We start from the raw sequence: 56,658 nt of genomic DNA on the forward strand, positions 1-56,658 counted from the left end.
GGGCTCGGTGGTGCGCCTTCGCGCCCGCTTCGGCCGCGACGAGCTCCTGATCGACACGTTCAACGATCCGGCGGCGCCGCCGCCGGGCCATGGCGCGGCGGTGGCCGTGCATTTCTCGCCCGCCGACGTCCTGTGCCTGGGCGCGGAGCCCGGCGGGCCGGGCGCCGCGAGCCGCGCCTCCGCCACGCCGCCGGGCCTGCGCACGCCGATCGCGGCCGAGGTTTAGACGGCTGCGCATCTTGTCTCGGCCGCCCCGTGCACGACATGAGCGCCGTTGAAGGGGCTCCGAGCCGGGGAAACCGAACGCGTTGAGTATCACCGAGAACCACGAGCCGGCGCTGGTCGCCGGCCCCGCCCTCTATGCGCGCGGCGCGGACGCGGCGGGGCTGCGGCTCGGCTTGGTCGCCGTCACCCGCGAGGGCGCCGGGCCGCCTCGCCTGGAGGCGGACGGCGCCGAGCCCGTGGCGCTGTCCGAGCGCGCGCGCCTGTTCGGCCACAGGGTCTGGGGTGCCGACTTCGCGCTGCCCGCCGGGCCCGACGCGGGCTATCGGCTGGACGGGCGGCGCTTCCGCGTCCGGAGCGACCTCTCCGGCGACGTGGCGGTGGGTTTCGTGTCCTGCAACGGCCAGGAGAACGGCGACGAGACGCGCAGCCACGAGGACCGCGACGTGATGTGGCGGCGCCTGGCGGCCGAGCATCGCGCCCGTCCCTTCGCCTTGCTGCTGCACGGTGGCGACCAGCTCTATGCCGACGAGGCGGTGCAGGCCCATCCTGAGACGCGCCGCTGGGCCGAGCTGCCGATCGACCGCAAGCCGGAGGTCGCCTGGGGCCCCGAAGTGGAGGAGGCGGTGCGCGGCTACTTCTTCCGCCGATATCTGGCGCTGATGCGCCAGCCCGCCTTCGCCGAACTCGCCGCCTGCGTGCCTTCCATGATGATCTGGGACGACCACGACATCTTCGATGGCTGGGGCAGCCATCCGGCCGGCCTCCAGGAAAGCCCGGTCGCGCTCGGTCTCTTCCGGGCGGCGCGCGAGATGTTCGTCCTGTTCCAGCTCGGCGCCGACCCCGCCGACCTGCCCGCCACCTGCCGCGACCGGACCGGGGCGAGCTTCGCGCAGGACGCGCGCTTCCCCGGCTTCTCGGTGCTCCTGCCGGACCTGCGTTCCGAGCGCACGCCTCGACGCGTCATGGGGGAGGAGGGCTGGGCGGCGTTCGAGGCGGGGCTCGCGGACGCGCCGGACGGCGATCGGCGCCTCGTGGTCTCCTCCGTGCCGGCGCTCGGGCCGCGCCTGTCGCTCCTGGAGGCGCTGCTCGACCTCTATCCCGGCCAGCAGCAGTACGAGGACGACCTGCGCGACCAGTGGCAGAGCCGTGGCCACCGCGCCGAATGGGTGCGGTTCCTGCGGGCGCTGGAGGCGGAGGCCGTCGATCGCGGTGGGCCGGTGACGGTGGTGTCGGGCGAGATCCACCTGGCGACGCGCGGCGAGATGCGCCTGTCGGACGGCTCGGCGATGCACCAGCTCGTCGCCTCCGGCATCACCCATCCCAAGCCGCCGGCGGCGCTCGGCCTCGGCCTCGGCCTGCTGTCGCGCCTCGGCCATTCGCCGCTGCCCGGCCGCCCGATCCGGCTGAAGCGGCTGCCGGGGCAGGGGGCGGTCTACACGGCCGAGCGCAACTACCTGGTGCTGCGCCGGCGCGCCGGGCAGTGGACGGCGGCCTGGGAGCTTGAGGAGTCCGGCCGCACGCCCGAACTCGGGCTCTGAGGGCCGCTCAGCCGCCGACCGGCCAGAACAGGGCGATCAGCGGCACCCCGACGAGAAGGACGATGGCCGAGAGCGGCAGGCCGAGACGCCAGTAGTCGCCGAACCGGTAGCCGCCCGGCGCCATGACGATCGTGTTGCACTGGTGGCCGATCGGCGTCAGGAAGTCGCAGGCCGCTCCCAGCGCCACCGCCATCAGGAACGGGTCGGGGTTGAGCCCGAGCCGCATCGCGAGGCTGCCGGCGATCGGCCCCAGCATCAGCACCGTGGCCGCGTTGTTCAGGAAGGGCGTCACGGCCATGGCGAGCAGCGTGACCATGAACAGCGAGGCGAGCGGCGAGAGCCCGTGCAGCGCCACGGACAGCCAGCCGGCGATGAGGTCCGTGCCGCCGGTGGTCTGGATCGCCTCCGACAGGGGGATCAGCGCGGCCAGGAGCACGATCACCGAGGCCTCCACCGTGCCGTAGGCCTCGTGCATGCTCATGACCCGCAGGAGGAGCAGCACCACCGCCGCGCCGAAGAAGGCGGCCACGGCTGGCACGTATCCCGTCGCCGTCAGCACCATCGCGGCGGCCAGGACGCCGAGCGGGATGAACGAGCGGCGCGAGCGCCCGAGCACGATCGAGCGCTCGGCGAGCGGCAGGATGCGCAGCTCGGCGAGCGCCGCCGGCACGCTCTCGCTGGTTCCCTTGAGCACCAGGACGTCGCCCTCGCGCAGCCGCAGCGAGGCGAGGCGCTGCTCGATCGGACGCCCCGACCGGCTCACCGCCAGCACCGCCACCCCTTGCGCCGATTCCAGCGCGAGCGATCCGAGGCGCGAGCCGATGATCGGCGACTGCGGCGTGACCACGCCCTCCACCACGCTCTCGGTCTCGATGTCGCCGCGTGTCGGCAGGTCGCCCGAGAGCCGCAGGCCGGCGCGCGCCACGGCGCGCTCGATGCCCTCCGGCTCGCCGCCGAGGAGCAGGAGGTCGCCCGCCTTGAGCACCATGCCGGGCGTCGGCTCGTGGCGGCGGAACCGCTCGCGGATCACCAGGCGCACGGCGATGTCGTTGTCGGCCGCCGATTCGAGTTCGGCCACGGTCCGGCCCGCGATCGCCGAGTTCTCCGGGATCTCGACCTCCGCCGTGTAGGCGTCGAGGGCGAAGGCCTCGCCCATGCCGCCGGCGGGCTTGCGCTTCGGGATGAGCCCGGAGGCGAGCGACAGGAACAGGAAGCCGCAGATGACGACGCCGAGCCCGACAGGCGCGTAGTCGAACATGGCGAAGGGCTGGCCCGTCATGTCCTGGCGGATCTTCGAGACGATGATGTTGGGCGAGGTGCCGACGAGCGTCACGAGGCCGCCGATCAGCGAGCCGAAGGCCATCGGCATCAGGAGCTGCGAGATCGAGGTGCCGTTCTTGCGCGAGACCTGCGAGGCGATCGGCATGAACATGGCGAGCGCGCCGACGTTCTTGGTCACCATGGAGAGCAGCGTCACCGCCCCGACGAGAACGAACACCTGCCGGCGCGCGGTGCGCATGTGCGGCATGAGGGGGCGCATGATGTCCTCGACGACGCCCGAACGCGCGATCGCCGCGCTGACGAGGAGCGCGGCCACGACGATCACCACCACGTCGTCGGAAAAGCCGGAAAAGGCGGCCTTCACCGGCACGATGCCGGTGATCACGCCCGCCAGGAGACCGAGAAGGGCGATCAGGTCGTAGGGCAGACGCCCCCAGACGAAGCCGGCGACGGTGAGGCCGACGAGGCCGAAGGCGAGAGCTTGGTCGAGGGTCATGGCGCTCACGGGAGAGGGACGACGGGGCGGCGGTCGCAAATCGGCACACGGCGGCCGGTGCGCGTCGAACGAAAACCGGCCCGCGCCGTTATCGCTGCGACGCGGCGCCGTGGTCCGTGTTCGGGGGGCCTTTTCGCATGACACAAGGTGGCGCCGGGATCGCGTCCGGCAATACGAGCGCGGCGAGCGGACAGTCGGTGCTCGGGCGCATGGCTTTCCTGGCCGGGGCGCTGCTCGCGCTGGCCGTGGCGGCTTTCGGCTGGACCGTCTGGCAGGACACGCGGCGCGAGGCCGCCACCAGCGGCAACGGCGCGATCATCGCCGAGGCCGAGCGCTTCCTGTCGATGATGACCAGCGTCGAGACCGCCACCCGCGGCTTCGTGATCGCCGGCTCGGAGGACTTCCTCGCGCCCTTCCGCCAGAATGTCGCCGACCTGCCCGCCCAGCTCGTGCGGATGGAGGGCGTGTGGCAGGAGGGCGTGGGCGACCCCGCGCGGCTCGCGCGCCTGCGCGAGCTGTCGGACGCGAAGGTCGCCATCGAGAGCGAGACGGTGCGCGTGCGCACCGAGCGCGGCATGGAGGCGGCGGCCGAACTGGTGCGCTCGGGCGCCGGCAAGCGGCTGATGGACGACATTCGGGTCGAGATCGGCACGGCGCAGGCCAATGCGCAGAAACGGGTCGACCTCGCCGAAGTCGCCGCCCGGCGCAACGACACCGTCTCCAACGTGGCCTTCCTGGCGGCGATCCTGTCGGCCGCCGCGCTCGCCTTCGTCGCCTTCCGCCGCCATGTGGAGAGCCGGCGCGCCTCCGGGATCCTGTCGGCCGTGATGGAGAACTCGCCGGTGGCGATCGGCTTCGTCGGACCGGACGGGCGGCTCGGACGCATCAATCCGGCCTTCGCCCAGGCGGGCGCGAGCCTCGGGCGCGAGGTCGTGCCGTCGGACCGGCTTCTCGACCTCTTCCCGCACGACCGGGTGATGCTGGAGCGCATGCTGGACGAGACGCTGCGCTGGGGCCGCATCCACAACGGGGTGGAGCTGCGGGCGGGCGACGGGGAGAGCGAGCAGATCTACCTCGCCAGCATCTACCCGCTGCGCACCGAAGGGCGCATCGCGCACGAGACGGTGGGCGCGGGCGTGGTGCTCGCCAACGCCACCAAGCGGCTGCGCACCGAGCGCCAGCTCGCCTATTCGGAAAGCCGCTTCCGTTCGCTGATCGAGGCGACCTCCGCGATCGTGTGGTCGGTGCCGAGCTCGGGCCGCTTCAGCGGCGCGCAGCCCGGCTGGGCCGCCTTCACCGGGCAGACGGAGGAGCAGTATTCGGGCTTCGGCTGGACGGACGCGGTCCACCCCGAGGACCGCCGGCGCAGCGCCGACGCCTGGGCCGAGACGGTCGCCAGCGAGGGCACCTACAAGATCGAGCACCGGGTGCGACGGGCCGACGGCGAGTGGCGCGACATGATCGGGCGCGCCGTGCCGATCCGGGGCACGGACGGGACGATCGCCGAATGGGTCGGCACCCACACCGACATCACCGACCAGAAGCGGATCGCCGCCGAGCTCGGCCATTCCAACGAGCAGTTCCGCATCATCGCCGACAACATCCCCCAGTTCGCCTGGATCGCCGACACGGGCGGCGACATCGACTGGTACAATCAGCGCTGGTTCGACTACACCGGCACCACCATGGAGGAGATGCGCGGGCACGGATGGACCAAGGTCCACCATCCCGACCATATCGACCGGGTGCGCGAGGAGCTGTCGCGACGCTTCGCCGAAGGGGTGCAGTGGGAAGACACGTTCCCGCTGCGCGGAGCGGACGGCCACTATCGCTGGTTCCTGTCCCAGGCGATCCCGATCCGCGACGAGACGGGGCGGATCGTCCGCTGGTTCGGCACCAACACCGACATCACCTCGCAGCGCGCCGCCGAGCAGGAGCTCGCCGCCGCCAAGGAGGCCGCCGAGAACGCCAACCGGGCGAAGTCGCAGTTCATCGCCAACATGAGCCACGAGCTGCGCACCCCGCTCTCGGCCGTGATCGGCTATGCCGAAATGCTCGAGGAGGAGGTCGAGGACCTCGGCGAGGCCCATCTCCTCACCGACCTCAAGAAGATCGAGCAGAACGCGCGCCACCTTCTCAGCCTGATCAACGACGTGCTCGACCTGTCCAAGATCGAGGCCGAGCGCATGGACGTCTATGCCGAAAGCTTCGCCCTGTCGGACGTCCTGGACGAGGTGGCCTCCACGGTCGGCTCGCTGATCGCCAAGAAGGAGAACCGGCTGGCGGTGGAGAAGGACGGCGAGCTCGGCGAGATGCACACCGACCAGGTCAAGCTGCGTCAGTGCCTCATCAATCTCCTGTCCAACGCGGCCAAGTTCACCGAGAACGGAACGATCACCCTCTCGGCCAGCCGCGAGCCGCAGGACGGGGGCGACTGGATCCGGTTCGAGGTGACCGACACGGGCATCGGCATGACGCCCGAACAGGTCGAACGCCTGTTCGAGCGCTTCGCCCAGGCCGACGAATCCACCACGCGCAAGTTCGGCGGCACGGGCCTCGGGCTCGCCATCACCCGAGCCTTCTGCCGCCTGCTCGGTGGCGACATCGGCGTCACGAGCGAGGCGGGGCACGGCACGACCTTCACCATCCGCATCCCCGCCGAGGTCGAGCAGCCCGCCGAGGAGGCGCTGCCCGCGGCCGGCGAGCCGAACGCTTCCGACGGCGGGGCGGGGCTCGTGCTCGCGATCGACGACGATCCGCACGCCCGCGAGCTCGTGACCCGTTTCCTGCTTCGCGAGGGATTCTCGGTGCGCACGGCGGCCGACGGGCTCAGCGGCCTGGAGATGGCGCGACTTCTGAAGCCCGACGTGATCCTGCTCGACGTGACCATGCCCAAGATGGACGGCTGGGCGGTGCTCACCGAGCTGAAGGGCGATCCGGACGTGTCCGACATCCCCGTGGTGATGATCACGATCATCGACGAGCACAGCCTCGGCTACGCGCTGGGCGCGGCCGACTACCTGTTGAAACCCGTCGAGTGGAACCGCCTCAAGGCGGTGCTCGACCGCTTCCGCACCACCGACAACGGGGTCATCCTGGCGGTGGACGACGACCAGGACGGTCTCCACCGCACCGCCACCATGCTGGAGCGCGAGGGGCTTTCCGTGATTACCGCGCTGAATGGTCGCGAGGCGCTGGCGCGCATGGAGGAGGCGCGGCCGAGCCTGATCCTCCTCGATCTCGTGATGCCGGAGATGGACGGGTTCGGATTCCTGCGGGCGATGCGGGGGCGCGAGGACTGGCGCGACATCCCGGTCGTGGTCCTCACCTCCAAGGATCTCTCCGCCGAGGAGATGCGCTTCCTCCACGGCAAGGCGGAGGATATCTTCTCCAAGGGAGACGTGAATCTCAGGGACCTTGCGGCCCAGATCCGCGTTATGGTGGGGCAAGGCGCCGCCTGCGGGGCCCGGGACCTTGCGCAGACGGGCCATTCCGGATCGGAGCCGACATCATGACACGCATCCTGCTGGTCGAGGACCACGAGGAAATCTGGGACTTCCTGTCCCGCCGCCTCCAGAGGCGCGGCTACGAGGTGGTTCTGGCCCACGACGGGCAGGACGGGATCGAGAAGGCGCGGGGCACCGCGCCCGACGTCATCCTGCTCGACATGAACCTGCCGGTGCTGGACGGCTGGACCGCCGCGCGCACCATGCGCGCCGACGCCTCGATCCCGCGCATCCCGATCATCGCCCTGACCGCGCACGCGATGTCGGGCGACAAGGAGAAGACGCTGGCGGCCGGCTGCGACGACTATCACGCCAAGCCGGTGGACTTCTCGCGCCTGCTCGGCCAGATCGAGGCGCTGCTGCCGCAGGCCGCGGCGGCGCAGTAAGCGGGGCCACGCGCTTGAGCTTCGAATGGCTTTGGCGCCTGGCCGGACGCCAGGCGGGCCCGCGGGACGGGCAGGGGTTGAACATCGACATACCGGATCTCGCCGCCGCCGCGCCGGTCCTGCCGGCGACCGACGCGCCGCGCCGCGACGGCGTGGAGGCCGCGCTGGCTCTCAAGGTCCTGTTGGCCCATCTGGCGAACTTCCGGCAGGTGTCCTTTCCGTTGACCCTGGACTTCCGCTCCTTCTCGGCGGACGAGACGCGCGCGGCGGTGAACGCCGCGGCGCTGGCCGTGGAAGCGGACGAGGGCGGCTGGGCGGACGGTGCGCGGCGCCGGCGTGCCGCCGAGACGCTGGCGCGGCTCGGCGCGGCGCCGGCCGACCTCGAGCCGCTCGGCCGGCCGGAGGAACCCGCGCAGTCGCTCGGCGAGATGGTGCGCGAGGCGCAGCGGCTCGACCGGGCGGCGCACGCCTATGCCGTGTCGCTGCTGGTGCTCGGCCGTCGCTCAGTTCTGGCGCAGAGCTATCTCGCCTATCTCGCCGCCCGGCTCGGGCTGACCGCCAACGTGGTCGGCAGCCTCAACCGGCGGTTTCGCGGGTGATCTCGCGCACCGCCGACTGAACCGTTCCCGATTCCAGAAGAAGCGTGCGCGCGAGGTCGGCGAGAGTGACCCAGCCGACCACCGCGCCGCCGCCGCCCTGCGTGACGGCGAGGCGGCGGACGCGGTGCGCCGTCATCATGTCCATCGCGGTCTGGAAACTGTCCTCGGCCCGGCACGAGATCAGCGGCGAGGACATCACGTCGCAGGCGCGGACCTGCGAGGCGTCGAGCCCGCGCGCCACGACGCGATAGAGGATGTCGCGGTCGGTGACGACGCCCTTGGGGTCCTCCGGGGTGCCGATCGGCAGCGAGCCGACATCGAGATCGCCCATGGTCACGGCGAGTTCGGTGACCGGCTCGTCGGGGGAGGCGAACTCCACGTGCCGGTTCATCACGTCCTGGATCTTCAAGGGGTCGGGTCCTCGGTCATGTCGGGGAAGATGCGACGGGAACGCGCCAGCCCCCGAAGGGTTCGCCGTGCCGGGAACCAAAAGCCGGTTGTCGCCTTCTTCCCTCCGGCGTGTTTCCTCTTCTGACGGGATCGATCCCTTGAACATTCTTTCGAATGCCTCCGACTTCGCGTCCAACCTCGCGAAGCCGGGCTTGCGCCGGTCGCGCGTCACGGCCGGACGTCCGTTCCCGCGCGGCGCCACCTGGGACGGGCTGGGCGTCAACTTCGCGCTGTTCTCGGCCAACGCCACCAAGGTGGAGCTCTGCCTGTTCGACGAGACGGGCACCACCGAGATCGAGCGCATCGTGCTGCCAGAGTACACCAACGAGGTGTTTCACGGCTATCTGCCCGACGCGCGCCCCGGCCTCGTCTACGGCTACCGCGTCCATGGGCCCTACGAGCCCGACGCGGGGCACCGCTTCAATCCCAACAAGCTGCTGCTCGACCCCTATGCGCGCCAGCACGTGGGCGAGCTGAAATGGGACCACGCCCTGTTCGGCTATACGATCGGGCATGCCGACGGCGACCTCTCGTTCGACGAGCGGGACTCGGCGGCCTTCGTGCCGAAGTCGCAGATCGTCGATCCCGCCTTCACCTGGGGCAACGAGCGTCGACCGAACGTGCCCTGGGAGCGCACGATCTTCTACGAGACCCACGTCAAGGGCTTCACCCAGCGCCATCCGAGCGTCGCCGAGCGCGACCGGGGCAAGTTCTCCGGCCTCGCGCACCACGACGTCGTCGAGTACATCAAGAGCCTCGGCGTGACCTCCGTCGAACTCCTGCCGATCCACGCCTACGTGGACGACAGTTACCTGGTCGAGAAGGGGCTTCGCAACTTCTGGGGCTACAACACGCTCGGCTTCTTCGCGCCCGACCCGCGCTACATGGCGACGCCCTTCGTCAACGAGTTCAAGGAGCTCGTCTCGACCTTCCACCACCATGGGCTCGAGGTCATCCTCGACGTGGTCTACAACCATACGGCCGAAGGCAACGAGAACGGGCCGACCCTGTCGTTCAAGGGCATCGACAACGCGACCTACTACCGGCTGCTGCCGGACAACAAGCGCTACTACATCAACGACACCGGTACCGGGAACACCGTCAACACGTCGCATCCGCGCGTGATGCAGCTCGTGATGGACAGCCTGCGCTACTGGGCGGGCGAGATGCGGGTGGACGGGTTCCGCTTCGACCTCGCCACCATCCTGGCGCGCGAGCCGACCGGCTTCTCGGAGGAGTCCTCCTTCCTCCACGCCACGATGCAGGACCCGCTGCTGAGCCAGGTCAAGCTGATCGCCGAGCCCTGGGACTGCGGTCCGGGCGGCTACCAGGTCGGGCGCTTCCCGCCGGGCTGGGCCGAGTGGAACGACGGCTACCGCGACACGGTGCGCGGCTACTGGCGCGGGGACGAGGGCAAGGTGCCAGCCGTGGCCGGCAAGATCTCGGCTTCGGCGGACCTCTTCGACCATCGTGGCCGCCAGCCCTGGGCGAGCGTCAACTTCATCACCGCCCATGACGGTTTCACGCTGCACGACCTCGTCTGCTACAACGACAAGCACAACGAGGCGAACGGCGAGGACAATCGCGACGGCCATTCGCACAACCTCTCCAACAACTACGGCGTCGAGGGGCCGACCGAGGACGCCGAGATCAACAACGTCCGCTTCCGGCAGCTTCGCAACTTCTTCGCCACGCTGCTCCTCTCGCGCGGCACGCCGATGATCCTGGCGGGCGACGAGTTCGCCCGCACGCAGGGCGGCAACAACAACGCCTACGCGCAGGACAACGAGATCGGCTGGGTCGACTGGAACGTCTCGCCGGACGGCGAGGACCTGGCCGAGTTCGTGCAGAAGCTCATCATGCTGCGCCAGGCGCTGCCGATGCTGCGGCGCGGCCGCTTCCTCCAGGGGCGCTACGACGAGGAGATCGGCGCCAAGGACGTGACCTGGATGTCGCCCTCGGGCGGCGAGATGGGTCAGTCGGAATGGGACGACGCCGGGGCGCGCTGCTTCGGCGTGCTCCTCGACGGCCGGGCGCAGTCGGAGGGCATCAAGCGCGTCGGTTCCGACGCGACCATGCTGCTGATCCTCAACGCGCACTACGACGTCGTGAACTTCCGGCTGCCGTCCGCGCCGGGCGGGCGCCGCTGGCACTGCATCATCGACACCAACATGCCGAACCGCGACGAACTCGTGCCTTTCGAGTTCGACACCGACTACATGGCCACCGGGCGATCGATGCTCGCCTTCATCCTGGAGCCGGAGGACGGCTACTCCCTGTCGGACGAGGCGCACCTGGCCTTCGCCCATGTCTCGGAGGCCTTCCAGCGCGCGGCGGCGGAACGGGTCCACATCGTGCGGGCCGAGGCGGGCTGAGGCGAGACCCGCCGACCCATCGTCGCAACGAAGAAGGGGCCGCTCCATCCGGAGCGGCCCTTTCGCTTTGGGGTCGGGCGCCGCGCGCTCGAACGTGGACGTGGAACGGGACGGCGGCGTGCCGGGCGCGGCGTGCCGCGTCCGGCGCCCGGTCGGGCGGTGGGGCGACGGCTCAGGCGGTGGCGACGGCCGGTTCCACCTTGGTGCCGTCGCCGGCGGCGGCGGGCGATGGCGCGGCAGGCTCCGGCGCCGCGGTCTTCAGCCCCGACATGTCGAGCGCGGCGGCAAGCGCGCCGTTGAGCGTCGTCACCAGGGCGTCGGCATGGACGCGGCGCTTCAGGTCCCGCAGCATGGCCGGGTCGCGCTGCCGCCAGATGCCGATCAGGATGCGGGCCTTCGGCGCGATGCGATGGACGCGGCGCACGGCCTGCCGCAGATGGACGGTGGACAAGGGTTCCACGAAGGACAGGCAGACCAGGGCGACACCCTCGGCCTGCGCCGGATCGGGCGGATCGCGCTGCAACGCGGCGAGATCCACCGCTTCGGCCCGCAGACCGTGCCGCGTCAGCACCTGGGCGAGCATCGCTGTCACGGCCCCGTCCAGCGCATTGAAGCCGGCGATGCACACGACGGGCCGCTCGCCACGCCAGTCCGGAAGAAGGTCCTGGCGGCGCTGCACGACGCGCGTCACCTCCTGGTCGGGCCCGGCCGCGTCCACGGCCGCGGCGGCTTCCGCCGTGAGGTTCTTGCCGCGGCGGCCCGTCCGGGAGGAGGTGCGCACGCCCCCGAGGCCGTCCACGAGTTCCAGCGTCGACCGCTGGAGGGTCCCCAGTCGCTCCCCCTCCACGGCGAAGCGCGCGACGTCCTCGTGGGCGATGCGCAGGCCCTCCAGGGCCACCTCGTCGTAGTAGGTCGCGAGCTCCCGCTCGCGCAGGAACTCGCGTGCCTGATCGATCGCCTCGCCCGGGGCGCCGGCCAGCATGCGCTGGTAGAAGATCTGCGCCGGCGAGAGCGCCGGCCGGTCGCCGAACATCACGTCGATGAAGGCGAGGCGCGGCACATGGCGGCCCATCACCACGAGGCAGATCGTCAGGGGCGTCGCGAGGATCAGGCCGACCGGCCCCCAGAGGAAGGCCCAGATAGTGGCAGCCAGGAGGATCGCCACCGGCGAGAGGCCGGTGGAATGCCCGTAGAGCACCGGCTCCACCACGTTGGACAGGATCGCCTCGGCGCCGAGATAGAGGACGGCCGTCCAGATCACGATCGACCAGCCCGGATCCACGGCGAAGGCGAGCAGCATCGGCAGGCCCGCGCCGACGATGCCGCCGACATAGGGGATGAAGCGCAGGACGCCCCCGAGAATGCCCCACAGCGCGGGGCTGGGGACGCCCAGCAACCAGAGGCCCAGCGCGGTGACGGTGCCGAAGGCGGCGTTCACGCCGAGCTGGAAGAGGAGGAGCTTGGACAGGCGCTTGGCCGCGTCGTCGATGGCCGCCGTGGTCTGCTGCAGGTCGTCGGTGCCGGCGAGGCGGATGAAGCGGTTGCGCAGGTCCTCGCGCTGAAGGAGGATGAAGATCGCGAAGATGATCACGACGCCGAAGGTCGCCAGGGGCTGGAGCAGCGGCAGGGCGATGGCGCTGATGGTCTCCAGCACCGAGCCCTGGTTCTCCACCGTCACCGGGATCGGCCGGCGGGCAGGGGCGTCATCTCCCGTCTCGGACGGCGCGGCCATGGACTGGATGTCGGCCGCCATCTCCTCCAGCGCCAGCGCCGCGCGGCTGAACGGGCCGTCGCCGGTCGCCTGCGCCGAGGCCGACAGCGACTGGAGCTTCCGCTGCACGGTGAGGCGATAGGACGGGATCTCGCCGACCAGCGAGGTGATCTGCGTCGCGATCACGAAGCCGAGCGCCACGATCACCACGGTGGCCGCCAGGATCGCTCCGCTGATCGCCAGCATGCGCGGCACGCGCATGCGCTGGAGGCCGATCACGATCGGGGCGAGGATGAAGGCGAGGAGGATGCCGAGGGCGAAGGGCACGAAGATCTCGCGGCCCAGGGTGAGGATCGCAGCGATCGACAGCGTCAGGACGCCGATCGCCAGCGCCGTGAACAAGGGAAGCGCGCGGCGCAGCATCTGCGAAGTGATGATATCCAACGCTCGGCGTCTCCCCGGCGCGCCGGAACATCCCACAGCGCGAACGGTGGCAAACGCACGGGCCGCGCGCCGGTTCCGCGATCCGTGAAGGCCTTTCACGCGCGGCTCGGTGGCTCGGTATGCGCCGAAGGCATGGCTGCCGCGCCGAATCATCGCTTCAAAGCGTTCGGGAAAGGCCCCATCTTCCGGTCGACACGACGGAACGGACACCCGAAAGGACGACCTCGATGAACGCCCGCACCTCCCGCACGCGCTCCCTCGGCCAGCGGATCCGCAGCATGACCGACGCCTTCGGCGGCATCGCGGCTTGCGCGGCGGCGGCCGAGGCCGGCAAGCGCCCGCCGCGCGCGGCGCTGGAAGCCGCCGGCATCGCGCCTGACGCCTTCGACGACGTCAAGTTCGGCTGAGCCTCGGACGGTCGAGGCGACCTATGCATGAAAAGGGCGGCTCCCTCGCGGGAGCCGCCCTTTTCGTTGGTCTGTCCGAGGAGACGTCTCAGTCTTCGTCGGCCGCCATCTGCGAGAGGATCTGGCCGCGCCCGCGCGAGCGCAGGATCATCGGCACCACCAGCGCCAGCACGGCCAGCGTGAGCAGCGCGACGGCGAGCCAGGAATGGACCAGGATCGTCGGGTCGCCCTGGCTGATGGCGAGCGCCCGGCGGAGCTGCTGCTCGGCCATCGGGCCGAGGATCAGCCCGACCACGACCGGGGCGATCGGATAGCCGAAGCGGCGCAGCATGTAGCCGATCAGGCCGAACAGAAGCAGCATGCCGAGCTCCACCGGCGAGGGGTTGGCTCCGATGCAGCCGAGCGTGGCGAAGACCAGGATGCCGGCGTAGAGCCAGGGGCGCGGGATGGTGAGCAGGCGCACCCAGAGCCCGATCAGCGGCAGGTTCAGGATCACCAGCATGAGGTTGGCGATCAGGAGGCTGGCGACCAGGCCCCAGACGATCTGCGGCGAGGTGATGAACAGCAGCGGGCCCGGCTGGAGACCGAACTGCTGGAAGGCGGCCAGCATGATCGCGGCGGTGGCCGAGGTCGGCAGGCCGAGCGTCAGCAGCGGCACCAGCGTGCCGGCGGCCGAGGCGTTGTTGGCGGCCTCGGGGCCGGCGACGCCCTCGATCGCGCCGTTGCCGAACTCCTCCGGGTGCTTGGTGAGGTTCTTCTCCATCGAGTAGGACAGGAACGTGCCGATCTCGGCGCCGCCGGCCGGCATGGCGCCGATCGGGAAGCCGACGGCGGTGCCGCGCAGCCAGGGCTTCCAGGACCGTTTCCAGTCCTCCTTGGTCATCCAGAGCGAGCCGGTCACCGCCTCGATCGTGTCGGGCGTGCGGCTCGCGGCGGCGGCCACCACGAGGCACTCGCCGATGGCGAAGAGCGCGACGGCGAGCGTGGTCACCTCGATCCCGTCCAGGAGATTGGCCGAGATGCCGCCGAACAGGCTCGCCAGCGCGGCCCAGAGCCCGTGCAGCGAGGCGGCCGGGTCGGCGGCCATGCCCTGGAAGTACTGCGCGACCGGGGTGAGCGTCAGGCGCGCCTGGCCGGTCTGGAGATCGATGCCCACGAGGCCGAAGGTGAGGCCGAGGGCCAGCGCGGTGAGGCCGCGCAGGGCCGAGTCGCCGAACGCCGCCGACACGGTGACGAAGGCGAGTAGCATCAGCGCGAAGTACTCGGCCGGCCCGAAGGACAGCGCGAAGGAGACGATCACCGGAGCCAGGAAGGCGAGGCCGAGCGTCGCGATCAGGCCGGCCACGAAGGAGCCGATCGCGGCGGTGGCGAGCGCCGGTCCGCCGCGCCCCTTGCGGGCCATCTTGTTGCCCTCGAGCGCGGTGATGATCGAGGCGCTCTCGCCCGGCGTGTTCAGGAGGATCGAGGTGGTCGATCCGCCGTACATGCCGCCGTAGTAGATGCCGGCGAACATGATCAGCGAACCGGCGGCGTCGAGCTGGTAGGTGACGGGCAGGAGCAGCGCGACGGTGAGCGCCGGGCCGATGCCCGGCAGCACGCCGACGGCGGTGCCGAGCGTCACGCCGATCAGCGCGTAGAGGAGGTTCATCGGCTGGGCGGCCGTCGCCAGGCCTTGACCGAGAAGGGCGAAGGTATCCATCGCTTGGGGACCCGTGTTTCGAGCGGGCGCGACCGGCCGCGCGGGCGGCGGGCGCCGAAGGGGGCGGGCCTCCGGCACCGGGCCGGAGGCGGGGGCTCAGCCGAAGAGGCGTTCCAGCGGGCCGGCCGGCAGCGCCAGGTTCAGGATCTTCGTGAACATCAGCCAGATGGCGAGGCTGAGCAGGATGCCGACGGGGATCGACATGTACAGCCGACGCTTGCCGAAGGCCCGAGCGGTCGCCGCGAACAGAAGGCCGGTGGCGATCGAGAAGCCGGCGGTGGTGAGCAGCAGGAGCTGCGCCGCCAGCCCGCCGACGATCCAGACGATGGGCGCGAACTCGTCGTGGTCACGCTCGGGAAACTCGCCGCGCCAGGCCTCCACCATGGTCCAGCCGGCCAGGACCACGAGGGCGCAGCCGATCAGGATCGGGAAGGTCGCCGGCCCGATGCGGGCATAGGCGCCGCCGCCGATCTGGCTGGCGTCCAGAAGCACGAGGAGCCCGAGCACCGCGAGCCCGATGCCGATGGCGAACGCCGCCCGGTCGGGGCGGCGTCCGGTCGGCGCATGGTCCGACGGCGCGCTCATTACTGGACGAGGCCGATCGCCGTGAGGACCTTGCGCGTGTCCTCGATGTTCTTGGCGAGCTCGGCCTTGAAGGCGTCGCCGGCCAGGAACGTGTCGACCCAGTTGTTGCGCTCCAGCACCGCCTTCCATTCGGGGGTCTGGACCATCTTCTCCATGTTGGCGGTGAGGGCGGCCGTCTGCTCGGCGGAGATGCCCGGCGCACCGACCACCATGCGCCAGTTCTGCAGCTCCATGTCGATGCCCGACTCCTTGAGCGTCGGGGCCTCGGAGCCGGTGACGCGCTCGGCGCCGGTGGTGGCGAGGAGGCGCAGCGTGCCGGCCTTCACCTGGGATTCGAACTCGCCGTAGCCCGAGATGCCGGCCGCGACCTGCTGGCCGAGGATGGCGGCCAGCGCCTCGCCGCCGCCCGAGAAGGCGATGTAGTTGATGGCCTTGGGATCGGCGCCCACGGCCTGCGCGAGGAGGCCGGCCGCGATGTGGTCGGTGCCGCCCGCCGAGCCGCCGGCGATCGCCACGGCGCCCGGGTTCTCCTTCATCGCCGCCACGAGGTCGTCGATGGTCTGGTAGGGCGAGGCGGCGGGCACCACGATGGCCTCGTCCTCGCCGGTGAGGCGGGCGATCGGCGTCACCTGGTCGAGCGTGACCGGCGACTTGTTGGTCAGGATCGCGCCCACCATCACGTAGCCGCCGACCAGCAGCGCGTCCGGGTTGCCCGACTTGGTGGACACGAACTGGGCGAGACCGATCGTGCCGCCGGCGCCCGGAACGTTGACCACCTGCACGTTGCTGGCGAGCTTGGTCTCCTGCAGGACGTTCTGCATGGCGCGAGCGGTCTGGTCCCAGCCGCCGCCGGGCGAGGCGGGCGCCACGATCTCGTAGGCGGGCGCCTGGGCGAAGGCGCTGGTGGAAACGAGAAGGGCGGCGAACGCGCCCAGCAGCATGGACTTCATGGAATGATCCTCCCGAATGGCGACGTCGAGCGTCCTTGGAAACGGCCGATGGTCGCGGGAAGGACGGCGGCGACCGGCACGGCGGTCTCGGACGACCGTTCCGCCCCTCCAGGCCGTCCGGTCGATGGCGCGCAGCCCTCGAGGCCCGCCCACGGTCGCATCCAGCCTCCCCGGCCGTCTGGAAACATCCTAACAAAGGGTTCCTGTCAAAAACCTGTCACCGGCCGCGCCTGCCTTATTGCGGTGCGACGATCTCCATCCACGTGTCCAGAAAACGGGCACGCCGCTGCCGGTCCAGCCCGACCAGGAGCGAAGGCCCGAGCGGCACCGGCTGCACGGCCCCGCGACCGAGGGCGGCGATGTGCTCGGCGGTCCACATGCCCTGCGCGCCCAGCACCACGGCGCCCAGCGCGGCCGGTCCCGCCAGGATCGACTGCCCCTCCGTGGACAGGGCGAACTCCAGGAACGCCTCGCCGAGATCGGGCCGCCGGGCGCCCACGGGCACGAACATCGAGCGCGTGACCACCAGCACGTAGTCGTCCGGCACCACGATGCCGATCCGCGCGCCCGCCGCCTGGCGCGCGAAGGCGTAGGAGCCGAGCACGTTGTAGCCAAGCGCGAGTTCGCCGCGCTCGATGCCGTCGAGGATCGCGGGGCTGGCGCCCGACAGGCGCACGCCCGCGCGCCCGAAGGCGCTCGCCAGGCGCCAGAAGTAGGACGACACCGACTGGTCCTGGCTCGCCAGCATGTAGCCGACGCCCGAGCGCGCGACGTCGTAGGTGGCGATCCGGCCGGCGAGCCGCACCGCCTGCCGCTCCAGGAGCTCGGCGAGCTCCAGGTGGCTGCGGGGCACCTCCTCGGGGGCCAGCGCGTCGGGATCGTAGACGATCACCGCCGGCTCGAAGGTGAAGCCGAACAGCTCGGAGCGCCACTGCGCCCAGCCGGGCAGCGCCGCCGCGCCCGGCACGTCGAGCGCGCGCGCGTAGCCGTCGTTCACGAGCTTGACCTGGAGGTCGGAGGCCGAGCTCACCATCAGGTCGGGCGGCGGCGAGAGGCCCTTGGCGAAGGCGTCGAAGATCGGCAGCGTCTCGCCTTCCTGGTAGACCACGGTGACGTCGGGCCGGTGGTCCTGGAAGCCGCGCACGAGATGGGCGAAAAGGCCGGTGTCCGTGGCGCCGAGGACGCTCAGCCGCGTCTCGCGCGAGCCGTCGGGCGCGGGATACACGGTCTCGGCCGCGCCCGCGGCGCCGACGGGCAGCGCCAGGAGCAGGACAAGCGCCACCGAGGCGAGCGCGCGGGTCCCGCCGCCGACGGCCGCGCCGGCGGGCCCGGCCGTTCCGTCCGCGCGCGGCAGGGCGAGGCGCGCCAGGAGCCCGCCGCCCGGCCTGTCCTCCAGCGCGATGCGGCCGCGCTGCGCCTCCACCGCGCGGCGCACGATCGCCAGGCCAAGGCCCGATCCGTTGGTGCCGGCCGCGGCGGCGCCCCGGCGGAAGCGCCGGAACACCGCCTCGCGCTCGTCCGCCGGAATGCCGGGCCCCCGGTCGGCGACGTCGATGCCGATCGCGCCGCCGGGCAGCGCGGCGACCGAGATCTCCACCGGCCCGGCGCTGTAGGTGAGGGCGTTGTCCACGAGGTTGCGCAGCATCTCGCGCAGCACCACGCGGTCGGCGCCGAGCGCCGCCTCGGCAAGGCCGGGCTCGATGCGCACCCCGACCCGGCCGGCGGTGTCGGGATCGAGGCGGCGGACCACCTCGGCCACCACGGCGCCCACCGGCGTCGCGCCGGCGGGCGCCGTGTCGAGGCGATGGGAGATCGTGGCGTCCATCAGGAGCTGCGAGACGAGCTGGCTCGCCTGCACCGCCCCTTCGTGGATGCGCGCGACCTGCGCCTTGAGCGCCTCCGGGTCGCGTTCGCCGCGGGCCACCTCCGCCTGGAGGCGCAGGGACGCGAGGGGGGTGCGCACCTCGTGGGCGGCCTCGGCCACCAGCGCCTCCAGCCGTTCGCGCGCCGAGCGCAGCCGGGCCATGAAGTCGTTGAGCGCGCCCACGAGCTGGGCGGCCTCCTGCGGCACGGGCAGGTCCACCGGGGCGAGGTTCTCCGGCGCGCGGGCGCGCAGGTGCCGCTCCAGCGACAGGAGCGGGCGGAAGGCGCGCCCGATGCCGAACCAAAGGATCGCGAGCGCCAGGAAGAGGAGCGCCACCACCGGCAGCAGCGCGTTGCCGAAGATCTCGCGTGCCAGCGCCTGCCGCTCCCCCAGCGTCTCGGCGACCCGCACCGTGGCCCAGCCGGTGCCCGAGGCGGTGGACACGAGGCGCCCGGCGCTCGCCACCCGCACCGGCTGGCCGCGATACACCGCGTCCGCGAAGGTGGGCTCGCTGTCGTCCTCGGGCGGCAGGCCCTTCGACAGGTCGCCATAGCCGGTGACGTTGGTCCCGTCCGGGGCCTCCACGGCGTAGAAGATGCGGTCGCTGCCGGAGAACATGGCGAAGGAGGCGAGCGGCAGTTCCACCGTGACCGCGCCCTCCTGGAGCTGCACCGCGCCGGCGATGGTCAGCGCCGAGGCGCCGAGCAGGCGGTCGAAGGCCCGCTCGGACGCGCGCTCGGCATAGTCGCGGACGAAGGCGACGAGAACCAGGGCGGCGAGCACGAGCAGCAGCGTCGCCGCCACCAGCACGCGCCGCCGGATGGAGATCGGCCTAGGCGCCATCGCGCACCCGGGCGACGTAGCCGAGGCCCCGCACGGTGCCGATCTCCAGCGCCGAGCCCTCGAGCTTGCGGCGCAGGCGCGAGACGTAGAGCTCCAGCGCGTTGATCGAGACCGCTTCGTCGAAGGAGAAGAGCTGGGCCATGAGCTGTTCCTTGCCCACCACGACGCCGGGCCGCGACAGGAGGATCTCCAGGAGGCGGAACTCGCGCCGGCCGATGTCCAGCCTCTCGCCGCCCCGGCTCACCGCGTGGCCCGCGAGGTCCACCGTCAGGTCGCCGAAGGCCGAGACGCTGGAGGTCTGGCCCGCCGGGCGGCGCAGAAGGGCGCGCAGCCGCGCGTCGAGCTCGCGCAGGTCGAAGGGCTTCACGAGGTAGTCGTCCGCCCCCTGGTCGAGAAGGCTGACCTTGTCGTCGATCTCCGAACGCGCCGTCATGACGAGGACGGGCACGGCCGAGCGCGCGCGGCGAAGTTGCGAGATGACCCAGAGCCCGTCGCGGGCCGGCAGGGTGAGGTCGAGGATCACGGCGTCGAACGTGTCGAGCCCCAAGGCCTCCACCGCGTCCTCGGCGGTCTTGACCCATTCCACCGCGTGGCCCGCCCCGCGCAGATGGCGGTTCACCGCGTCGCCGAGGCCCTCGTTGTCCTCCACCAGGAGCATGCGCATGGGAAGCCGGTCTCGCCGATCGGTCGGAAAGCGCCGACCATAGGGTTTGGGGCGCCGGTTGGGAACCATGGCGGCGATGTGACACCAGGAACGGTTGCGCCGTGCCGCCCGCTGCCGCTATCGCTCGCGCGCAGGCGCCCGCCGTCGCGGCGCGAACGAGAAGGCTTCCCGCCCATGCACTCCATCGCGCGCGTCGGCCTCGCCGCCGAACTCATGGCCCATGCGGAGCGGCACGGGCCGGTGACGGTGGGGGTCGCCGGGGCGGGGCAGATGGGCATCGACCTCCTGGTCCAGCTCCGGCTGATGCCCGGCGTGCGGCTCGGCGCCGTGTCGACCTCGCGCCCCGCCGAGACGCAGTCCGCGCTCGTCTATGCCGGACATGCGCCGGAGGCGTGCGCGCGCGCCGAGACGGCCTCGGCCGTGGACGCGGCGATCGAGGCGGGGCGCGCGGCGATCGTGCCGGACGCCGCGCTCCTGTGCGAGGCGGGGCGGATCGACGTGGTGGTGGACGCCACGGGCAGCCCGAGCTTCGGCACCGCGCTGGCGCTCCGGGCCTTCGCGTCCGGAAAGCACGTGGTGATGCTGAACGTCGAGGCGGACATCGCCGTGGGGCGCCACCTCAACGCGGCGGCCAAGGCGGCGGGCGTCGTCTATACCGGCGCGGCGGGCGACGAGCCGCACGCGACGATCGAGCTGATCGGCCTCGCCCAATCGCTCGGGCTCGACATCGTGTGCGCCGGCAAGGGCAAGAACAACCCGCTCGACTTCAACGCCGTGCCCGCCGACTACGAGGCGGAGGCCGCCCGCCGCAACATGAACGCGCGCATGCTGGTGGAGTTCGTGGACGGCTCCAAGACCATGGTGGAGATGGTGGCGATCGCCAACGCCACCGGGCTCGTGCCCGACGTGCCGGGCATGCACGGGCCGAACGCGACGGCCGAGGACCTGGCGCAGGTCTTGTGCACGCGCGAGGACGGCGGCATCCTGTCGCGCATGGGCTGCGTCGACTACACGATCGGCCGGGGCGTCGCGCCGGGCGTCTTCTGCGTGGTGCGGGGCCGCCATCCGCGCGTCACCGAGCGCATCGCCGACCTTAAGGTCGGCCCCGGTCCCTGCTTCGCCCTGTTCCGTCCGTTCCATCTCACCTCGATCGAGGTGCCGCTCTCGGCGATCCACGCCGCCGTCCATCGCCGCCCGCACATGGAGCCGCTGGAGCGGCCCGTGGCCGAATGCGTCGCCGTGGCCAAGCGAGACCTCGCGCCCGGCGAGGTGCTCGGGCGCATCGGCGAGACGCAGTATCGCGGTTTCGCGATGACCTGGGGCGAGGCGCGCGCGGCCGGCGGCCTGCCGCTGGGGCTTGCCGAGGGCGCGCGGGTGACGGCGCCGGTCAAGGCGGGCGAACGGATCACCTACGCCAACGCGGAGCCGGACGGGACGCTGGAGATCACCCGGGTCCGCCGCGCGCTGGACGCGGCGGACGAGCGGTTCGTGGGGCAGGTCGCCTGACGCGCTAGCGCGTGTAGGCGATCGGCACGGTCAGCGAGATGCTGCCGCCGTCGGGCGGCGCGGGGAAGGGGCTGGCGCGGCGCACCAGCGAGAGCGCGGCCTCGTCCAGCACGGGGTTGCCGGACGATCCCGACAGGCGGATGCCGCTGGCGGAACCGCTGCCCGTGATGGTGAAGGACACGCGCACCGTGCCCGTGCCGCCTCCGCGCGGCGTGCGCTTGAAGCGGTTCAGCCGAGCCTGGACCTGCGACTGCCAGCGAGCGGGGGACACGCTGGGGCGCGCACGCTGTCCCTGCGACGCGTCGGGAGCGGCGCGCGAGGCGCTGGACGCCGGAGCGGCGGGCTGGCGGCGCACCGGCCGGGGACGCTCGCGCTCGACCCTCTGCGTACGCTCGGGACGCTTCTCTGCGACCTCGCGCCTCGGCTCGGGCGGGCGCGGCCGCGCGCGCGGGATCGGCGCGTTGATCACGGCCTCGGCCTGCTGCTCGACCACGGGCGGCGGTTCGGGCTCGGGCAGCGGCTCGGGTTCCGGCTCCTCGACGGGCGGCGGCTCCTCGACGGGCGGAGGGGGCTCCTCGACCGGGGGCGGGGGCTCCGGCTCCGGCGGGGGCGGCACGGGCTCCGGCGGCGGCGGTTCGGGTTCGGGCTGCGGCTCGGGCGGCGCAGGCTCCGGCGGCACCGGCTCGGGCGGCGTCGCCTCCGGCTCCACGGCGGGCTCGGGGGCCTCGACGGAAGGGGCGGCGGGCGGTTCGGCCGCCGGCGGCGCGAGCTCGATCAGGATCGGGGCCTCGGGCGCGCCGGCGGGGGCGGTCGCCACGGGCGGCATGTGGACGAAGAACCAGGCGGCCGCCGCATGGGCGGTGGCGATGGCCAGCATCGCCGCACCCCAGCGTGCGGCGCTCGCGAAGGCCGAGCCGCGCTCGAGATCTTCGGGGCGGGCCAGCGTCATGGCTGCGCGGCGGCCCCGGCCGCAGGGGCGGCCCCCGTGTTCTCCAGGCCCACCAGGGCGATCTTGAGGTAGCCGGCGTCGCGCAGGCTGTTCATGACCTCCATCAGGTCGCCGTAGGCCACGGCCGAGTCCGCGCGAAGGAAGATGCGCTCCTCGCGGTTGCCGTCGGTGCGCCGGTCGAGCACCGCGCGCAGCGCCTCGCGTGCGATGGCCTCTTCGCCGAGCACGAGGTTCAGGTCGTCCTGCACGGTGAGGTAGATCGGCTCGTCGGTGCGCTGCTGCGGCTGGGCGTTGGAGACCGGGAGATCCACCGGCACGTCCACCGTCGAGAGCGGCGCGGCCACCATGAAGATGATGAGAAGCACGAGGACGACGTCGATGAACGGCGTGACGTTGATCTCGGAGACCTCGCCCGAATCGTCGTCGTCGGAGCTCTTCAGGCTGACACCCATCGCGCCTACTCCGCCGCCGCCGAGCGCGGGTAGGGCGCGCGGCCCGATACGCCGGCGGACTTGGCCCGGTCGAGATCGCGCGACAGGTGCTGGAGCACGGCGGCCGAGGCGTCGGACAGAACCGCCCGGTAGCCGGAGATGGCGCGCGCGAAGACGTTGTAGATGATCACGGCGGGGATGGCGGCCACGAGGCCGATGGCGGTGGCGAGCAGCGCCTCGGCGATGCCGGGCGCGACCACGGCGAGGTTGGTGGTGTTGGCCTGGCTGATGCCGATGAACGAGTTCATGATGCCCCAGACCGTGCCGAACAGGCCGACGAAGGGCGCCGTGGAGCCGATCGTGGCGAGAAGCCCGGTGCCGCGCGCCATGCGCCGTCCCGCCCGCGCCTCGATGCGCTGGAGCGCGGCGGCCACGCGCTCCTTGACGCCCTCGGCGGGCAGGCCGGCGGAGCGGGCGCGCTCCTCGGCGGCGGTGCGCACCATGGCGGCCACGGGCCCGCGCTTCCAGCCGTCGGCGGCCACGGCGTCCGCGGACGGCAGGCCCTCGGCCCGGCCGAGCCGCCGGACGCCGGATCCGGCGCGGGTCTTGGCCGCCACGAGCTCCAGCACCTTGGCGAGCCAGATCGTCCAGGTGACGACGGAAGCGAAGGCCAGGCCGACCATCACTGCCTTCACCACGTAGTCGGCAGCCATGAACATGCCCCAGGGGGACAGGTCGTGCGGCAGGGTGGCGGCCGCGGCGGCCTCCGGCACGGCCGCGCCGTCCCCGGTCCCACCGACCGCGGAAGGCCCGAGCGCCGGCTCGCCGGCAGCCGGTGCGGGCTCGTCGGCCGCCTCGGACGGCTGGCCGAGCGGGGCGATCGCGTCGGGCATTCCCGACGGGAAGGCGGTGCCGGGCGTCGCCGCCGAGGGCGAGGGCGGCAGGAGGCTCGGCGCGCCGGGAGCCGGAGCCGTGTCGGTCGCCGTGCCGGGCGCCGGGGCCTCGGCGGGGGCGGCCGGGGGCGTGGCGGGTGCGGTCTGGTTGGTGGCGGGGGTGGCGGGCGGCTCCTGCGCGCCCACACCGGTCGCCAGAAGCGGCAGGGCGAGAACGGCGCCGAGGGCCGCGCGCCCCGTGCGGGCCCGGATGCGTCCTGCGAGAGAAAGCGTGTGCTTTGCCATTGTCGACCTTTTTCGCCGATCGGGCGAGGCGTCGCCCGTGCCGCTGTGCGAACCGGCGGGAGCCGGTCGCTTGCTGGCAATACATGAACAGTGAAGTCAGGTTTTCCATACGCACCGGGTCGCGGTCGCACAAGCCCCCGCACGGTTTCTCCCCGGCCGGCCGGGCGCAGCGGCGATCGGCACCCGCTTCGCGGTCCGCCCCATCGACATGGCCCGGGCGTGCCCCACCATAGCTCGCAGACACGAGACGCCGCGCCGCCAGCTTGGGTGCCGCGCCGCGTCGGACCCCGCGAAAGGAACGCCGCATGAGCGCGAACCCCGCCACACCCGATCACGGCTCCATGACGGGCGGCTCGCCCGAGCAGGCGGCCATCGACACGATCCGCACCCTGTCGATGGACGCGGTGCTGAAGGCCCATTCCGGCCATGTCGGCGCGCCGCTCGGCCTTGCGCCCGTCGCCTACGCGCTGTGGACCGAGTTCATGCGCTACGACCCCGGCTGTCCGGACTGGCCGAACCGGGACCGCTTCGTGCTGTCGGTCGGCCACGGCTCGATGCTGCTCTATTCGGTGCTGCATCTCGCCGGCGTCGAGGAGATCGACGCCGAGGGGCGCAAGACCGGCAAGCCCGCCGTCTCGCTGGACGACATCAAGGCGTTCCGGCAGCTCTCCTCCAAGACGCCGGGCCATCCCGAGTACCGGATGACGACGGGCGTCGAGACCACCACGGGGCCGCTCGGCCAGGGCTGCGGCAACTCGGTCGGCATGGCGATCGCCGAGCGCTGGCTCGCCGCCCGGTACAACCGGCCCGAGGCGAAGGTCTTCGACCACGACGTGATCGTCCTGTGCGGCGACGGCGACATGATGGAGGGCGTGTCCTCCGAGGCCGCCTCGCTGGCCGGCCACCTGAAGCTCTCGAACCTCCTGTGGATCTACGACAACAACAAGGTGTCGATCGAGGGCTACACCAGCCTCGCCTTCTCCGAGGACGTCGCCGAGCGGTTTCGGGGCTACGGCTGGAAGACGCTCCACGTCTCCGACGCCAACGACCTCGGCGCGATCCGCGAGGCGGTCGAGGCGTTCCGCCGCACCGACGACCGGCCGACGCTCGTGGTTGTGGACAGCGTGATCGGCTACGGCCTCGCCAAGCAGCAGGGCACGGCGGCCGCCCACGGCGAGGCCTTCGACGCCGAGGACGTGAAGGGCGCCAAGCGCGGCTACGGCTGGCCGGTGGACCGCGAGTTCTACGTCCCGGACGGTGTCGCGGCGGACTTCCGCGGGCGCGTCGAAGGGCGGGGCCGTGCGGCGCGCGAGGCCTGGGAGGCCGATTTCGCGCGCTACCGTTCGGCCCATCCCGAGCTCGCGGCCGAGATCGACGCGATGCGCCAGGGCCGCCTGCCGGACGGTTGGGACGCCGGCATTCCGGACTTTCCGGCCGACGCCAAGGGCATGGCCTCGCGCGATGCGTCGGGCAAGGTGCTGAACGCCATCGCCGAGCGCGTGCCGTTCCTGGTCGGCGGCTCGGCGGACCTCGCCCCGTCCAACAAGTCCAAGCTCGGCTTCGAGGGGGCGGGAAGCTTCTCGGCCGACGAGTACGGCGGGCGCAACCTGCATTTCGGCGTGCGCGAGCACGGGATGGGCGCGATCGCCAACGGCATGGCCCTGTCCTACGTCCGGCCCTACGCCGCGACGTTCCTGGTCTTCTCCGACTACATGCGGGCGCCCGTGCGCCTGTCGGCGATCATGGAGATCCCCGTGGTCTGGGTCTACACGCACGATTCCATCGGCGTCGGCGAGGACGGGCCGACCCACCAGCCGGTGGAGCATCTCGCCTCGCTGCGCGCCATTCCCGGCCTCAACACGATCCGCCCCTGCGACGCCAACGAGACGGCGGAGGCCTGGCGCGTGGCGATGGAGCAGACGCACGAGCCCACGGCGCTGGTGCTGTCGCGCCAGCCGCTGCCGACGCTCGACCGCTCGAAGCTCGCCGCCGCCTCGGGGCTTCGGCGCGGCGCCTACGTCCTGGCCGAGGCGGACGGGGGGCGGCCGGACGTGATCCTGCTCGCCACCGGATCGGAGGTCTCGCTCTGCATCGAGGCGCGCGAGCGGCTCGAAGCCGAGGGCATCCGGGCGCGGGTCGTCTCCATGCCCTCCTGGTATCTGTTCGAGCGCCAGGACGAGGCCTATCGCGACGAGGTCCTGCCGCCGGACGTGATGGCGCGCGTCGCGGTGGAGCAGGGCGGCTCGCTCGGCTGGGACCAGTATGCCGGCGCCAAGGGCGCCAAGATCGTGATGAGGACCTTCGGCGCCTCGGCCCCGATCGCCAAGCTCCAGGAGAAGTTCGGCTTCACGGTCGACAACGTCGTCAAGCTCGCGCGGGAACAGGCGGCCGCCGGGCGCTGAGTTCTCCCGCCGCCGAACGGGCGGCGCGCCGGTCGCGCCGTCCGCCGCTTTCCACCATCTCGCAAAACCCGCAGGTTCCACATGCAGATCGCGATCATCGGCCTTGGCCGCATGGGCGGCAACATCGCCCGCCGCCTCATGGCGCACGGCCACGAATGCCTCGTCTTCGACCGCAACCGGGAGGCCGTCTCCGGGCTCCAGGGCGAAGGGGCCAGGGGTGCCTCGTCCTTGCAGGAACTCGCGGGCCTCTTCGCGGGCCGCCGGGTGTTCTGGGTGATGCTGCCGGCCGGCGAGCCGACGGAGGCGACGATCCGCGAGCTGGCCGGCATCGCCGCGCCGGGCGACGTCGTGATCGACGGCGGCAACACGTTCTACAAGGACGACATCCGCCGGGCGCGCGAACTGGAGCCCCGGGGGATCCACTATGTCGACGTCGGCACGTCGGGCGGCGTCTGGGGCCTGGAGCGCGGCTACTGCATGATGATCGGCGGGCCGGAGGACACGGTGCGCGAGCTCGACCCGGTGTTCGACGCGCTGGCGCCCGGCTACGGCGACATCGAGCGCACCACGGGCCGCGACGCGCCCGACGACCGTGCCGAGCGCGGCTACATCCACGCCGGCCCGGCAGGCGCCGGCCACTTCGTGAAGATGGTCCACAACGGCATCGAATACGGGCTGATGCAGGCCTATGCCGAGGGCTTCGACATCCTGAAGACCAAGAACTCCGAGCACCTGCCGGCGGAGGAGCGGTTCGACCTCAACCTTCCCGACATCGCCGAGGTCTGGCGGCGCGGCTCGGTGATCTCGTCCTGGCTCCTCGACCTCACCGCCATCGCGCTGGCCGGCGACCGGAACCTTCAACACTTCTCCGGCAACGTCGCCGATTCGGGCGAGGGGCGCTGGACGCTGGAGGCGGCGATGGAGGAGGCGGTGCCGGTCAACGTCCTGTCCGCCGCGCTCTACGCGCGCTACCGCTCGCGCCAGGACGCCACGTTCGGCGACAAGCTGCTGTCGGCGATGCGCTACGGCTTCGGCGGCCATGTCGAGATCCCGCAATAGGATGGACGCGCCGCTCGACATCGCCCTCGCCGAAACGATCCGCCTCGTGATCTGCGACATCGACGGCACGATCGTGCGCGACGACAAGTCCCTGTCGCGCGAGACAGTGGAGGCCGTCGCCGCGGCCCGCGAGGCGGGCATCGCGGTGACCCTCATCAGCGCCCGGCCGGCCAGCGGCCTCGGGGACCTCGTGCGCGAGCTGGGGATCCGGGGCGCGGTCGGCGCCTTCAACGGCGGCACCCTGTTCGAGGCCGGCGGCGAAGTGATCGAGGCGCACCGACTGGACCCGGCAAACGCGCGCGAGGCGGTGCGGCGGCTGGACGCGGCGGGCGTCCCGGTCTGGGTCTTCGCCGACGGGCTCTGGCTCGCCCAGGGCGAGGACCCCCATCATGGGGCGCGCGAGCGCAAGGCGGCCGCCGTGGAGCCGACGATCGTCGAGGACCTCTCGCCCTGGCTCGATCGCGCCGACAAGGTCGTCGGCGTGTCGGACGACCACCCGCTGCTGGAGCGCATGGAGCGCGAGATCGCGGCGGCGCTCGGGGACGGCGCCAACGTCGTGCGCTCCCAGCTCTACTTCCTGGATGTCACGGCCAGGGTCGCCAACAAGGGCGACGGCGCGCGCTTCCTGGCCGAGGCGCACGGCGTGCACCTGTCGCAGACGGCTGCGGTGGGCGACATGCCGAACGACATTCCCATGCTGGAGCGCGCCGGGCTCGGCGTCGCCATGGGGCAGGCGGGCGAGGCGGTGCGCGCGGCCGCCGGCTTCGTCACCGAGACCAACGAGGCGGACGGGGTCGCGCGCTTCCTCCGGCGGCTGGTGGAGGCGCGGCGGGGCGCCTGACGGTTCGGGGTTCGGCCGCGCCTCAGCGCGGGCGCACCGTCAGGCTCTGGGCGAGCGAGCCGAGCGGGCCGGCCTCGTCATGGAGGATCGAATGGGTCAGGCCGATCCCGCCGGGGCCGAAGCTCGCCGCCGTGTCGAAGCCCAGCCACTCGCCGGCCGGCTCGCGCAGGAGATGCACCGTCAGGTCGACGTTCGGGAACAGGGCGGCTTCCGGCCCGAGGCGGGGGACGATGCCGTTGGCGAAATCGACCCGGCCGAGCGTGCGGGCGGTCGGGCTGACGACCTCTCCGCCGACCAGCGCCACGTCCGTGCGCAGCCAGCCGCGCGCGCGCCCCTGGGCGATCGGCTCGCGCCGCGTCTCCAGCGTCGAGATGCAGGCGCCGCCCCAGGTGCCGTCGAACGTGTGGGCGGGCATCGCGTCGGGTCCGGGCATGGGCGAAAGCGCCGTGCCGGCGATGGCGCGCGTGTCGTAGTCCTTCAGCAGCCAGGCGCGCGCCAGGACCGCCGGCCGGCCCTCGTGCGAGAGGCGCGCCTCCACGAGCTCGATCGTCCGCCCCGGCCGGAGCACGCCGACCTCCAGCGTCACGACGCCGATCGGGATCACGCCCAGGATGTCGTAGGACACGCGCGCCAGGCGCAGCGGTTCGTCGCCGCGCCGGCGTCGGAGGTCGGTCTCGATCGCATGGCCGATCAGTCCGAGCGCCGGCGCGATGTGCTGCTCGTCCGGGTTCCAGGCGCCACCCACGAGGCGGGTGGCGCGAAACGCGTCCGCACTCTCGCGCTCGAAGAAGCAGGCGGGCTCGGGCGTGGTCATGCGTCGTCTCCCGCACGGTTGAGGAGTGTTCGGGCCTGCGCGAGGTGCGGTGCGTCCACCATGCGCCCGTCGACCTGCAGCGCCCCGGCGTCCGGCGCGGCGGCGAAGGCATCGACGATGCGCCGGGCGGCCGCCACGGCTTCGGCGTCCGGGGTGAAGGCCGCGTTGATCGCGGCGACCTGCGCCGGATGGATCGCCATCATGCCGGTGAACCCGTCGCGCGCCGCGCGCCGCGCGAAGGCGTCGAGCCCCTGCGGGTCGCGCAGCGCCGGGTACACCGTCTCGATCGCCGCGACGCCCGCCGCGTGGGCGGCGAACAGGGCGAGCGACCGGGCCATCTCGTAGGGCGGCGTGAAGCGGCCCGCCTCGTCGCGGCTCGCCGCCGCGCCGATCGCGGCCGGCAGGTCCTCCGCGCCCCAGGTGAGGCCGAACAGATGCGCGGACGCCTCGCGATAGCTGCCGAGCTGGAAGATCGCCGCGGGCGTCTCGGTGGCGATCGGCAGCACCGGCGTATCGATCCCGGCCCGGGCGAGCCGCCCGGCGCAGGCCCTGACGCTCGCCGCGCCCTCCGCCTTCGGCAGCATCACGGCGTCGGGCGCAAGGCCGGCCAGCGCCTCGAGGTCGGCGTCGAAGAGCGCGGTGCCGAGCGGATTGACGCGCACCAGAAGTTGCGCGCCGCCGCGCCCGGCCGACAGCCGTTCGGCGACGGCCCTGCGCGCGGCGTCCTTGGCGGGGGCGGCCACGGCGTCCTCGAGATCGAGGATCAGCGCGTCCGCGCCGCTGGCCTCGGCCCTGGCGAAACGGTCCGGCCGGTCGCCCGGAACGAACAGGAGCGAGCGCAGCCTCATGCCGCCTCCCGCCGCCGGACCAGCGCCGTGCGCAGGCACTCGCACACGGTCTCGTCGCGCTGGTTCAGCATCCGGTGGGCGAAGGTCACGATGCCAGCCTCGGGCCGCGAGCGGCTGGCCTTCAGGGCGTGGACCTCGGTCTCGGCGCGCAGCGTGTCGCCGATGAAGACGGGGGCGGGCATCGCGAGCTTGTCGTAGCCGAGATTGGCCACCAGCGTTCCCAGCGTCGTGTCGGCGACCGACAGTCCCACCATCAGCGAGAAGGTGAAGGTGCCGTTGACGAGAATCTGCCCGAACTCGCTGGCGCGCGCCGCCTCGGCGTCGAGATGCAGCGGCTGCGGGTTGTGGGTCATCACCGTGAACAGGAGGTTGTCGGTCTCCGTCACCGTGCGGCGGATCTCGTGGACGATGCGCTCGCCCACCGTCCAGTCCTCGAAGCAGCGCCCGGCCATCAGTCCTCTCCCCGCTCGATGCGGATCATCAGGGCGCCCTCGGGCACCTGCGCGCCCCGCGCGGCGCGCAGCTCCGCCACCGTCCCGTCGAAGGGCGCCAGCAACGCCTGCTCCATCTTCATCGCTTCCAGCACCAGGAGTGTCTCGCCCTTGGCGACCCGCTGCCCCTCCGCCACCAGGACGCTGGTCACGGCGCCCGGCATGGGCGACAGGATCGCCCCGTCGCCTTCGCCGGCCGCCCCGTCCGCTTCCGCACGGCGGGCGCCGAAGGCGAAGGCCTCGCCGTCCAGGAACACGACGCCGTCGGCGATGGTGGCGCGGGTGTCGGCGCGCGGCACGGCGCGGCGCGGCTGGCCCCCCACCTCGAGATCCACCGCCGTCTCGGACGCGGCGTTGAGGCGGAAACCCGCCAGGTCGTCCCAGGGATCGCCGGTCCGGACCGGCAGCATGGCGGCGGCGGCGGCGGCCACCGCCTCGTCGGGCGGCTCGCCGGAGGGGATCAGCCCTTCGCCGTGGCGTGCGATGAAGCCGGTGTCCACCCGCCCGGCGACGAAGTCGGGATGGGCGGCCGCACGGGCGAGGAAGCCGGCATTGGTGCGCAGCGGCCAGACCTGCGTCTCGCGCGCCGCCTCGGCGAGGCGCAGCGCGGCCTCCCCGCGCGTCGTGCCCCGCACGATCAGCTTGGCGATCATCGGGTCGTAGAAGGGCGTGATCGTTCCCCCTTCCTCGACGCCGCTGTCGACGCGCACGCCCGCCGGGAAGCGCAGCCGCCCGATCCGCCCGGTGGAGGGCAGGAAGCCGGTCGCCGGGTTCTCGGCGTAGAGCCGCGCCTCCATCGCCCAGCCCCGGATCGTGAGTTGGTCCTGCGTGAGCGGCAGCGGCTCGCCGGCGGCCACGCGAAGCTGCCATTCCACGAGGTCCTGCCCGGTGATCGCCTCGGTCACCGGATGCTCGACCTGAAGCCTCGTGTTCATCTCCATGAACCAGATGCGATCGGCGCGAAGGCCATCGGACCCGTCCGCGATGAACTCGATCGTGCCGGCGCCCACGTAGCGGACGGCCTGGGCCGCGCGCACGGCCGCCTCGCACACGGCGGTGCGCACCGCGTCGGTCATGCCGGGGGCGGGCGCCTCCTCGATCACCTTCTGGTGGCGGCGCTGGAGCGAGCAGTCGCGCTCGAACAGGTGGACGACGTTGCCGTGCCGGTCGCCGAACACCTGCACCTCGATGTGCCGGGGAGCGGTGACGTAGCGTTCCAGGAGGACGCGGTCGTCGCCGAACGCGGCGGCCGCCTCGCGACGGCAGCTTTCGAGCATGGCGGCGAAGTCCGCCGGCCGGTCCACCCGGCGCATGCCCTTGCCGCCGCCGCCGGCCACCGCCTTGACGAGCAGCGGATAGCCGATCGCCTCGGCCTCGCGCGCCAGCCGCTCGGGCGACTGGTCGGCGCCGAGATAGCCCGGCGTCACCGGCACGCCCGCCTCGATCATCCGCGCCTTGGCGGCATCCTTCAGCCCCATGGCGCGGATCGCGGCGGCCGGCGCGCCGACCCAGACGAGGCCGGCCGCCTCCACCGCCTCGGCGAAGGTGGCGTTCTCCGACAGGAAGCCGTAGCCGGGATGGACGGCGGCGGCGCCCGTGCGCCGCGCCGCGTCCAGGATGCGGTCCTGCCGGAGGTAGCTGTCGGCGGCCGCGGCCGTGCCGATGCACACCGCCTCGTCCGCCTCGCGCACGAAGGGCATGGCGGCGTCGACGTCGGAATGCACGGCCACGGTTCGGATGCCGAGGCGCCGGGCCGTGCGGGCGATGCGGCGGGCGATCTCGCCCCGGTTGGCGATCAGGAGGCTGGGGATCATCGGCGTCACATTCGGAACAGGCCGGCACGCGGGCGCTCGGGGATCGGCGCGTTCAGCGTGGCGGAGAAGGCAAGGCCGAGGACGTCGCGCGTCTGGGCGGGATCGACGATGCCGTCGTCCCAGAGCCGGGCCGTGGCGTAGTAGGGGTTTCCCTCGTCCTCGTAGGTCTGGCGGATCGGCGCCTTGAAGCGTTCGGCGTCCTCCGGCGTCCAGGTGGCCGCGTCGCGATGCACGGTGGCCAGCACGCTCGCCGCCTGCTCGCCGCCCATCACCGAGATGCGCGCGTTGGGCCAGGTGAACAGGAAGCGCGGCGAGTAGGCCCGGCCGCACATGCCGTAGTTGCCCGCCCCGAAGCTGCCGCCGATCAGGACGGTGATCTTCGGCACGGTGGCGGTGGCCACCGCCGTCACCAGCTTGGCGCCGTTCTTGGCGATACCCTCGCCCTCGTATCGCGCGCCCACCATGAAGCCCGAGATGTTCTGGAGGAACAGAAGCGGCACGCGGCGCTGGCAGGCGAGCTCGATGAAATGGGCGCCCTTCAGCGCGCTCTCGGAGAACAGGACGCCGTTGTTGGCGAGGATCGCCACCGGCATGCCCCAGAGCCGGGCGAAGCCGCACACGAGCGTGGTGCCGTAGAGCGCCTTGAACTCGTGCAGCTCGGACCCGTCCACCAGCCGGGCGATCACCTCGCGCACGTCGTAGGTGGTGCGCAGGTCCGTCGGCACGATGCCGTAGAGCTCGGCCGGGTCGTGGAGGGGCGGGCGCGGCGGCGCGAGCTCGACCCCGACCTCCTTCACGCGGTTCAGCGAGGCCACGATGTCGCGCACGATGTCGAGCGCGTGCTCGTCGTCGCGCGCCACGTGGTCCACGACGCCCGAGCGGCGGCCGTGCGTGTCGGCGCCGCCCAACTCCTCGGCCGACACGATCTCGCCGGTCGCCGCCTTCACCAGCGGCGGCCCGGCTAGGAAGATCGTGCCCTGGTCGCGCACGATCACCGTCTCGTCGCACATCGCCGGCACATAGGCGCCGCCCGCCGTGCAGGAGCCCATGACGCAGGCGATCTGCGCAATGCCGGCCGCCGACATCTGCGCCTGGTTGAAGAAGATGCGGCCGAAATGGTCGCGGTCCGGGAAGACCTCGGCCTGGTGCGGCAGGTTCGCGCCGCCCGAATCCACGAGATAGAGGCAGGGCAGCCGGTTCTCGAGCGCGATCTCCTGCGCCCGCAGGTGCTTCTTCACCGTCATCGGGAAGTAGGCGCCGCCCTTCACCGTCGGGTCGTGGGCGACGATCATGCAGTCGCGCCCCGCGACGCGGCCGATGCCGGCGATCATGCCGGCGCCGGGCGCCGTGTCGCCGTAGAGCCCGTTGGCCGCCAGGGCGCCGATCTCCAGGAACGGGGAGGCGGGGTCGAGGAGGCGCGCCACGCGCTCGCGCGGCAGGAGCTTGCCGCGGGCGACGTGGCGGGCGCGGTGCTCGGGCGGGCCGCCGAGCGCGCTTCTCGCGGTCCGCTCGCGCAGCGTCTCGGCCAGCGCCCGGTTGTGCGCGGCGCGCTCGGCGAAGCTCTGCGAGCTGGTGTCGGTCAGGGATCGGAGAATCGGCATGGCGCCTCTACTGAATGGTGGGCGCGTCGTGGCGGATCAGCTCGCGGCCGACCAGCATGCGTCGCATCTCGTTGGTGCCCGCGCCGATGTCGAGCAGCTTGGCGTCGCGCCAATACCGCTCCACCGGCCAGTCCCGGGTGTAGCCCGCGCCGCCGAGCGCCTGGATCGCCTCGCCGGCGACCCGCACCGCGCTCTCGGAGGCGAACAGGATGCAGCCGGCCGCGTCGAAGCGCGTGACGCGCCCCGTGTCGCAGGCCCGCGCGACCGCGTAGACGTAGGAGCGCGCGGCGTTCAGCGCGACATACATGTCGGCGACCTTGGCCTGCATCAGCTGGAACTCGCCGATCGGACGGCCGAACTGCCGGCGCTCGCGCACATAGGGCAGCACCACGTCGAGGCAGGCCTGCATGATGCCGATCTGGATGCCCGACAGGACCACGCGCTCGTAGTCCAGCCCCGACATCAGCACCTCGACGCCGCCGTTCAGCGGGCCCATGAGCTGCGTTTCGGCGACGAAGCAGTCGTCGAACACCAGCTCGGCCGTGGGCGAGCCGCGCATGCCGAGCTTGTCGATTCGCTGGCCGATCCGGAAGCCGGGCATGTCCCTCTCGATCAGGAAGGTGGAGATGCCCCGCGAGCCGGCCTCGGGCGCGGTCTTGGCGTAGACCACCAGCGTATCGGCGTGCGAGGCGTTGGTGATCCAGAACTTGGTGCCGTTGAGGCGCCAGCCGCCGTCCACCCTGTCGGCCCGCAGCTTCATCGAGACGACGTCGGAGCCGGCGCCCGCCTCCGACATGGCCAGGCTGCCGACGTGCTCGCCCGAGACGAGCCCGGTCAGGTACTTCGCCTTCTGCTCGGGGTTCGCCCAACGGCGGATCTGGTTGGCGCAGAGGTTGGAATGGGCGCCGTAGCTGAGGCCGACCGCGGCCGACGAACGGCTCACCTCCTCGCAGGCGACCAGGTGCTCGAGATAGCCGAGCCCGAGCCCGCCGTGCTCCTCCTCCACCGTGATCCCATGGAGGCCGAGCGCCCCCATGGCGGGCCAGAGCTCGCGCGGGAAGCGGTCCTCGCGGTCCACCGCGGCCGCGATGGGCTCGATCCGGTCCAGCGCGAAGCGCCGCGTCGTGTCGCGGATCGCGTCCGCCATGTCGCCGAGGCCGAAGTCCAGGTCCGCCATCGCGCCCTCCCAAGCTGCCTTCCGGAAACACTAGGCGTGTCGGGACGCCCCGCAAAATTGAAAGATGTGCCGGCAAGCCATAGACTTTGTCTATGACAGGGGCTCGCCGCCAGGCGCGGGGATCGCCTCCGCCAGCGCGTCGGCGACCGGATCAGTGCCTAGCGCGCGTGCGTCCGCATGCGGCGCGAAGACCAGGCCGAGCTCGCGCCGGAACGCGAAGTCCGCCAGCGGCACGCGCGCGACGCCCGCCTCGCGGAACCCGTCCGGCATCACGGTGATCCCGAGGCCGGCGCGCACGTAGGCCAGCGCCATGTCGTCGCTCGTGGTGCGCGCGGGAAAGAACGGCCGGATGCCCCGCGCGGTGAAGAAGCGGCTGGTCTCGGACAGGAGCTCGCAGTGCCGGCGCACGATCATCGGCTCGTGCACGAGGTCCTCGGCCGTCAGCGCGCCGCGCCCGGCCAACGGATGCGAGGCGCCGAGCGCCAGCGAGTAGCCTTCGGACAGGAGCGGTCGGGCCGCCGCGCGCTCGGCCGGGTCGCGCAGGATCGTCAGCGCCATGTCGATCCGCCCGCGCGAGAGGCGCGCCCGAAGATCGCGCTCGCTGCCTTCCACGATCTCCACGCGCTCGGCGCCCGGATCCGTGCGCCGGCGCGCCAGGAACGCCTCGATCCAGCGGCGCGGCGTGGTGGCGAGCACGCCGAGGCGCGTCGTGCGCACCGGCACCGTGCCGGCCGCCTCGCGCTCGGCTGCCGCGAAGCCGGCCTCGATGGCGCGCGCATGGGCGAGGAGGCCGGCGCCGGCCTCGGTCAACTCGACGCGCCGGTTGGTGCGGTGGAACAGCGCCCGCCCCAGCCCGCGCTCCAGCTTGGCGATGCCCACCGACAGGGTCGGCTGCGACACGTTGCAGGCGGCCGCCGCACGCGAGAAGTTGCCCGTGTCCACCACGGCGAGGAAGTAGCGCAGATGATAGCGGTCGATCATAGGCCGGTTCTATGATCCGGCCGGGCGCCGGGCAATGCGGTCCGCAGCCAGGGGGCGGCGCGGCATCGACAGCATCCCGAAGGCAAATAACCTTCTGGTTATGAAATCGGCATGCGTGCTCATTTTACATGACCGTTCGCCGGGTCTACTGCGGGATCGACAGGGAGGTCCTTCATGGCATTCGTCGGCGCCAACGCGATCGCGATCCATCATCGGCTCGACGGCCGGCGGGGCGCCGACCGCCTCGTGTTCCTGAACTCGCTCGGCTCGGACCTGCGGATCTGGGAGGAGGTCGTCGCGCATCTGGCCGACCGCTTCGAGATCCTGACCTTCGACATGCGCGGCCACGGGCTCAGCGAGGTGACGCCGGGGCCCTATACGATCGCGGGGCTGGCGGACGACCTCCTCGGTCTCATGGACGCGTTCGGCTGGCGCTCGGCCTCGCTGGTCGGGCTCTCCATCGGCGGGCTGATCGCCCAGCACGCGGCGATCCACGCGCCGGAGCGCGTCGAACGCCTCGTGCTCCTCGACACCGCCGCGCGGATCGGCACGGCGGAGAGCTGGTCCGCCCGGATCGAGGCGGTGCGAGCGGGCGGGCTGGCCGCGATCGGAGAGACGGTGCTGCGCGGCTGGGTCTCGCAGGCCTTTCTGGGCGCGCATCCGGCGCGCCTCGCCGGCTGGCGCGCGATGATGGAGGCGACGCCGCCCGAGGGCTACATCGCCGCCTGCGCCGCGCTTCGCGAGGCCGACCACACCGCGCTCGTGTCCCGCATCGCCGCCCCGACCCTTGCGATCGCGGGCGAGGACGACCGGTCCACCACGCCGGACCTCGTCCGCGCCACGGCCGAGCGCATTCCGGGCGCGCGCTTCGCGGTGATCGCTGGTGCCGCCCATCTGCCCTGTCTGGAGCGTCCCGCCGAACTCGCAGCGTTGATCGCGGACCACGTCGGAGGTGCCGCCGGCGCCGGGGACGGCCCGGTCGACCGCCTCGCCGCCGGCATGGCGGTGCGCCGCAGCGTTCTGGGCGACGCCCACGTGGACCGCGCCTCCGCCGCGACGACCCCGTTCGACGCGCCGTTCCAGCGGTTCATCACCGAAGGCGCCTGGGGCTCGGTCTGGTCGCGCCCGCATTTCACCCGGCGCGAACGGTCCATCGTCACCCTGGCGCTCCTGGCCGCGCTCGGCCAGGACGAGGAGGTGGCCATGCACGTGCGCGCGACGCACAACACCGGGGCTTCCGCCGACGACATCGCCGAGGCCATGCTGCACGTCGCGGTCTATGCGGGCGTGCCGGCGGCCAACCACGCCATCAAGATCGCCAAGAAGACCCTGGCCGACATGGAGGAGACGGTTCGATGAGCGGTTCCTACTTCCAGCGCGACCGGACCTGGCATCCGCCGGCCCTCACGCCGTCCTACAAGACCTCGATCCTGCGCTCGCCGAGCCAGGCGCTCCTGTCGCTGCCGACCAGCCTGTCGGAGGAGACCGGCCCGGTCTTCGGCCACGACATGCTGGGGCCGCTCGACAACGACCTGATCCGCAACTTCGCCAAGGACGGGGCCGAGGCGATCGGCCAGCGGATCGTGGTCTACGGGCGTGTTTTGGACGAGAACGCCCGGCCGGTGCGCGGGGTGCTGGTGGAGTTCTGGCAGGCGAACGCGGGCGGGCGCTACCGCCACCGAAAGGAAGGCTACGTCGCCGCGCTGGATCCGAACTTCGGCGGCTGCGGGCGCGCGATCACCGACGGGGAAGGGCGCTACGAGTTCCGCACGATCAAGCCCGGCGCCTATCCCTGGCCCAACGGCGTCAACGACTGGCGCCCGGCGCATATTCACTTCTCCGTGTTCGGCCACGCCTTCGCCCAGCGCCTCGTCACCCAGATGTATTTCGAGGGCGACCCGATGATCTGCCAATGTCCGATCGTGCGCACCATTCCCGACCGGGCGGCGATCGAGCAGCTCGTCGCCGCGCTCGACCGCAACGCCACCATCCCCATGGACAGCCTCGCCTACAAGTTCGACATCGTTCTGCGCGGCCGGCGCTCGACCCTGTTCGAGAACCGGATGGAGGGCAACTGATGGTGCAGCGCCTCGACCACCTGAAGGAATCGCCGTCGCAGACCGCCGGCCCCTATGTGCATATCGGCACCAACCCGAACTGGGTCGAGATCACCGGCGTCTGGAAGGCCGATCTCGGCCTCGTGCTGGTAGGGCCGGACACTCGAGGCGAGCGCGTGATCGTCGAGGGCACGCTGACGGACGGGGCGGGCGCCCTCGTGCGGGACGCGCTGATCGAGATCTGGCAGGCGGACGCCGAGGGCCTGCACAATTCGCCCGCCGAGACGCGGGGAAAGGCCGATGCGGCCTTTGCCGGCTGGGGCCGCCAACCGGTCTCCGACGCGGACGGGTCGTTCCGCTTCGAGACGATCCGCCCCGGCCGGGTTCCCTGGCCGGACGGGCGTCTCCAGGCGCCGCACGTGACGGTGTGGATCGTCGCGCGCGGCATCAATCTCGGCCTCCACACCCGGCTCTATTTCGGCGACGAGGCGGCGGCCAACGCGCAGGATCCGCTGCTGGCGCGCATTCCCGAGCCGGCCCGTCGCGCGACGCTGATCGCCCCGCGCACCGAGCGCGACGGCGTCCCGGTCTTCCGCTTCGACATCCGCCTGCAGGGCGAGCGCGAGACCGTCTTCCTGGACATGTGAGGACCACCATGGACAAGACCCTTCCCAGCCTCGCCGAGGCGGTGGCCGGCATCGCCGACGGCGCGGTGGTGATGATCGGCGGCTTCGGCGGCTCGGGCGCGCCGATCGAGCTGATCCACGCGCTGATCGACCGCTTCTTGGCCACGGGCTCGCCAAGGAACCTCACCGTCGTCAACAACAACGCGGGCAACGGTCATGTCGGCCTCGCGGCGCTGATCGAGCAGGGCATGGTCGCCAAGCTCGTCTGTTCCTTCCCGCGCTCGGCCGATCCGCGCGTCTTCACCGAGAAGTGTCTCGCCGGCGAGATCGAGCTGGAGCTGGTGCCGCAGGGCACGCTCGCCGAGCGCATCCGCGCGGGCGGGGCGGGCATTCCGGCCTTCTACACGCCGACGAGCTACGGCACGGACCTCGCCAAGGGGAAGCCCGTCGAGGAGTTCGACGGGCGTCCCTATGTGCGCGAGCTCTGGCTGAAGGCCGACGTCGCGCTGATCAAGGCCTACAAGGGCGACCGGCTCGGCAACCTCGTCTTCAACAAGGCCGCGCGCAACTTCAACCCGCTGATGGCGACCGCCGCCACGACGACGATCGCGCAGGTGTCGGAGATCGTCGAGCCAGGCGCGATCGACCCCGAGAGCGTCGTGACCCCCGGCATCTTCGTGCAAGGCGTGGTCGAGGTCGCGAACCCCGCGCAGGAAGAAGAGCTCAACCGCGCCGACGCGGTCTACCCGGAGCGGGCCGCATGAGTGCCAAGCTGTCTTCCACCCAGATCGCCTGGCGCGCCGCGCAGGACATCCAGGACGGCGCCTACGTCAACCTCGGCATCGGCTTCCCCGAGATGGTGGCGCGGTTCCAGCCGCCCGGTCGCGAGGCGATCTTCCATACCGAGAACGGCATCCTCGGCTTCGGCGAGGCGCCGAAGCCCGGCGAGGAGGACTGGGACCTCATCAACGCCGGCAAGAAGGCCGTGACCCTGAAGCCCGGTACCGCCTTCTTCCACCATGCCGACAGTTTCGCCATGGTGCGCGGCGGACACCTCGACGTCGCGATCCTCGGCGCCTACGAGGTGGCCGAGACGGGCGATCTCGCCAACTGGTCGACCGGCCCCAAGGGCGTGCCGGCGGTCGGCGGGGCGATGGACCTCGTGCACGGCGCAAAACGCGTCGCCGTCATCACCGACCATGTGACGAAGGACGGCAAGCCGAAGCTCGTGAAACGGTGCTCGCTGCCGCTGACGGGCGTCGCCTGCGTCACCCGCGTCTACACGAGCCTCGCGGTGATCGACATCGAGGGCGGGCGCTTCGTCTTGCGCGAGAAGCTGCCGTCGCTGTCGGTGGACGACCTGCAGGCCCGGACCGGCGCCGAACTCGTGGTGCCATCGACCGTCGCCGACCTCGTGACCCCGGAGCTTTGAGCATGGCCGAGGCCTTCATCTGCGCCTACCTTCGCACGCCTATCGGCCGCTTCGGCGGGGCTCTGTCCTCCGTGCGCGCCGACGACCTCGGCGCCGTGCCGCTCAAGGCGCTGATGGAGCGCCATGCGTCCATGGACTTCGGTGCCGTGGACGAGGTGATCTTCGGCTGCGCCAACCAGGCCGGCGAGGACAACCGCAACGTCGCCCGCATGTCGCTGCTCTTGGCGGGCTTGCCCGAGACCGTGCCGGGCACGACGATGAACCGCCTCTGCGGGTCCGGCATGGACGCCGTGATCACGGCCGCGCGCGCCATCAAGGCGGGCGAGGCGGAGCTGGTGATCGCGGGCGGCGTCGAGTCCATGTCCCGCGCGCCCTTCGTCATGCCGAAGGCGGAAACGGCCTTCTCCCGCCATGCCGAGATCCACGACACGACGATCGGCTGGCGCTTCGTCAATCCGCGAATGAAGCAGCAGTACGGCGTCGATTCGATGCCGGAGACCGGAGAGAACGTCGCCGAGGATTTTCAGGTCAGCCGAGAGGATCAGGACGCCTTCGCCGTGCGCTCGCAGGACAAGGCGGCGGCGGCGCAGGCGAACGGCCGACTGGCGCAAGAGATCGTCCCCGTCACCATTCCTCAGCGCAAGGGCGACCCCGTCGTCGTTGATCGCGACGAGCATCCCCGAGCCACCACCATTGAGGCGCTGGCCAAGCTCCCGACCCCGTTCCGCAAGGGCGGCACGGTGACGGCGGGCAACGCGTCCGGGGTGAACGACGGGGCGGCGGCGCTGATCGTGGCGTCGGAGGACGCCGCGCGCCGCCACGGCCTGACGCCGATCGCGCGCGTCCTCGGAGGCGCGACGGCGGGCGTCGCGCCGCGCATCATGGGCTTCGGCCCGGCCCCGGCCTCGAAGAAGCTGATGGTCCGCCTGGGGCTGACGCAGACCGACTTCGACGTGATCGAGCTGAACGAGGCGTTCGCCAGCCAAGGGCTCGCCACCTTGCGCGACCTCGGGATCGCGGACGACGACGCGCGGGTGAACCCGAACGGCGGCGCGATCGCGCTCGGCCATCCGCTCGGCATGTCGGGGGCGCGCATCGCCGGCACGGCTGCGCTGGAGCTCTCCCTCACGGGCAAGCGCCGAGCCCTCGCCACCATGTGCATCGGCGTCGGCCAGGGCATCGCCGTCGCGCTGGAGCGGGCGTGAGCGCGGCGGGAGCGATGCCGCTGGTGGAAGGTCTGACGGGCGACCGCGAGATCCGCGCGCACTTCGCCGCCGAGGCCGAGATCGCGGCGATGCTGCGCTTCGAGGCGGCGTTGGCCGAGGCGCAGGCCGCGCTCGGCATCGTTCCGGCCGAGGCCGCCGGCGCGATCCGCGACGTCTGCGCGGCGCCGTTCGGGGAACTCGACGCCGTGCGCGCCGGCATGGGGCGCGACGGCGTGCCGGTGCCGGCCCTGGTGAAGGCGCTGCGCGAACGGGTCGGCGCGCCGCACGGCGCCCATGTCCACCGCGGGGCCACCAGTCAGGACGTGGTGGACACCGGGCTGATGCTGCGGATGCGGGCGGTGCTCGCGCTTCTCGGCGGGCGCGTCGAGGCGCTTCTGGCCCGGCTCGACGGCATGGCGGAGGCGCAAGGCGGCCTCGATCTCATGGCCTGGACGCGCATGCAGGCGGCGCTGCCGTTTCGCGCCGCCGACAAACTCGCGACCTGGCGGCGCCCGCTGGAGGCGCACCGCGCCCGGCTCGCCGCGCTGGCCGCCGACCTTCCCGTGCAGCTCGGCGGCCCGGTGGGCAACGGCGACGGCTTCGGCCCCCTCTATCCCGCCCTGCGGGCCGATCTCGCCCGCCGCCTCGCCTTGCGCGACAGCCCGCCCTGGCACGCCGACCGCACGGCCGTCCTCGACATCGCCCATGCCCTGGCGCTCCTCACAGGCACGCTCGGCAAGATCGGCCAAGACGTGGCCCTGATGGCGCAGACCGGGATGGCCGCTATCGAGCTCTCCGGCGGCGGGGGCTCCTCGGCCATGGCGCACAAGAAGAACCCGGTGGGCGCGGAGGCGCTCGTGTCGCTCGCTCGCTTCGATGCCGGTCTTCTGGGGATCCTGTCGCAGTCGATGGTTCACGAGAACGAGCGGTCGGGCGCCGCCTGGACGCTGGAATGGCTGGTCCTTCCGCAGATGGCGGAAGCCGCGGGGGCCGCGTGCCGCCTCGCCGAGGCGCTTCTGGCGGGCGCTCGTTTCGTGGCCCGCCCGCCGGCCGGGTGACCTTGCCCTTTCAGGTCTCGCCGTAGCCTTCGAGCAGGCAGACGAACTCCAGCGCGGTCCATCCGACGAGCGCGGCGATTGCCACGAGCGCTCCTCCCGCTCCCACGAGCAGAATGGCCGCCAACGCGCCGAAGGCGCTCGGGTCCGGTCCGGGCATCAGGGGCAGCATGGCGGAACTCCCTTCGCGTTTCCGAAGATATCGCGTGGGCACCGGCGCGGAACAAACGTAACCTTCTGTTAACCCTACCGGGCGTCTCCCGGGAGAGGCGCGGATCGTCGGCCGGCTTTGCGCGGCGGGCGCGAAAGGCCTATGGCGTGCCGGCGCATGCCGCCTGCCGCCGGCAGAGGGGCGTTTCGCGAAGGGGAGTGCCGCACCGATGACTTCCGCCCCACGGGTGACGACCATCGACAGCCATCAGCATTTCTGGCGCCTGTCGCGCGGCGACTACGGCTGGCTGGACGACAGCGTGAAGCCGCTGGTGCGCGACTTCATGCCTGAGGACCTCGAGCCGCTGCTGCGCCGCGCCGGCATCGACCGGACGGTCCTGGTGCAGGCGGCCGCGACGGAGGCGGAAACCGAATTCCTGCTCGACATCGCCGCCCGCACGCCCTTCGTCGCGGGCGTCGTCGGTTGGCTCGACATGGATTCGGACGGCTTTCCCGAGCGGCTCGCGCACCACCGCGCGAACCCGCATCTCGTCGGCCTGCGCCCGATGCTCCAGGGCCTCGACGACGACGCCTTCATCCTGCGTCCGCGCGTGCTCGACAACCTGCGCCGCGTCGCCGACACCGGCCTCGCCTTCGACATCCTGACCTTTCCGCGGCACCTGCCGCACGTCGCCGAGGCCCTGGAGAGGGTGCCGGGGCTGCGGGCCGTCGTCGACCACCTGTCCAAGCCGTCGATCGCCTCGGGCGCGCTCGACCCATGGCGCGCCGACATCGCGGCGATCGCCGCCTTCCCGAACGTGTGCTGCAAGGTGTCCGGCATGGTGACGGAGGCGAAGGCCGACTGGGCGCTGGCCGATCTCGAACCCTATGTCGACCACGTGGCCGCCTGCTTCGGCGCGGATCGCCTCCTGTTCGGATCCGACTGGCCAGTGGCGACCCTGGCCGCCTCCTACGGCGAGGTCGCCCATGCGGCGCGCGTTCTTCTGGGACGCCGTTTCGGCGTGGACGACATGGCCAAGGTGTTCGGCGGCAACGCGGCGCGGTTCTACGGGCTGGCCGTCTGAGGGCGTTCGCCGCCCGGGCGCGCCGCACCCCTCCCTTGTCGCTCGCGGGGCCCGGCGTTCGTCGGTTCCCGGACACTCAGCGAAGGCTCGCCGAGCCGCGATCCGCACGCGCTGACGCAGCATCCCGTTGGCCGGGCGTCGGTGCGACGCAGCATCGAATTGCCGCGCCGCTCCGCCGAATCCGCTTGCGATCGATCCGCCCGCTCCCGTAAAACGTTTTTCAGAAAAAACGTTTTACGGGAGCGGGCGAGGGTGAGGAAGCCGGTCGTCTCCATCAAGGACGTCGCGAGCCTCGCCGGTGTTTCCATCGGCACGGTGTCCAACGTCCTGACCGGCAAGCGCGCGGTGAAGGCCGAGCTTCAGGTTCGCGTTCGCGGTGCCGTGGCCGAGCTCGGCTACGAGCCGGATCGCTCCGCCTCGCGGCTGCGGGGCGGGCGGGGCCGGGTGGTGGCGGTGATGGTCCCCGATCTCACCAACCCGTTCTTCGCCTCGCTGGTCGCCGCGCTGGAAGCCGCGGTCCGCGGCGACGGCTACGACATCATCGTCGGCACCTCCAACGGCGGTCCCGCCGAGGAGGCGGCCCGGCTCGCGACCCTTCTGGCGTGGCGGCCTGGCGGGCTGGTCGTTGTGCCCTGCGACGACGCCTTCGCCTCCGCAGCCGTGATCCGGCGGAGCGGGGTGCCCTTCGTCGTCGCCGACCGCGTGGCGGACGGGATCGACGCCGACCAGGTGACGGTCGACAACCGGGCGGCCGGGGCGGCGAGCGCGGAGCACGTTCTGGGGCTCGGGCATCGCGATGTCGTGGTGGCGGCCTCGACCATGGCCCTGCGCAACATTCGGGAGCGCTACGCCGGGATCGAGGGCGCGTTCCTGTCGCGCGGCCTGCCGGCGCCCCGGCATATCGAGGTCGGGCTGGACCTCGAAACCGCCACGGACCGCCTCGACGCCTTCGTGCGCGACGAGTGCCGGACGAGCGCCTTCATCGCGCTCACGAATTTCGGCACTCTCGGGGTCCTGTCGACCTTGCGCCGGCGCGGGCTGCGGGTGCCCGACGACGTGTCGGTGATCGGCTTCGACGACTACGCCTGGATGCGGGCGGTCTCGCCTCCGCTTTCGGCCGTGCGCCAGCCGGTGGAGGCGATGGGCCAGGCGGCCTGGGCGCGGCTGCGCGCGCGCATCGACGGGGCGGACGGGCCCTTCGAGCGCGTGAGACTGGAATGCGAATTCGTCCCGCGCGCCTCCACGGCGGCGTTCGGGAAGCCGCTCGGGTGCGAGCGGGCGGCTTGAGGCCGCGTCGGGCCGGGCCAGGATCGCCCGGCATCGGGGAGCGTGCGCAGGCCGAAGGGAGATAGGGGAGGTCGCCGATGTACATGGAGAAGCTGCGTCTGGACGGGCGTCTGGCCGTCGTCACCGGCGGAGGGCGGGGCATCGGCCTTGCGATCGCCGAGGCGCTCGGCGAGGCGGGGGCCCGGCTGGTGCTCCTGGACCGCGACCCGGCCGTGCTGGAAGAGGGGCGCGACGCGCTGCGGGCGAAGGGCCTCGAGGCCGCGGTCCGCGTGCTCGACGTGACCGACTCCGCCGCCACCAACGAAGCGGCGGAGGCCGTCGCCCGCGACGAAGGGGCGGTCGACATCCTGGTCGCCAACGCCGGCATCGGCCGCCCGTCGGCCGCCGCCGAGGACGTCTCGGACGAGGACTGGCTGGCGGTGCACGACGTCAACCTGAACGGCGTGTTCTGGTGCAACCGCGCGTTCGGCCGCGCGATGCTCGCCAAGGGGTCGGGCTCGATCGTCAATCTCGGCTCGATGTCCGGCCTGATCGTCAACCGGCCGCAGGGCCAGGCGCACTACAACTCCTCCAAAGCGGCGGTGCATCACCTCACGCGCTCGCTCGCCGCCGAATGGGCCGGGCGCGGCGTGCGCGTCAACGCCGTGGCGCCGACCTACATCGAGACCCCGCTGATCGCCCATGCCGAGGCGCTCGGCTGGGCCGACGCGTGGCGGCGCGACACGCCGATGGGCCGCTTCGGCCAACCGCACGAGGTGGCGAGCGTCGTCCAGTTCCTGGCGTCCGACGCCGCGAGCCTGGTGACGGGGACCGTCGTCAGCGTGGACGCGGGGTTCACGTGCTGGTGACCCGCGCCGCCCCTTCCGTTTCCCGAAGCCCGATCCAAGGAACGCAAAGATGAACAAGCTCGGTGTCCACGCCCTCGTATGGGAAGCCGGCTGGAGCCACGAGGAATGCGCCCGCGCCATCGGCAAGACCGCCGAGGTCGGCTACGACTTCATCGAGGCGCCGGCGCTCGATCCGAGCCTGATCGACGTCGACGTGACGCGCCGCGAACTGGAGAAGGCCGGCATCGGCATCGCCTTCTCGCTCGGCCTCGACTTCGACAGCGACATCTCGTCGGGCGACGCGCAGAAGCGCGCCCGCGGCAAGCAGAAGCTGGAGGACGCGATCCGGGTGTGCCGCGATTGCGGCGGCACCGAGATCGGCGGCATCCTGTATTCGGCCTTCGGCAAGTACTACGAGCCGCCGACGCGCGAGGGCATCCGGCAGTCGGCCGAGACGCTCTCGGAGGTCGCCGAGATCGCCGCCCGCAGCAACATCACGCTCTGCCTGGAAGTGGTGAACCGCTACGAGACCAACATCTGCAACACGGCCGCGCAGGGCGTGGAGATGGCGAAGCTGGTGGGCGCGCCCAACGTCAAGGTGCATCTCGACGTCTACCACATGAACATCGAGGAATCCGACATCGGGCAGGCGATCGTCGATGCCGGGCCCCATATCGGCTACTTCCACACCGGCGACTCGCACCGCGGCTACATGGGCTCCGGCTCGGTCGACCTGACGGCGGTGTTCCGCGCGCTGGCGCGGGCGAAGTACCAGGGTCCGATCACCTTCGAGAGCTTCTCCTCGCGCGTCGTCGGCCAGCCGCTGGAGGGCATCCTGGGCGTGTGGCGCAACCTCTGGGAGGACAGCCACGACCTCGCCTCGCACGCGCTGATGTACACGAAGGCCATGCTGAAATCCGCGCAGGAGGCCGAACGGCAGGCCGCCGAGCGCAGCCGGCTGCCCTGACGCGAAGGCACGAGACGCCGCGAGGCTCGGCTGCCCTCAGCCGGGGCGCCCGCGGCGGAGGAGAGGCCTCCGGACGGAGGCACGGGCGCTCCGGCGCCTCGATCTGCAAGACTTCTGCCGCAGGACAAGGGCGTCGGGGCGCGCGCGGGCAGAAGGCGGAACGGCCCCATGGGAGGAAAGCGAGATGACAACGCGTAACGCAACACGGGGCCCGCTGCTCGCCATCGGCGCGGCCTGCCTTCTGGCGGGCGTCGGCGGCGCGCAGGCGCAGCAGACGACGCTGACCATCGGCACGGTCAACAACCAGGACATGATCCGCATGCAGCGGCTCACGCCCGAGTTCGAGAAGGCCAATCCCGACATCAAGGTGACCTGGGTGACGCTGGAGGAGAACATCCTGCGCCAGCGCATCACCACCGACATCGCCACCAAGGGCGGCCAGTTCGACATCATGACGATCGGCAACTACGAGGTTCCGATCTGGTCGCAGAAGGAGTGGCTGGCCCCGCTCGAGAACCTCGGCGCGGACTACGACGTCGACGATCTCCTGCCGCCGATCCGCAACGCCCTGTCCACGGACGGCAAGCTCTACGCGGCGCCCTTCTACGGCGAGAGCGTGTTCACGATCTACCGCAAGGACCTGATGGAGAAGGCCGGGCTGACGATGCCCGAGCAGCCGACCTTCGACTTCCTGATGGAGGCGGCCGCCAAGCTCAACGACCCCTCGACCGGCGTCTACGGCATCTGCCTGCGCGGCAAGCCGGGCTGGGGCGAGAACATGGCCTTCATCGGCGACCTCGCCCGCTCCTACGGCGGCAACTACTTCGACGCGAACTGGAAGCCGCAGTTCGATTCCGACGCCTGGAAGACGGCGGTCGGGAACTACGTCAAGGTGATGCAGGCCTACGGACCGCCGGGCGCGGCCGGCAACGGCTTCACCGAGAACCTCGCCCTGTTCGCCCAGGGCAAGTGCGGCCTGTGGGTCGACGCGACGGCCAACGGCTCGTTCGTGGCCAACCCGAAGGAGAGCACGGTGGCTGACAAGGTCGGCTTCACCCAGGCGCCCTGCGGCATCGAGAACTGCCCGAACGGCGGCGCCAACTGGCTCTGGTCCTGGTCGCTCGCCATCCCGGCCTCCTCGCAGAAGAAGGACGCGGCGGAGAAGTTCATCGCCTGGGCCACCGACAAGAAGTACCAGGAGCTCGTCGCCAGCCGCGACGGCTGGAGCAACGTTCCGCCGGGCTCTCGGACCTCGCTCTACCAGAACGAGAAGTACATGAGCACGACGCCGTTCGCGGCCGAGACGCTGCGCGCGATCAACGCCGCCGATCCCTCCAAGGGCCCGGACAAGCCCTATGTCGGGCTCCAGTTCGCCGCGATCCCGGAGTTCGCGGGCATCGGCACCGCGGTCGGTCAGTTGATCGCCTCGGCCCTGGCGGGCACCACCAGCGTGGACCAGGCCCTGTCGGCGGCGCAGGCCCAGGCCACCCGCGACATGACGCGCGCCGGCTACATCAAGTAGCGGCCCCGGCTCCCCGGCCGCGGGCCGGGGAGCCAACCGCGCCCGCCGGAGGGCGGCGCGGCCCGAACCGGGGGCGCCTGCCTCAGGCGTCCTCCTCGATATCGATCTGCGCGATCTGATGCGCCCCGTCGTTGAGGCGGGAGGCCACCAGATGGCCGACCGCCACGGCGGCCACGCACAGGACCACCGACAGCGCGACGTTGAGCGCCGCACGCGGCAGCGCGCCCGCGCGCATGAGATCCAGCGTCTGGAGGCTGAAAGACGAGAAGGTGGTGAAGCCGCCGCAGACACCGATCATCACGAACAGGCGCAGGTTCTCGGAGGCGGGAAAGCGCCCGGAGGCGAGGGTGAGGGTTCCGAACAGCCCGATCGCGAACGAACCCGCCATGTTGATGAGGATCGTGCCCCAGGGCAGGTCGCGGCTGATCGGAAGGGAGACGAGCGACAGCGCGTAGCGCAGCAGCGTGCCGAGCGCACCGCCCATCATCACGATCGCGCAGCTTGTGAGGGACATGGAGACTCCTATCGATGGGGTTGGCGCCCGCCGGAGATCGCCCCGGACGCACCGTCGTGCCGATAGGAGTCATCAGCCCGCGAACGGGCGGTTTCGGGGGAACCCCATCCCCATCTCCCGGCATTCTAAGGCGATCCGCCGCGCCTGCAAGGCGCCGGACGGATCGAAATCGGAAAGGGCTCGGGCCCGCCGCGGGGTCGGATGAAGCCGCATGGCGCGGTGCGTGCGATGAATGCGGCGACGAGGTCCGCGCCCTCGTCTTCCCTCGTGAGCGACACCCTTGTCGGCCCAGCCGCCCCGCACACGTCCCCTGTCGTGGGCGACCGCTTGACGACCCGCCGGAAGCGTCGCTTGCATTTCGACGCCGACAGGCTGCGCGCGGCATAAGGATATCGATCGAATGGCACAGTTCATCAACAAGCGTACGGACGTGGTGACCGAGGCGCTGGACGGCCTGATCGCCGCGAGCGGCGGGGCGCTCGCCCGCCTCGACGGCTATCCGCACATCCGCGTGGTCCACCGGGCGGATTGGGACCGCTCCAAGGTCGCCCTGGTGTCGGGCGGCGGCTCCGGCCACGAGCCGGCCCATGCCGGCTTCGTCGGACCGGGCATGCTGACCGCCGCCGTGTGCGGCGACGTCTTCGCCTCGCCCGGCGTCGACGCGGTGCTGGCCGGAATTCTGGCGGTGACGGGCCGGGCAGGGTGCCTCCTGACCGTCAAGAACTACACGGGCGACCGCCTCAACTTCGGCCTCGCGGCCGAGCGGGCGCGCGCCTTCGGCCTCGACGTCGAGATGGTGATCGTCGGCGACGACGTCGCCCTGCCGGACCTGCCCCAGGCGCGCGGCCTCGCCGGAACGCTGCTGGTGCACAAGATCGCGGGCGCGCTGGCCGAGGCGGGCTCGACGCTGGAGGTCGTGGCCCGCACCGCCCGCCGCGTGGCCGCCACCGCCAAGAGCATCGGCATGTCGCTCGACACGTGCACGGTGCCCGGTTCGCCCAAGGAGGACCGCGTGCCGGCGGGCATGGCCGAGCTGGGGCTCGGCATCCACGGCGAGGCCGGGGTCGAGCAGATCCGCTTCTCGGACGCGCGCTCGGCGGTGGAGACCGCCGCCGGAAAGCTGGCCGCGGTGATGGGGGAGGGGCCGCATGTCGCGCTTCTCAACAATCTCGGCGGAACCTCCATGCTGGAGATGTCGATCCTGGCGCACGACCTGCGCGCCTGCGCGATCGGCGAGCGCCTCACGCATCTGGTCGGTCCGGCCTCGCTGATGACCTCGCTCGACATGCATGGCTTCTCGCTCACCGTGTTTCCGGCCGAGACCGCCGATCTCGATGCGCTGGCGGCCCCGGTGCCCATGCCGGCCTGGCCGGGCCTGTCGGCTCTCGGACCGGTGGCGGTGCAGCCCCTGCCGGACGGGCTGACGCCGCAGACGCCCGCTCCTTCCCATGACGAGGCCACCCGGGGCTTCGTGCTGGGCTGCTGCCGGGCGTTGATCGCGATGGAGGCCGATCTCAACGCGCTGGACGCCAAGTCCGGCGACGGCGACACCGGATCGACGCTCGCCAACGCGGCACGCGCGCTGGCGGAGGCGGTGGACCGGCTGCCGCTGGCCGACCCCGCGCAACTCCTGCGTGCCATCGGCCTGGAGCTCGGCCAGACCGTGGGCGGCTCCTCCGGCGTGCTCCTGGCGATCCTGTTCGCGGCGGCGGGCGATGCGGCCTCCGGCGGCCTGCCGATGCGCGAGGCGCTGCAGGCGGGCCTGGCGCGCATGCAGGAGGTCGGCGGGGCGCGCCTCGGCGACCGCACGATGGTGGACGCGCTCGCGCCCGCCCTCGAAGCGCTGGCGCACGGCCTGCGGCCGGCGGCCGAGGCGGCGCGCGCCGGCGCCGACCACACGGCGACGCTGCGGCGCGCCAAGGCCGGACGCGCGGCCTATCTGAACGAGACGCAGCTCGCGGGGCATGTCGATCCCGGCGCCGAGGCCGTGGCGCGGCTGTTCGAACACGTCGCGGCCACGGCACGCACGGCCGAGGCCTGATCTGGAGTCGCCTAGCAAGGCGGGGGCGACCGGCGGCCGCTACCGCATCGCCCGCCAGAGCCGCGAGACCTGGCCGGGGCCGGTCCGATAGCCGCTGCGTGGTCTGTGAGCGCACGTTCGAGCCGGAGGACATGGCCTCGCCCCACCTGTTCGGGGGCGATCTCTTACCTGTGCTGCTCGATCGAGGCACGGTGCCGCGAGATGTGCAGGACCGCGAGCGGGGTGCTTCGGCAGGGGGTGGGCTCGCTGCGGCGAAGGGCCTGGCGGAGATCGCCGGCCTGTTCCGGCTCCAGGTCGAAGGCGCGGGCATCGGCGTCTCGTTCCACGCCGACGGCGCGCTGCCGGACCCTGTGCGCGGCGACGAGACGCGGCTGCGGCAGGTGCTCATCAACCTCCTGCCCGACGCGGTGAAGTTCACCAAACCGAACGTCCGTGGACCTCACCGTGCGCTACCGCAGCCAGGTCGCGGAATTCCACGTCAGCGACACGGGGCCCTGGCATGGCCGCCGAGGACCTGGAGCGCGTCTTCGAGCCGTTCGAGCCGTTCGAGCGGGCGAACACGGGCAGCCCACGGCGTGCTTGACACGAACGGAACGGACGGAACGGACCCTCTGAGCCTGGGCGCCGACGGCGGGATCCGCTGGGCGACGCCGCAGGCGCGGCGGCTCCTGGACGAATCGACCGTCGCGGAGCGGCTGCCCGAGGTCTCGGCGCTGGCCCGCGCCTCGCGCGAGGGACAGGCGGCGCGTCGCGCAGTGGACCTCGGCGGCCTGCGCTTCGCCACGCCGGCGCAGCTCTCCTCGGGCGACGTCCTGCCGCGCGTCTCGCAGGCCGCCGAGGGCGGCGTGCGTTCGCGGGCAGTCTTCCAGGATCGGCACGGGCTGACCCGCGCGCGAGACCGAGATCGTGACTTGGCCGATGCGCGGCAAGTCCAACCGGGACATCGCCGACATCCTCGGCCTCGGCCACCGGACGATCGAGAAGAACCGGGAGACCGTCTTCCGCAAGCTCGGTGTGGAGAGCCGCACCGCCGCCGCCGCGCTCGCCATGCGCGAGGCCTGACGGGCACGGGCGCGCGGGAGCATCCCCCGCGCGTGTCACGGGCGGGGCGGGACGGGGTCAGGCGTCGCCGGTCTTCAGCAGCCACTCGTGCTCGGGGGCGTTGTGGAACGTCCACTGCCGCTTCGGGCCCGCCATGACGTTGAGATAGTAGAGGTCGTAGCCGTGGATCGTGGCGCAGGGGTGATAGCCCTTGGGCACCAGCGTGACGTCCCCGTCCTCCACCGCCATCGCCTCGTCCAGCGAGCGGTCGTCCGTGTAGACCCGCTGGAAGGCGAAGCCCTGCGGCGGGTTCAGGCGGTGGTAGTAGGTCTCCTCGAGGAAGGTCTGCCGCGGCAGGTCGTCCTCGTCGTGGCGGTGGGGCGGGTAGCTCGACGTGTTGCCGGCCGGGGTGACGACCTCCACCACCAGGAGCCCGTCGGCGTCCGCCGTCTCGGGCAGGATGTTGACGACGTGGCGCACGTTGGAGCCCTTGCCGCGCACCTCCTGCGTCATGTCCGCCTCGGCGATCAGCCGGGGCGGGCGAGCGCCCGGTCGGCCTGGCGCGGTGCACACGGCGAGCTCGACCTCGCTTTCCGCCGTCGCGCTCCACTCCATGCCGGCGGGCACGTAGACGGAGCTCGGCTTGCCGTCGAAGGGCGACATGCGCCGACCCACCGTGCCGAAATCCTCGCTGCCGGCGCGGATCGAGGCCTTGCCGGACACCAGCACCAGGCAGGCCTCCCGGTCGGCCTCGCCGCCCGAGACGCTTTCGCCGGGCTTCAGCCGGTGCAGCGCGAAGCCGACATAGGTCCAGCCGGCGCTGGCGGGCGTGACGTCGACGACCTTGCCGGCCGCGCCCGCGGGCTTGACGAGGAGCTTGGACACAGGGGAGGCCTCCTTCAGCGATTCAGACCGGCGTCCGCGACGAAGCGGACGAGGTTCTCGTGGCCGAGCTTCACATAGGTCGCGGGATGGGCCTTGTCCGGGTCCTGTTCGGCCTCGATCACGATCCAGCCGGAATAGTCCGGCAGTTCCCGGAGCACGCGGACGTAGTCCACCGATCCGTCGCCCGGCACGGTGTAGACGCCGGCCAGCACGGAGGTGAGGAAGCTCCAGTTCTCGGCCGTCGCCCGGCGCGCGATGTCGGGGCGCACGTCCTTGGCGTGGAAATGGACGATGCGGTCGCGATAGCGGCGCGCGAGGTCGGCCGGGTCGGCGCCGGCCCAGGTCGCGTGGCCGGTGTCGAGAAGCAGCGTGAAGGCCTCTCCCGTGCCCGCCATCATCCGGTCGATCTCCTCGCCGGTCTGCACCACCGTGCCCATGTGATGGTGGTAGGCGATGCGCAGCCCCTCCGCCCGCAGAAGCTCGGCGAAGCGCGTGAGGCGCGGCAGGAAGGTCTCCCACTCCTCGTCGGTCAGCACCGGGCGTTCGCCGAGCGGGACGGCCTCGTCGGGATGCACGGTGCCGGTGCACTCGCAGACGATGAAGATGTCGGTGCCCGCGCCCTTGACCAGGGCGATATGCTCCCGGGCCGCCTCGAACTCGGCCTCCGCGTCGCGCTCCAGGAGGAAGGTCGAGTACCAGCCGCCCACGAAGCCCATGCCGTATTCGGCGAGCTTGGCGCGCAGCGCGTCCGGCTCCCGCGGGAACTTGTGGCCGAGCTCCATGCCCTGGATGCCGATCGAGCTCGCCTCGGACAGGCACTGCTCGAGGCTGATGTGGCCGCCGATGTCCTGGCGGTCGTCGTTGGTCCAGCAGATCGGGTTCGCGCCGATGCGGATCATTCCATTCCTCCCGATGAAGTCAGTCTGTGGGGTCAGGCGGCGACCGCCCGGCCCGCGTCCTTCCAGGCCGCGACCAGGGTGCCGAAGCGCCGCGCCATGTCGGCGACCGCGGCCTCGTCGTCGATCTCGTTGTTCAGCCAGCGCCGGGCGGCGTCGGCGAAGATGGTGCGGCCGACCGCGAAACCCTTGACCATGGGAACGCCGGACACGGCCCGGAAGGCGTCGACGAGCTCGGCCTCCGGCGCATCGAGGCCGAGCAGCACGATGCCGCGGCAGTAGGGATCGTTCTGGGCGATCGCCGCCTCGATCCGCGACCAGGCCGCGACGTTGCGCTGCGGCTCGAGCTTCCACCAGTCCGGCCGGATGCCGAGATCGTAGAGACGGCGCACCACGCTGGCGACCGTGTCCTCGCCGAGTGCCCCGTGCTTGCCGGCGATGATCTCCACCAGATACTCGCGGCCCACCGTGCGCGCCGCGTCGGCCAGGCGCAGGAGTTCGCGCTCCTGTCGCGCCCGCAGCTCGGCCGGATCGTCCGGATGGTAGAAGCACAGGCATTTGACGACCTGATCCACCGGCCATTCCACGAGGTGGCTGCCGAGATCGGGCATGTGGTCGAAGTCGAGCGGCCGCGAACCGGGCTGCTCCACCGGCCGTCCGATCCAGAAGCCCTTGGCGCTGGCGCGGTAGAGCGCCTTCTGGCCGTAGATCCCGTCGAGCAGCATGCCGAATCCGGGCTCGTCGCCCGCCACGCGCGCCGCCGCCTCCACGGTCAGGACCTTGAAGTCCTCGATGCGCTCGCGCGGGGCGCCCGCGGCGTCGGCCATCTCCTCGATCTGCATCCGATGGTCGCAGGCGAGCGCCATCAGCCGCTCGGGGCCGGGCCGGCGCGTGGTCGCCCAGTGGACGTGGTTCAGCTCCTCGTCCTTGCGCAGGCGGCGCTTGATCGTGTCCTTGGCCAGGAAGGCGTCGAGCTCGGCCACCGTCGGATATTCCGGCGAGCACAGGAGGCGCGACACGGCGAAGGCGCCGCAGGCGTTGGCCATGGTCGCCGATTCGGCATGGCTGCGGCCGCGCAGCCAACCGGCGAGCAGCCCGGACATGAACGCGTCGCCCGCGCCCAGTACGTTGAACACCTCGATCGGGAAGCCCCGCCCGGCGATGCCGTCGTCGAGGCTGGCGATCGGCCCGTCGAAGATGATGCAGCCCATGGCGCCGCGCTTGAGCACCAGCGTCGCGTCGGACACCGCACGGATCGCCTTCAGCGCCTCCAGCGGATCGCCGACGCCGCCGGCGATCATCATCTCCTCCTCCGTGCCCACCACGAGGTCGCAGTCCGGCAGGATCGTCTGGAGCTTGGCGGACACGGCGTCGGAGGCGACGTAGCGCTCGAAGCCCGCCGCGTGGCCGCCGAGGCCCCACAGGTTGGGCCGGTAGTCGACGTCGAACACCACCTTGCCGCCGTGCGCCTTGGCGAGACGGATCGCCTTGCGCTGGGCGGCCTCGGTGTTGGGCTGGGAGAAGTGCGTGCCGGTCACCACGATCGACGCGGAGGAGGCGATCAGCGCCTCGGACACGTCGTCCTCGCACAGCGCCATGTCGGCGCAGTCCGAGCGGTAGAAGATCATGGGCGAGACGCCCTCGTCCTCGACGGCGAGGAGGACCAGTGCGGTGAGGCGCTCGGGATCCACGGCCACGCCCGACGTCTCGACCCCCTCGCGGGCGAGCTGCTCGCGCACGAAGCCGCCCATCTGCTCGGCGCCGACGCGCGTGAGCAGGGCCGAGCGGAGGCCCAGGCGGGCGGTGCCGATCGCGATGTTGGCGGGGCAGCCGCCGACCGACTTGGCGAAGGAGGCGATGTCCTCCAGCCGCGAACCGATCTGCTGGCCGTAGAGATCCACCGAACAGCGTCCGATGGTGACGACATCGAGCGTCCTGGTCATGTCTCCTCCATTTTGTTGGGTCGCCCGCCCTGTGGAAGGGCTGGTCACGCTGCGGACCGCATCGTCGGCGCGTGGGGCTCGACCTGCCGGAGGTTGAAGCACGATATCCACCAAGCGTCAATATGGAATTCAGGTTCCAATATTGAACAGCTCGATGGCTCGGATCAGCCCGGATCCGTTCCCGTCTCCCCACTTTGTCGGCGGTCGGCGACGCCGAGCGCGATGGTCATCGCCAAAGCCATGCTGGCGGACAGGGAGCGGAACCCCTGGAAGTCCGCCTCCACGACCTCGAACCAGATGCGGGCGTCCGAGCAGAGCGGGCTGAACGGGCTGTCGGTGATCACCACCAGCGGCACGCCCGCCTCGCTGAGCTGGCGGGCATGCGCCACGGTCGCCGAGGCGTAGGGTGTGAAGGAGATGGCGAGCGCGGCGTCGCGCTGCGTGGCGAAGGACACGGTTTCGGAATCGGTGCCGACGGCCGAGCCGATCAGGACGTTGCGGATGCCCAGCTTGCCGAGCGCGTAGCTGAGATAGGAGGTGATCGGAAAGGACCGCCGCTGCGCCACGAGATAGATGGTCTCGGCCCGCGCCAGGAGGGCGGCGGCGGCGTCCACCTGCTCGACGTCGATCCGGTCGTGCAGCGTCGCGATCGAATGGGTGGCGCTCTTGCACAGGCCGTCCAGGAGGACCGCCGTGCGGGACGTGTCGCCGTTGCCCGTGCGCAGCGACAGGAGGCGCTCGTCGTAGTTGGTGACCTGCTTGCGCAGACGCTCCCGGAACACCGCCTGCAGGTCGGTGAAGCCGGTGAACCCGAGCGCCTGGCCGAAGCGGATCAGGGCAGAGGGCTGGACGCCGGCGTCCTCGGCGATGCGGGCCACCGTGCCGAGCGCGATCTCGTCGGGATGGGCGAGCGCGAAGGCGGCGACCTGCTTCAGCCGCTTGGGCAGGCGCACCGAGCCCCCGGCCAGGCGCTCGCGCAGTTCGGCGAAGGTGGCCGGCGGCTCGCCGGG

General features: G+C 71.9%; 49 protein-coding genes and 1 riboswitch (2 of these 50 cut by a window edge). Of the genes, 25 read left to right on the top strand and 24 right to left on the bottom strand.

Annotated elements, in window-relative coordinates; genetic code table 11:
- Window positions 1–226: the final stretch of an ABC transporter ATP-binding protein gene (locus tag D3218_RS14290; RefSeq protein ID WP_119540766.1), read on the top strand. It extends 902 nt beyond the left edge of the window; 226 of the gene's 1,128 nt are visible here — the last part of the coding sequence; the start codon falls outside the window, past its left edge; the stop codon is at window positions 224–226.
- An 82-nt stretch (window positions 227–308) separates the two neighbouring features.
- The gene (locus tag D3218_RS14295; protein WP_245415054.1) at window positions 309–1,763 is read left to right on the top strand and encodes an alkaline phosphatase D family protein; all 1,455 of its coding nucleotides are present in this window, start codon (window positions 309–311) and stop codon (window positions 1,761–1,763) included.
- A gap of 7 nt (window positions 1,764–1,770) precedes the next feature.
- Here the strand turns inward: D3218_RS14295 and D3218_RS14300 are convergent, their stop codons facing one another.
- The gene (locus D3218_RS14300) at window positions 1,771–3,540 is read right to left on the bottom strand and encodes an SLC13 family permease (RefSeq protein WP_119540767.1); all 1,770 of its coding nucleotides are present in this window, start codon (window positions 3,538–3,540) and stop codon (window positions 1,771–1,773) included.
- A 137-nt stretch (window positions 3,541–3,677) separates the two neighbouring features.
- Here D3218_RS14300 and D3218_RS14305 point away from each other — a divergent pair, with 137 nt between their 5' ends.
- The 3 genes from D3218_RS14305 to D3218_RS14315 all read left to right on the top strand — a co-directional run bounded on the left by D3218_RS14305 (window position 3,678) and on the right by D3218_RS14315 (window position 8,031).
- A complete protein-coding gene (locus tag D3218_RS14305) occupies window positions 3,678–7,055 on the top strand; it encodes a response regulator (RefSeq protein ID WP_119540768.1) in 3,378 nt (1,125 codons plus the stop codon).
- Window positions 7,052–7,432 (top strand): response regulator, encoded by a 381-nt coding sequence (locus D3218_RS14310; protein WP_119540769.1) that lies wholly within the window; start codon window positions 7,052–7,054, stop codon window positions 7,430–7,432. Before D3218_RS14305 ends, D3218_RS14310 begins: the two co-directional genes overlap by 4 nt.
- Before the next feature lie 77 nt (window positions 7,433–7,509).
- Window positions 7,510–8,031, top strand: a complete 522-nt coding sequence (locus tag D3218_RS14315) for a DUF533 domain-containing protein (RefSeq protein WP_119540770.1) — start codon at window positions 7,510–7,512, stop codon at window positions 8,029–8,031.
- Here D3218_RS14315 and D3218_RS14320 read toward each other — a convergent pair.
- Window positions 8,009–8,440: a CBS domain-containing protein gene (locus tag D3218_RS14320; protein ID WP_119540771.1), complete on the bottom strand. Its 432-nt coding sequence runs from the start codon at window positions 8,438–8,440 to the stop codon at window positions 8,009–8,011. The two genes, D3218_RS14315 and D3218_RS14320, sit on opposite strands and share 23 nt — an antisense overlap.
- Window positions 8,441–8,585: 145 nt before the next feature.
- Between D3218_RS14320 and glgX the strand changes: the two genes are divergently transcribed.
- A complete protein-coding gene (gene glgX / locus D3218_RS14325; RefSeq protein WP_119540879.1) occupies window positions 8,586–10,856 on the top strand; it encodes a glycogen debranching protein GlgX in 2,271 nt (756 codons plus the stop codon).
- A 172-nt stretch (window positions 10,857–11,028) separates the two neighbouring features.
- Here glgX and D3218_RS14330 read toward each other — a convergent pair whose 3' ends face one another.
- The gene (locus tag D3218_RS14330) at window positions 11,029–13,011 is read right to left on the bottom strand and encodes an AI-2E family transporter (RefSeq protein ID WP_245415055.1); all 1,983 of its coding nucleotides are present in this window, start codon (window positions 13,009–13,011) and stop codon (window positions 11,029–11,031) included.
- 227 nt (window positions 13,012–13,238) lie between these two features.
- Between D3218_RS14330 and D3218_RS14335 the strand changes: the two genes are divergently transcribed.
- On the top strand, window positions 13,239–13,418 hold the full coding sequence (locus tag D3218_RS14335; protein ID WP_119540772.1) for a hypothetical protein: 180 nt from the start codon (window positions 13,239–13,241) through the stop codon (window positions 13,416–13,418).
- A gap of 88 nt (window positions 13,419–13,506) precedes the next feature.
- Here D3218_RS14335 and D3218_RS14340 read toward each other — a convergent pair whose 3' ends face one another.
- From D3218_RS14340 to D3218_RS14360, 5 genes are all read right to left on the bottom strand, one after another.
- Window positions 13,507–15,117 (bottom strand): tripartite tricarboxylate transporter permease, encoded by a 1,611-nt coding sequence (locus D3218_RS14340; protein ID WP_119540773.1) that lies wholly within the window; start codon window positions 15,115–15,117, stop codon window positions 13,507–13,509.
- 96 nt (window positions 15,118–15,213) lie between these two features.
- The gene (locus D3218_RS14345) at window positions 15,214–15,702 is read right to left on the bottom strand and encodes a tripartite tricarboxylate transporter TctB family protein (RefSeq protein WP_119540774.1); all 489 of its coding nucleotides are present in this window, start codon (window positions 15,700–15,702) and stop codon (window positions 15,214–15,216) included.
- Window positions 15,702–16,652, bottom strand: a complete 951-nt coding sequence (locus D3218_RS14350) for a Bug family tripartite tricarboxylate transporter substrate binding protein (RefSeq protein WP_119540775.1) — start codon at window positions 16,650–16,652, stop codon at window positions 15,702–15,704. The genes D3218_RS14345 and D3218_RS14350 overlap by 1 nt, the downstream gene beginning before the upstream one ends.
- A 235-nt stretch (window positions 16,653–16,887) precedes the next feature.
- Window positions 16,888–19,359 carry a sensor histidine kinase gene (locus D3218_RS14355; protein ID WP_119540776.1) on the bottom strand — a complete coding sequence of 824 codons (2,472 nt, stop codon included), beginning with the start codon at window positions 19,357–19,359 and terminating at the stop codon, window positions 16,888–16,890.
- Complete coding sequence (locus D3218_RS14360) at window positions 19,349–20,023, bottom strand: response regulator transcription factor (protein ID WP_119540777.1); 675 nt, start codon at window positions 20,021–20,023, stop codon at window positions 19,349–19,351. Before D3218_RS14360 ends, D3218_RS14355 begins: the two co-directional genes overlap by 11 nt.
- Window positions 20,024–20,197: 174 nt before the next feature.
- Between D3218_RS14360 and D3218_RS14365 the strand changes: the two genes are divergently transcribed.
- Window positions 20,198–21,529, top strand: a complete 1,332-nt coding sequence (locus D3218_RS14365) for an NAD(P)H-dependent oxidoreductase (RefSeq protein WP_119540778.1) — start codon at window positions 20,198–20,200, stop codon at window positions 21,527–21,529.
- Between the two features lie 4 nt (window positions 21,530–21,533).
- On the opposite strand, the gene D3218_RS14370 is transcribed toward D3218_RS14365, so the two are convergent.
- Genes D3218_RS14370 through exbB form a run of 3 tightly spaced genes read right to left on the bottom strand, consistent with a single transcriptional unit; the run spans window position 21,534 to window position 24,087 of the window.
- Entirely contained in the window at window positions 21,534–22,478 is a 945-nt protein-coding gene (locus D3218_RS14370) for an energy transducer TonB family protein (RefSeq protein WP_119540779.1), read from the bottom strand.
- Window positions 22,475–22,930, bottom strand: coding sequence for a TonB system transport protein ExbD (exbD, locus tag D3218_RS14375; protein ID WP_119540780.1), 456 nt, complete (start codon window positions 22,928–22,930; stop codon window positions 22,475–22,477). The genes D3218_RS14370 and exbD overlap by 4 nt, the downstream gene beginning before the upstream one ends.
- A 5-nt stretch (window positions 22,931–22,935) precedes the next feature.
- Complete coding sequence (exbB, locus tag D3218_RS14380; RefSeq protein WP_119540781.1) at window positions 22,936–24,087, bottom strand: tonB-system energizer ExbB; 1,152 nt, start codon at window positions 24,085–24,087, stop codon at window positions 22,936–22,938.
- A 341-nt stretch (window positions 24,088–24,428) separates the two neighbouring features.
- Here exbB and tkt point away from each other — a divergent pair, with 341 nt between their 5' ends.
- The 3 genes from tkt (at window position 24,429) to D3218_RS14395 (ending at window position 28,389) form a co-directional block, all read left to right on the top strand.
- Entirely contained in the window at window positions 24,429–26,489 is a 2,061-nt protein-coding gene (gene tkt, locus D3218_RS14385) for a transketolase (RefSeq protein WP_119540881.1), read from the top strand.
- Between the two features lie 81 nt (window positions 26,490–26,570).
- Window positions 26,571–27,548 (top strand): phosphogluconate dehydrogenase (NAD(+)-dependent, decarboxylating), encoded by a 978-nt coding sequence (gnd, locus tag D3218_RS14390; RefSeq protein ID WP_119540782.1) that lies wholly within the window; start codon window positions 26,571–26,573, stop codon window positions 27,546–27,548.
- The gene (locus D3218_RS14395; protein ID WP_119540783.1) at window positions 27,529–28,389 is read left to right on the top strand and encodes an HAD family hydrolase; all 861 of its coding nucleotides are present in this window, start codon (window positions 27,529–27,531) and stop codon (window positions 28,387–28,389) included. The genes gnd and D3218_RS14395 overlap by 20 nt, the downstream gene beginning before the upstream one ends.
- Before the next feature lie 22 nt (window positions 28,390–28,411).
- Here the strand turns inward: D3218_RS14395 and D3218_RS14400 are convergent, their stop codons facing one another.
- From D3218_RS14400 to D3218_RS14430, 7 genes are all read right to left on the bottom strand, one after another.
- Complete coding sequence (locus tag D3218_RS14400; protein WP_119540784.1) at window positions 28,412–29,203, bottom strand: thioesterase family protein; 792 nt, start codon at window positions 29,201–29,203, stop codon at window positions 28,412–28,414.
- Window positions 29,200–30,051 carry an HpcH/HpaI aldolase/citrate lyase family protein gene (locus tag D3218_RS14405; protein WP_119540785.1) on the bottom strand — a complete coding sequence of 284 codons (852 nt, stop codon included), beginning with the start codon at window positions 30,049–30,051 and terminating at the stop codon, window positions 29,200–29,202. Before D3218_RS14405 ends, D3218_RS14400 begins: the two co-directional genes overlap by 4 nt.
- The gene (locus D3218_RS14410) at window positions 30,048–30,503 is read right to left on the bottom strand and encodes a MaoC family dehydratase (RefSeq protein ID WP_119540786.1); all 456 of its coding nucleotides are present in this window, start codon (window positions 30,501–30,503) and stop codon (window positions 30,048–30,050) included. The genes D3218_RS14405 and D3218_RS14410 overlap by 4 nt, the downstream gene beginning before the upstream one ends.
- The gene (locus D3218_RS14415) at window positions 30,503–32,356 is read right to left on the bottom strand and encodes an acetyl/propionyl/methylcrotonyl-CoA carboxylase subunit alpha (RefSeq protein WP_119540787.1); all 1,854 of its coding nucleotides are present in this window, start codon (window positions 32,354–32,356) and stop codon (window positions 30,503–30,505) included. Before D3218_RS14415 ends, D3218_RS14410 begins: the two co-directional genes overlap by 1 nt.
- A 5-nt stretch (window positions 32,357–32,361) precedes the next feature.
- Entirely contained in the window at window positions 32,362–33,957 is a 1,596-nt protein-coding gene (locus D3218_RS14420; RefSeq protein ID WP_119540788.1) for a carboxyl transferase domain-containing protein, read from the bottom strand.
- A 7-nt stretch (window positions 33,958–33,964) separates the two neighbouring features.
- Window positions 33,965–35,134, bottom strand: coding sequence for an acyl-CoA dehydrogenase family protein (locus D3218_RS14425; protein ID WP_119540789.1), 1,170 nt, complete (start codon window positions 35,132–35,134; stop codon window positions 33,965–33,967).
- 90 nt (window positions 35,135–35,224) lie between these two features.
- Complete coding sequence (locus D3218_RS14430) at window positions 35,225–36,115, bottom strand: LysR family transcriptional regulator (RefSeq protein WP_119540790.1); 891 nt, start codon at window positions 36,113–36,115, stop codon at window positions 35,225–35,227.
- A gap of 174 nt (window positions 36,116–36,289) precedes the next feature.
- Here D3218_RS14430 and pcaDC point away from each other — a divergent pair, with 174 nt between their 5' ends.
- Genes pcaDC through D3218_RS14465 form a run of 7 tightly spaced genes read left to right on the top strand, consistent with a single transcriptional unit; the run spans window position 36,290 to window position 42,493 of the window.
- Window positions 36,290–37,474 (top strand): bifunctional 3-oxoadipate enol-lactonase/4-carboxymuconolactone decarboxylase PcaDC, encoded by a 1,185-nt coding sequence (pcaDC, locus tag D3218_RS14435; RefSeq protein ID WP_119540791.1) that lies wholly within the window; start codon window positions 36,290–36,292, stop codon window positions 37,472–37,474.
- Window positions 37,471–38,193 carry a protocatechuate 3,4-dioxygenase subunit beta gene (pcaH, locus tag D3218_RS14440; protein ID WP_119540792.1) on the top strand — a complete coding sequence of 241 codons (723 nt, stop codon included), beginning with the start codon at window positions 37,471–37,473 and terminating at the stop codon, window positions 38,191–38,193. Before pcaDC ends, pcaH begins: the two co-directional genes overlap by 4 nt.
- Complete coding sequence (gene pcaG, locus D3218_RS14445) at window positions 38,193–38,819, top strand: protocatechuate 3,4-dioxygenase subunit alpha (protein ID WP_119540793.1); 627 nt, start codon at window positions 38,193–38,195, stop codon at window positions 38,817–38,819. The genes pcaH and pcaG overlap by 1 nt, the downstream gene beginning before the upstream one ends.
- Window positions 38,820–38,827: 8 nt before the next feature.
- Window positions 38,828–39,562 (top strand): 3-oxoacid CoA-transferase subunit A, encoded by a 735-nt coding sequence (locus D3218_RS14450; protein ID WP_119540794.1) that lies wholly within the window; start codon window positions 38,828–38,830, stop codon window positions 39,560–39,562.
- On the top strand, window positions 39,559–40,230 hold the full coding sequence (locus tag D3218_RS14455; protein ID WP_119540795.1) for a 3-oxoacid CoA-transferase subunit B: 672 nt from the start codon (window positions 39,559–39,561) through the stop codon (window positions 40,228–40,230). The genes D3218_RS14450 and D3218_RS14455 overlap by 4 nt, the downstream gene beginning before the upstream one ends.
- A 2-nt stretch (window positions 40,231–40,232) precedes the next feature.
- Window positions 40,233–41,435 carry a 3-oxoadipyl-CoA thiolase gene (gene pcaF, locus D3218_RS14460; protein ID WP_119540796.1) on the top strand — a complete coding sequence of 401 codons (1,203 nt, stop codon included), beginning with the start codon at window positions 40,233–40,235 and terminating at the stop codon, window positions 41,433–41,435.
- Between the two features lie 14 nt (window positions 41,436–41,449).
- Window positions 41,450–42,493 (top strand): 3-carboxy-cis,cis-muconate cycloisomerase, encoded by a 1,044-nt coding sequence (locus tag D3218_RS14465; protein ID WP_119540797.1) that lies wholly within the window; start codon window positions 41,450–41,452, stop codon window positions 42,491–42,493.
- 10 nt (window positions 42,494–42,503) lie between these two features.
- Here D3218_RS14465 and D3218_RS19805 read toward each other — a convergent pair whose 3' ends face one another.
- Window positions 42,504–42,662 carry a hypothetical protein gene (locus D3218_RS19805; protein ID WP_168990533.1) on the bottom strand — a complete coding sequence of 53 codons (159 nt, stop codon included), beginning with the start codon at window positions 42,660–42,662 and terminating at the stop codon, window positions 42,504–42,506.
- 208 nt (window positions 42,663–42,870) lie between these two features.
- Between D3218_RS19805 and D3218_RS14470 the strand changes: the two genes are divergently transcribed.
- From D3218_RS14470 to D3218_RS14490, 5 genes are all read left to right on the top strand, one after another.
- The gene (locus D3218_RS14470; protein WP_119540798.1) at window positions 42,871–43,725 is read left to right on the top strand and encodes an amidohydrolase family protein; all 855 of its coding nucleotides are present in this window, start codon (window positions 42,871–42,873) and stop codon (window positions 43,723–43,725) included.
- A gap of 252 nt (window positions 43,726–43,977) precedes the next feature.
- On the top strand, window positions 43,978–45,012 hold the full coding sequence (locus tag D3218_RS14475) for a LacI family DNA-binding transcriptional regulator (protein ID WP_136625109.1): 1,035 nt from the start codon (window positions 43,978–43,980) through the stop codon (window positions 45,010–45,012).
- 77 nt (window positions 45,013–45,089) lie between these two features.
- Window positions 45,090–45,860 carry an SDR family NAD(P)-dependent oxidoreductase gene (locus D3218_RS14480; protein WP_119540800.1) on the top strand — a complete coding sequence of 257 codons (771 nt, stop codon included), beginning with the start codon at window positions 45,090–45,092 and terminating at the stop codon, window positions 45,858–45,860.
- A 49-nt stretch (window positions 45,861–45,909) separates the two neighbouring features.
- Window positions 45,910–46,806 (top strand): sugar phosphate isomerase/epimerase family protein, encoded by an 897-nt coding sequence (locus D3218_RS14485; RefSeq protein ID WP_119540801.1) that lies wholly within the window; start codon window positions 45,910–45,912, stop codon window positions 46,804–46,806.
- A 184-nt stretch (window positions 46,807–46,990) separates the two neighbouring features.
- On the top strand, window positions 46,991–48,328 hold the full coding sequence (locus D3218_RS14490) for an ABC transporter substrate-binding protein (RefSeq protein WP_119540802.1): 1,338 nt from the start codon (window positions 46,991–46,993) through the stop codon (window positions 48,326–48,328).
- Between the two features lie 82 nt (window positions 48,329–48,410).
- Here the strand turns inward: D3218_RS14490 and crcB are convergent, their stop codons facing one another.
- Window positions 48,411–48,842 carry a fluoride efflux transporter CrcB gene (crcB, locus tag D3218_RS14495; protein ID WP_119540803.1) on the bottom strand — a complete coding sequence of 144 codons (432 nt, stop codon included), beginning with the start codon at window positions 48,840–48,842 and terminating at the stop codon, window positions 48,411–48,413.
- Window positions 48,843–48,898: 56 nt separating this feature from the next.
- Window positions 48,899–48,963: riboswitch (Fluoride riboswitch) on the bottom strand.
- 279 nt (window positions 48,964–49,242) lie between these two features.
- On the opposite strand from crcB, the gene D3218_RS14505 reads away from it, so the two are divergent.
- Both D3218_RS14505 and D3218_RS14515 read left to right on the top strand, forming a co-directional pair.
- Window positions 49,243–50,883 carry a dihydroxyacetone kinase subunit DhaK gene (locus D3218_RS14505; RefSeq protein ID WP_119540805.1) on the top strand — a complete coding sequence of 547 codons (1,641 nt, stop codon included), beginning with the start codon at window positions 49,243–49,245 and terminating at the stop codon, window positions 50,881–50,883.
- Between the two features lie 903 nt (window positions 50,884–51,786).
- Window positions 51,787–51,945, top strand: a complete 159-nt coding sequence (locus tag D3218_RS14515; RefSeq protein ID WP_425359313.1) for a LuxR C-terminal-related transcriptional regulator — start codon at window positions 51,787–51,789, stop codon at window positions 51,943–51,945.
- A gap of 57 nt (window positions 51,946–52,002) precedes the next feature.
- Here D3218_RS14515 and iolB read toward each other — a convergent pair whose 3' ends face one another.
- From iolB to D3218_RS14535, 4 genes are all read right to left on the bottom strand, one after another.
- Window positions 52,003–52,809, bottom strand: coding sequence for a 5-deoxy-glucuronate isomerase (iolB, locus tag D3218_RS14520; protein ID WP_119540808.1), 807 nt, complete (start codon window positions 52,807–52,809; stop codon window positions 52,003–52,005).
- Between the two features lie 14 nt (window positions 52,810–52,823).
- Complete coding sequence (iolE, locus tag D3218_RS14525; protein ID WP_119540809.1) at window positions 52,824–53,708, bottom strand: myo-inosose-2 dehydratase; 885 nt, start codon at window positions 53,706–53,708, stop codon at window positions 52,824–52,826.
- A 32-nt stretch (window positions 53,709–53,740) separates the two neighbouring features.
- Window positions 53,741–55,648: a bifunctional 5-dehydro-2-deoxygluconokinase/5-dehydro-2-deoxyphosphogluconate aldolase gene (locus D3218_RS14530; RefSeq protein ID WP_119540810.1), complete on the bottom strand. Its 1,908-nt coding sequence runs from the start codon at window positions 55,646–55,648 to the stop codon at window positions 53,741–53,743.
- 164 nt (window positions 55,649–55,812) lie between these two features.
- Window positions 55,813–56,658, bottom strand: the 3' portion of a protein-coding gene (locus D3218_RS14535) for a MurR/RpiR family transcriptional regulator (RefSeq protein WP_119540811.1). It continues 30 nt past the right edge of the window; only the last 846 of its 876 coding nucleotides appear in the window; its start codon lies off the right edge, out of view — the gene reads right to left on this strand; it ends in the stop codon at window positions 55,813–55,815.

Origin of the sequence: Aureimonas flava (assembly GCF_003583935.1) — a bacterium.
In the GTDB taxonomy this organism is placed as follows: Bacteria; Pseudomonadota; Alphaproteobacteria; order Rhizobiales; family Rhizobiaceae; genus Aureimonas; species Aureimonas flava.

Bases quoted from the DNA above. Each gene is read 5' to 3' on its own strand.
- D3218_RS14300 (WP_119540767.1), bottom strand. From the start codon at position 3,540: ATGACCCTCGACCAAGCTCTCGCCTTCGGCCTCGTCGGCCTCACCGTC.
- D3218_RS14305 (WP_119540768.1), top strand. From the start codon at position 3,678: ATGACACAAGGTGGCGCCGGGATCGCGTCCGGCAATACGAGCGCGGCG.
- D3218_RS14310 (WP_119540769.1), top strand. From the start codon at position 7,052: ATGACACGCATCCTGCTGGTCGAGGACCACGAGGAAATCTGGGACTTC.
- D3218_RS14335 (WP_119540772.1), top strand. From the start codon at position 13,239: ATGAACGCCCGCACCTCCCGCACGCGCTCCCTCGGCCAGCGGATCCGC.
- D3218_RS14340 (WP_119540773.1), bottom strand. From the start codon at position 15,117: ATGGATACCTTCGCCCTTCTCGGTCAAGGCCTGGCGACGGCCGCCCAG.
- D3218_RS14345 (WP_119540774.1), bottom strand. From the start codon at position 15,702: ATGAGCGCGCCGTCGGACCATGCGCCGACCGGACGCCGCCCCGACCGG.
- D3218_RS14350 (WP_119540775.1), bottom strand. From the start codon at position 16,652: ATGAAGTCCATGCTGCTGGGCGCGTTCGCCGCCCTTCTCGTTTCCACC.
- D3218_RS14355 (WP_119540776.1), bottom strand. From the start codon at position 19,359: ATGGCGCCTAGGCCGATCTCCATCCGGCGGCGCGTGCTGGTGGCGGCG.
- D3218_RS14360 (WP_119540777.1), bottom strand. From the start codon at position 20,023: ATGCGCATGCTCCTGGTGGAGGACAACGAGGGCCTCGGCGACGCGGTG.
- D3218_RS14365 (WP_119540778.1), top strand. From the start codon at position 20,198: ATGCACTCCATCGCGCGCGTCGGCCTCGCCGCCGAACTCATGGCCCAT.
- D3218_RS14370 (WP_119540779.1), bottom strand. From the start codon at position 22,478: ATGACGCTGGCCCGCCCCGAAGATCTCGAGCGCGGCTCGGCCTTCGCG.
- exbD (WP_119540780.1), bottom strand. From the start codon at position 22,930: ATGGGTGTCAGCCTGAAGAGCTCCGACGACGACGATTCGGGCGAGGTC.
- exbB (WP_119540781.1), bottom strand. From the start codon at position 24,087: ATGGCAAAGCACACGCTTTCTCTCGCAGGACGCATCCGGGCCCGCACG.
- tkt (WP_119540881.1), top strand. From the start codon at position 24,429: ATGACGGGCGGCTCGCCCGAGCAGGCGGCCATCGACACGATCCGCACC.
- gnd (WP_119540782.1), top strand. From the start codon at position 26,571: ATGCAGATCGCGATCATCGGCCTTGGCCGCATGGGCGGCAACATCGCC.
- D3218_RS14395 (WP_119540783.1), top strand. From the start codon at position 27,529: ATGTCGAGATCCCGCAATAGGATGGACGCGCCGCTCGACATCGCCCTC.
- D3218_RS14400 (WP_119540784.1), bottom strand. From the start codon at position 29,203: ATGACCACGCCCGAGCCCGCCTGCTTCTTCGAGCGCGAGAGTGCGGAC.
- D3218_RS14405 (WP_119540785.1), bottom strand. From the start codon at position 30,051: ATGAGGCTGCGCTCGCTCCTGTTCGTTCCGGGCGACCGGCCGGACCGT.
- D3218_RS14410 (WP_119540786.1), bottom strand. From the start codon at position 30,503: ATGGCCGGGCGCTGCTTCGAGGACTGGACGGTGGGCGAGCGCATCGTC.
- D3218_RS14415 (WP_119540787.1), bottom strand. From the start codon at position 32,356: ATGATCCCCAGCCTCCTGATCGCCAACCGGGGCGAGATCGCCCGCCGC.
- D3218_RS14420 (WP_119540788.1), bottom strand. From the start codon at position 33,957: ATGCCGATTCTCCGATCCCTGACCGACACCAGCTCGCAGAGCTTCGCC.
- D3218_RS14425 (WP_119540789.1), bottom strand. From the start codon at position 35,134: ATGGCGGACCTGGACTTCGGCCTCGGCGACATGGCGGACGCGATCCGC.
- D3218_RS14430 (WP_119540790.1), bottom strand. From the start codon at position 36,115: ATGATCGACCGCTATCATCTGCGCTACTTCCTCGCCGTGGTGGACACG.
- pcaDC (WP_119540791.1), top strand. From the start codon at position 36,290: ATGGCATTCGTCGGCGCCAACGCGATCGCGATCCATCATCGGCTCGAC.
- pcaH (WP_119540792.1), top strand. From the start codon at position 37,471: ATGAGCGGTTCCTACTTCCAGCGCGACCGGACCTGGCATCCGCCGGCC.
- pcaG (WP_119540793.1), top strand. From the start codon at position 38,193: ATGGTGCAGCGCCTCGACCACCTGAAGGAATCGCCGTCGCAGACCGCC.
- D3218_RS14450 (WP_119540794.1), top strand. From the start codon at position 38,828: ATGGACAAGACCCTTCCCAGCCTCGCCGAGGCGGTGGCCGGCATCGCC.
- D3218_RS14455 (WP_119540795.1), top strand. From the start codon at position 39,559: ATGAGTGCCAAGCTGTCTTCCACCCAGATCGCCTGGCGCGCCGCGCAG.
- pcaF (WP_119540796.1), top strand. From the start codon at position 40,233: ATGGCCGAGGCCTTCATCTGCGCCTACCTTCGCACGCCTATCGGCCGC.
- D3218_RS14465 (WP_119540797.1), top strand. From the start codon at position 41,450: ATGCCGCTGGTGGAAGGTCTGACGGGCGACCGCGAGATCCGCGCGCAC.
- D3218_RS19805 (WP_168990533.1), bottom strand. From the start codon at position 42,662: ATGCTGCCCCTGATGCCCGGACCGGACCCGAGCGCCTTCGGCGCGTTG.
- D3218_RS14470 (WP_119540798.1), top strand. From the start codon at position 42,871: ATGACTTCCGCCCCACGGGTGACGACCATCGACAGCCATCAGCATTTC.
- D3218_RS14480 (WP_119540800.1), top strand. From the start codon at position 45,090: ATGTACATGGAGAAGCTGCGTCTGGACGGGCGTCTGGCCGTCGTCACC.
- D3218_RS14485 (WP_119540801.1), top strand. From the start codon at position 45,910: ATGAACAAGCTCGGTGTCCACGCCCTCGTATGGGAAGCCGGCTGGAGC.
- D3218_RS14490 (WP_119540802.1), top strand. From the start codon at position 46,991: ATGACAACGCGTAACGCAACACGGGGCCCGCTGCTCGCCATCGGCGCG.
- crcB (WP_119540803.1), bottom strand. From the start codon at position 48,842: ATGTCCCTCACAAGCTGCGCGATCGTGATGATGGGCGGTGCGCTCGGC.
- D3218_RS14505 (WP_119540805.1), top strand. From the start codon at position 49,243: ATGGCACAGTTCATCAACAAGCGTACGGACGTGGTGACCGAGGCGCTG.
- iolE (WP_119540809.1), bottom strand. From the start codon at position 53,708: ATGATCCGCATCGGCGCGAACCCGATCTGCTGGACCAACGACGACCGC.
- D3218_RS14530 (WP_119540810.1), bottom strand. From the start codon at position 55,648: ATGACCAGGACGCTCGATGTCGTCACCATCGGACGCTGTTCGGTGGAT.